Here is a 54,896-nt window from a genome sequence, read left to right on the forward strand (position 1 = left end):
ACCGGCGCGGCGCTGGCCGCAGGACGACCGCAGGTCATCTGCCCCTTCGTCGCCGACCAGCCCTTCTGGGCCGCCCGCGCCCACGCCGCGGGCGTGGCCCCCGCACCCCTGCCGCAACGCAACCTCACCGCGCGAGGACTCGCCACCGCGATCCGCCGGGCCACCACAGAGGAGACCATGGCCCGGCGCGCCGACCGGCTCGCCCACGCCGTCCGCGGCGAGGACGGCACGAAAACCGCGATCACCATCTTGGAGTCACTCACCTGATCACCCGCCCTCGTCCCGCGGTGGCGTGTGCCTCGGCGGGGCGGGGCGCCTCTCGCCGACCGCGTCCGGTCGCCGGAGGCACCGGCGGTCGAGGCCGACAGCACCGCGACGTCGGCTGCGACGCCGCCCGCCGAGCCCGGCCAAAACGCTCGGGCGACGCTATCTATGCCGGGTCACCGGTCTCCCCGCCGCCTCGCAATCGGGTGCGGGCCCGGCGGGCGGCCTTGTGCCAGGCGGGGGTTTCGCGCTCGTCGTCGAACCAGCGGGCCACCACGACGTCGGTGGAGGAGTGCAGCAGGATCGAGGCCACGATGGTCACGGCGACCAGGGTGAACACCTGCTCGGCCGCGGTGATGGCGGAGTTGAGCACGATCAGGGCGTAGACGACCGAGGCGAAGCCCTTGGGGCCGAACCACATCACGGCCGCCACCTCCCGGGTGCCGAGTCCGGAGCGAAGGAAGGACAGCCAGATGGCCAGCGGGCGGGCCAGTACCAGGGCCAGGATCGCGAACAGCCAGCCCTGCCAGCCAACCGAGGCCAGCAGGGCCGGGGAGATGAGGGTGCCGAAGACCAGCAGAGCGGCCAGCTTGAGCAACTCGGCGACGAGCTCGCCGAACTGCTCGAAAGACTCGCGCTGGCGCTCGCCGAAGGTCGCCACGGTGATCCCGGCGGAGAATGCGGCGAGGAACAGGTTGCCGTGAGTGGCCTTGCCCAGGGCCAGCACCAGCAGGCCGATGGCCACCGCGTTGAGCGGCTCGTAGTGGTGGGAGGCCGAGAACCAGCGGGTGCGCTCCAGCATGATGGCCGCCCACGGCACCGCGACGCCGATCAGCACGCCCAGGCCCAGTTCCAGGGTCAGCTCGCCCAGGTGCAGGTCGGCCGAGCCGGCCGCGACGGCGAGGAACACCATGACGAACGGCAGGGCCAGGCCGTCGTTGACGCCGGATTCCACGTTCAGCAGCTGGCGCAGCCGAGGTGGCACCCGCTCGTTGCCGACCAGCGCGGCGGCGAACACCGGGTCGGTGGGGGCCAGGATCGCTCCGATGAGCAGCGACTCGATCCAGCCCAGCCCGATGAGGTAGTGCGCCGCCAGCGCGGTGATGACCAGGGTGAGCGGCAGGCCCCAGCCCAGCGCCCGGCCGGGCAGCCGCCAGGCGCTGCGCAGGTCGGCCCAGCCCACCCGCATGCCGTCGGTGAACAGCACCGCGAACAGCGCCAGCTCGGCCAGCGTGGCCACCACCGGATCGCCGGGGGTCAGCGGGATGAGGCCGCTGACCCCCTCTCCCAGGACGAATCCCGCCAGCAGGAACAGTGCCGCGGTCGACAGGATCGTCCGGTTGGCCAGGCTGGAGATCAGGACCGCGAGCAGCAACAGCGCGGAGAAGGCGAGCAGCAGGGTCATCGGCGGGCTCCGGTCCGGTCGGGGACGTGCGAAAAAGAACTGCCGACCAGACTTCCCGGCGCACCGCCGCATACCTTAACAACTTCGCTCGAGCACCGATATGTCGGCTATCGGGGAAGCCGCGGTGGCCTCCAGTTCCATACCGGGGCGAGAGCTTTGGCGGCCAGGGCGGGCCAGCGCGAGGAGGGGACCAGACGCAGGGCGGTCGTTCGCAGATGGTAGCCGACGGCGTTGCCCGAGGTTGATTCCAGGCCCTTGGCGCGCGCCTGTTTGACGATGGTCTGGGTGCGGGGGCGTCGTTGCTCGTCGTAGCGGGCCAGCGCCGCGGGGACGTCGTCGCCGGTGTCGGCGAGGACGGCGGCGAGCACGACGGCGTCCTCCAGCGATTGGGCGGCGCCCTGGGCCATGTCCGGGTGCATCGCGTGGGCGGCGTCACCGAGCAGGACCACCCTTCCCCGCACGTAGCCGCTCAGGGAGTCCAGGTCGGTGATGTCGTGGTGCAGGACCGCCTCAGGCGCCGTCGCCTCCAGCAGGTGAGGGATCGGGTCGTGCCAGTGCCCGACGCGGCGGCGCACTTCGGCGAGCTCGTCGTCGTAGCGCAGTGCGGGCCGGTCGGCGCGGGCGCCCAGCGCCCAGTACACCCGGCCACCTCCGACCGGCATGGCCAGGAAGTACTGACCTCGGCCCATGGTCATGGCGGCGTCGATGCCGTCGGCGTGGGCGATGCCCCGCCAAATGGTGTTGCCCCAAAACCGCGGGCCGGACGCCTCGGGCCACAACAGACTCCGGACCGTGCTGTTCACCCCGTCGGCCGCCACGACCAGATCGGTCCTCCACTCCCGGGCGCCGCAGCTGACGATGACCTCGTCCGCGTCCTGCCGCACAGCGCTCACCTGCGCGCCGGGGTGCACCCACCCGTCGGGCAGCGCGTCCAGGAGCACCCGGTGCAGGTCAGCGCGGTGAAAACCGAGCAGCGGGCTGGCGGTGCCGGGCAGCGCGCGGACGATGTGGCCACCGGAGGCGGTGCGCAGGTTGAAGATGCCGTGAAACGGCACACCGGCGGCCCGCGCCGCATCAGCGACCCCGAGCTCGGCCAGGGCGCGCAGGGCGTTGGGCGACTGGGACATGCCGGCGCCGATCTCCCCGAGTTCGGGTCTGCGCTCCAGCACGGTCGCCGTCCAGCCGATACGCCGCAGCCCGATGGCGGCGGCCAGACCGCCGATACCGCCGCCGATCACCACAGCGCTCTTGTTCATCTCAGCTCTCCTCGGCAGGGGCAGGGGCAGGAGTGGGGGTGGGGGATGGTGCGTCGTCGAACACCTTCGCCATCCAGTCGAAGATGTGATGTGCCTCGCGGATCCGCGCCGCCCGCGCCGATCCTGGGCCGATCAAGTCCAGGCCATCTCCGGCGACCTCGCGAAACGCGGTCAGGGTCGCGATCTGGCGCCGCACGACCTTCTCCCAGGCGCCGTCCTGCATCCGGTAGTAGGCGGTGCGCTCGCCGGGCCAGGTGCGCCGGCTGACGAACCCCATGGCCTGCAGCACCCGCATGTTCGTGGTCAGGGCCGCGCGGCTGGCCCCGATCGCCTGGCTGATCTGCCCGGCCGACTGCTCGGGCGGATCACAGATCATCAGCCAGCCCAGCACGCGCCCCGCGACCGGCGGCAGACCGTCGGCGGTGAGGAACATCGCCACCCGCTCGACCCAGCCCAGCACCTCCTGGTGATCCGCCTCACGCGCCCTGTCCATCGAGCCCTCCATGCAGCCATCTCCTTCACAACTAGAAAGCTATTTCACAATATTGTGAAATAGCAGAACAGGGCAAGCCGACGGCGAACGGCCTTCGGGGAGGATCGGACCGGATTTTGGCGCTACGTCAGAAGGGCTTGCATTCGGTACCTAGCTACGTCGAGGTGCTGGACGCGCTGAGCGAGCGCGCCGACGCGGCGGCGTCCGCGTGAGGCGGTCGGGGGAGGCGCCGGGGAGCCCGGCGGCCCGCCTGCCGGCCTGCTGAGCCGTCGGCCGCTGTTCTGCTCGACGCCTACGCCGGACTCGACCTGCACCAGCTCCGGCACAGCGCCGCCACCCACCTCGGCGAGGCCGAGGTGCCGCTGCAGCTCATCATGGGCAAGACCCGGCACAAGAACCCCCGCACCGCCATGCGCTACGTCAAACCCGGCGCCGAAGCCATCGCCGCCGTCACCGAGCACCTCGCCCCGCCTCACCGCCGGCACTGATCGCGGCGGCCATCCTCAGCCGGGCGGCCGCGCGCACCGGGCCGAGCGGAAACGTCGGGCCCCACCGCTACCGTGTCCGCATGCCCGCACGGTCCAATGACTTCCAGGCAGTCGTCTACTTCATCAAGAAGAACCTCGCGGCGGACGCCACCGTCACCGAATCAGCGCAGCTGCGCGATCGCGTCACCGGCCAGCTGCGCGAAGTCGACGTCGCGGTCGCCGGCCACATGGCCGGCCACCCGATGGTGATCGGCATCGAGTGCCGCGGACGGTCCAGGAAGGACGCCGTGTCCTGGGTGGAGGAGATGCGCGCCAAGCATGACGACCTGCCCACCGACCGGCTGGTGCTGGTCTCGGCATCGGGATTCAGCAAGGCTGCGGTCGTCAAGGCCAGGCACTACGGCATTGAGACCGTCACCCCGGGCCAGCCGATCGCCGACGACGGCCCTCTGGCCCGGCTAAGGCACCCGCAGGTGGAGTTCCGCGACGTCACCCACGACCGGCTGGTGGCCCTGCACGGCACGGTCGAGCTCGACGGCCAACCGCACACCAGCGAGCTCACCCCCGACCATGTCCTGTTCGCCGCTGACGGCGCCGAGCTCGGCCCTCTGGCCGACCTCGTCAGACACACCTTTGGCAGGCTGAACCTCCGCTCGGCGGTTGCAGCAGCGCAAGATGGCGACCAGTATCTGGTCATCGACGTGACCCGGCCGCGCCTGCCCCAGCCGGCGTCCGAGCCGATCGAGGTGTACCTCCAGCGCGAAAGCCACCCGCCGCACCTGCTTGCCCTCCCTGGCCTTCGCATCGTGTGCGCAAGCCGTGTCGATGTCCGCCCCGTGCAGCTGGCGGCCCAGTCCAGCCACGGCCCCTCCGGGATGACGCGCGCCAGGTTACGGCGGCCGACCTCGTGGGAGGCGGCGGTGATGGAGTCGATCAGCTCGCGGAAGTCGGGCTTGCGGGCGGCGTAGCGGAACAGCAGCCGGAACCCGTCGAGGGCGCCCGCCCCACAGAGCCGGGCGCCCCCTGGCGGCCCAGCTGACAGTGCGCGCCGTCTCGGCGCAGCCACCGAAACCTTCCTGGCCACCATCGCCAATGCGAACACCGCCTGCGCCTCCACTGCGACAGGCAGGTCGGCGTTCAGGGGGGTGGGTCAGATCTTGACGGTGATCTCGGCCTGGCCCTTTTCGGCCGTGGCGGTGATCTTCCAGCAGCCGCGGGAGGAGAACTCGATACCCATCGGCAGCGGTCCCGGCAGCCCTTCGGAGGTGGGGGTGAGGCTCGCCTTTCCGGTGGCCTGCGACCCTATCGCCGTCACGGTGAGCGTCGGGAGCTTCGCGCTGGAGGTCCACAGCGGACGCTTGAGGTAAAAGCCCTTGCCCGCACCGAGCGACTGCGCTGAAGCACCCCAGGCGGGCTCGTCCGGCGCCACGAACCAGATGTCGGACGCGCCAACGGCCTGGGTGATGCCGTCGTCCCGGAGTGCCCGCGGCAGGTCGCGCGCCGGGTGGACGCTGTCGTCGCAGGCCGCCAGCACGCTCGGCGCCGGGACGGGCGGGTTCGCGGTGCCGCACGCGCCGGCCAGGACAGTGAGGGCGGCACCTGCCGCCACCCGGCCTCGACCTGTCACCGGGTTCTTCGCAGAGCAGGAGTTCGGCATGCGTCGATGTTAGTGGCCGAGGCGGGCGGCGCCCTGGCCTGGACCGGTGGCCGCGTCGCCGTGGGGGTTCAGCTCCAGGTGAGCCGCTCGGCCAGCAGCGCCTGCTGGGCGGGGTTGACGGTCAGTTCCAGTGCCCGCTGATCACATCCATGTGCCTGCTCGGCCTCGCCCAGCTCGCGCAGCAGTTCGGCGCGGGTGGCATGCCACAACCCGTAGGAGGCCAGGTCACCCTCCAGCGCGTCGACCTGGGCCAGCGCCGCCGCAGCCCCGTGCACGCGGCGCACGGCGATCGCCCGGTGCAGCCGGGTGACCGGGGAAGGGGCCAGGTGCGCCAGCATGTCGTAAAGGACCAGGATCTGCGCCCAGTCGGTCTGCTCGAAGCAGGTCGCCTCCGCGTGACAGGCCGCGATCGCCGCCTGCAGCTGGTAGGGGCCCGGCCGCCGGTGCGCCCGCGCCGCCCGCGTCAGCAACGCGGTCGCCTGCTCGATCGCCTGGTGGTCCCAGCGGGAGCGATCCTGATCGGCCAGCAGCACCAGCCGGCCGCATCCGTCGAAACGAGCCGCGCCGCGGGCCCGGTGCAGCCGGATCAACGCCAGCAGCCCGGCCACCTCCGGCTCCCCCGGCACCAGATTGGCCAGCAGCGCGGCCAGCCATTCGGCGTCCTCGACCAGATCACGTGCTTGGGCACGCTCGGGCGTGCTGGACAGGTAGCCCTCGTTGAACAGTAGGTAGATGACCGCCAGCACCGAGGCCAGCCGCTCGGGCAGTTCCTCGGTCGCGGGGATGCGGTAGGGGATGTTCGCCTGGCCGATCTTCTTCTTCGCCCGGGTGATGCGCTGAGCGACCGTCGCCTCGCCCACCATGAACGCCGCGGCGATCTGCGCCGTCGACAACCCGCATACCACCCGCAGCGTCAGCGCGATCCGCGCCGCCGGAGCCAGCGCCGGATGGCAGCAGGTGAAGATCAGCCGCAGCCGCTCATCGGCCGCCTCCGGCTCCTGCCAGCGCAGCTGGGTCAGTTTGGCCCGGTAGTTCGATTCGCGCCGCAGCACATCCAGCCCCCGCCGGCGTGCGACCGTGTACAGCCACGCCTGCGGCCGCTCGGGAACCCCTTCCACCGGCCAGCGGCGCAACGCCGTCTCCACCGCGTCCTGCACCAGATCCTCGGCGGCGGAGAAGTCGCCCAGCAGCGAGATCAGACTCGCCGCCAACCGGCCCGCGTGCTCACGCACCACTCGGGCCAGTACCCGTGCGCTGTCGCCGTCGAGACTTTCGGCGTCGGCGAGCGGATACCGGGCCGCAGGCGAATCTGACGGGGAGGTCATGAGGCGGGGCGGATCTCCACGATCGGGCACGCCGGCCACGAGCGGGCCACCTTCAACGCCTCATCCAGATCGGCCACCTCGATCTCGGCGAACCCGCTCACCACCTCCTTGCCCTCCACGAACGGACCGTCGGTCACCACCGGCTCACCGCTGTCCAGGCGCAACGTGGTGGCGGTGTGTCCCGGCGCCAGATGCGTGTGGTGGGTGATCACCTCGGCGTTGTCGGCGAACCACCGGCCCACCGCCTCATAGGCCTGGCGCTGCTCCAGCTCGCCCATCGCCTCCACCTGCTGGGCGAACCGCTCGGTCTCGATGAACATCAGCACGTACTTCATGTCCTGCACCCTCCCCTTTGCCGTAGCGGTCTCTATCGACGTCCCCGCGCTCAGCTCGCGGGCAGAGCGGCGTACAGGTCGACGCCGCCCCCGTCCGGGTCGGCCACCGTCGCGTACCGCATCCCCCAGAACGCGTCGAACGGCTCAGCGATCCCGCGGTAGCCGGCCTGGACGAGCTCGGCGTACTTGGCGTCCACTCCCGCCGGGTCCTCGAACTCGAAACACAGCAGGGTACGCGGGCCGCCGGACGGCCTGACCCAGCCAGGCAGGAACGGGGTGCGAAAACCTTCGGTGTCGAGCATCACGTGCAGCCCGCCGGGCAGGTCGCAGCCGGCGTGCTCGGGCGAATACTCGTCGATCTTGAACTCCAGCCCGAGGCGGGCGTAGAAGGCGATCGAAGCCTGCAGATCGGACACCACGATATCGATGCTGTTGAGCGTCGGATTCATGAGCGTGTTCCCGTCTTCCCGGTTACGGCCCAAGTCCGGCCGCCGCTCTGGCGACCACCGGGCTCAAGCCCTTTACCAGCATGACGAGCGGGGCAATCCCCGATACGACATCTCCCGACGCGGACTTTCTCAACCACGCCGATGATGCAGATCGAAGAGGGCCGTAGACCGGCCTCGATGGCCGACGCTCAGGCCGTTCCGATCGTATGAGACGGCGGCGAACGCGGCTGCGTGCGGTCGCCGATCGACCCGAGCCGCCCAGGACATTGGCACCATCGTCGCCGCCCCCGGCTCTGTTTGAGCCGCTGTCTCGAAGGCAACACCGGCCGTGCCCACGTGAGCCTCACCCCGCCCATGCCCGTACCCGACGACCTGGCCGCGCTCCGGCAAACCACCTGGACCAGCCTCAGGCAGGCTGGTCCAGTGCCGTCGTGGAAGGGACGCAACCACGAGGGCACCGCCCGCGGCCGCCATCTGGAACAGCGGAGGGAACAGGCGTGGTGCCTGACCCTGGTCACCAACGTCGTCATGTGAAAGGCCCGTCACTGTCTCTGCTCCGGGGTCAGGACGTGTCGGGTCCGGTCCCCGATCCAGGCCGCTTCGAGAATCGCGGTCAGGCTGGCGGTGTCGGTCGGGCCTGGATGGTTCTGGATCAAGCGGGTGACGCCACCGGCCATCTCCGCGAAGCGGGGGAGGTCGGCGCGTGCCACGCCGATGTCCGCCAAGGTGGCAGGGATGCCGATGTCGGCAAGGAGCCCGTCGAGCCAGGTGAGGAACGTATCTGCGGCCTCGGCGTCCGAGGCGTCGGCCACGTCGAGCCCGCACACCCTGGCGAGGATGGCCAACCGGTCGCCGATGGCGTCCCTGGCCGCGTCCAGCGCGTAGGGCAGCAGCAGCCCGACGCCCAGGCCGTGCGGCGTGTGGGTGGCGGCGCCGATGGGGTACTGGAGGGCGTGCGGAGCCGCGTTGCCCGCGTGGGAAAATGCGAGCCCGGCCAGCATGGACCCATAGGACATGTCCGCGCGCGCGTCCTTGTCGCCTCCGTCCCTGACGACACGGGGCAAGCTGCGGGCGATCCGCTCCGCGGCCAGGAGCGCGTAGTGATCGGTGATCGGGTTGCGGCCGAGGAAGACCTGCTCCACCGGGTCGCGCGGTCCGTGGGCCCGGGGTCGCGCGGTGTAGCTCTCCACCGCGTGACAAAACGCGTCGATGCCGGAGTGGGCAGTGACGGTCGCAGGACAGGTGTAGGTGAGCTCGGGGTCGACGATGGCGAAGTCGGGCACGATGTGGACGCTGGAGACCCCCACCTTCAGCTCGCGGTCCGGGTCGGTCAGCACCGAGACGGGCGTGAGCTCGGAGCCGGTGCCTGACGTCGTCGGGACCGCGACGAGAGGAAGCGTCGGCCCCGGCACCTTCGACTCGCCGTAGAAGTCGCGCGGTGTCCCACCGTGGCACCGGATGACGCCGACGATTTTGGCGAGGTCGATCACCGTGCCACCCCCGATGGCGAGGATTACGTCGGCGTCCACCTCTGCGGCGACCGAGACGGCCAGGGCGACATCGGCGAGTGGCACGTCCGGAGTCGCGTCGGCGAACACCCCGACGACTTCGGCCTTCTCCCGCACGGCGGCCACGATCTCGGCCACGCCCGGCTGCCCCAGAAGAACCCGGTCGGTCACGATGAGGACTCGCGAGCCACACTCGGCCACCACTCGTGGGATGTTCTGCGCGACCCCTTCGCCCACTATCAGCTGGCGTGGTCCGCGGACGGTCTCAAGCATGTCAGTGCCTCTCTGGAACGTCGGCGGTGATTTGCTGGGCGGACGTCCAGGTCACCTGCGAGACCGGGACGGCGTCGGCGAGGTTGGCTGCCGGGTGGCGCGGGCGCGCGCGCCGGGCTCCCAGACCCGGTCGTGCCCGGGCGCCCTCGGGCCCATCGCGATGAGGACGTCGCCCCTGGTGGGCGGGTCAGCCGGGTCGAGGGTCCCGCGGACCATGGCCCGGGTCCGGCCCCACGGGTGGAGGCCGGTCAGGTCATGTGTGCACAGGGCGCGGTGATCCTCGGCGGGCACCCGGAGCGGCGGGCCGGTCACGGTAGGTCGATCGCCGCGTAGGTGACGTCGAGGTACTCAAGGATGCCCTCGTGCGACCCCTCCTTGCCGATCCCGGACTGCTTCACGCCTCCGAACGGAGCCGACGGGTCCGAGATCAGACCACGGTTGACGCCGACCATCCCCGTCTCCAGCCCCTCGGTGAACCGGAGCGCCCGCTGGAGGTCACGGGTGAAGACGTATCCGACCAGGCCGTGCTCGGTGTCGTTGGCCTTCGCCATCACCTCGTCGTCGGACGTGAACGAGATGATCGGCGCCACCGGGCCGAAGATCTCCGCCTCCAGCATCCGTGCGTCTTCGGGCACGTCGACGAGGACCGTGGGCGGGTAGAAGTGGCCCGGCCCATCCGGACGCTCGCCGCCCACCAGGACACGGGCGCCGCGACCGACCGCGTCGGCGACGAGCTCGTCGATCCTGGTGACCGAGGCCTCGTCGATCAACGCCCCGACGTCCACGCCGTCGTCGAGACCATGGCCCACCGAGAGCGCGCCCATCCGCTCGGCGAAGCGCGCCGTGAACTCCTCGCGCACCGGCTCCTCGACGTAGATTCGGTTGGCCGCGATGCAGGACTCCCCGAGGTTGCGCATCTTGGCCACCATGGCACCGTCGAGCGCGACGTCCAGGTCCGCGTCGGCACACACGATCAAGGCCGCGTTGCCGCCCAGTTCCATGGAGGTGCGCAGCACGTTGTCCGCCGCCTGTCGTAGCAGCACGCGCCCGACCTCGGTCGACCCGGTGAACGAAAGCTTGCGGGTCCGACGGTCGGCGAGCAGTGCTGAGACCACCTCGCCGGCACGCTTGGTCGTCACGACGTTGACGACGCCCGGGGGAACGCCGACCTCCTCCATGATGCGGGCCAGGAACAGCATGGTGAGTGGCGTCTGGGCCGCCGGCTTGGTGATCGTCGTGCAGCCCGCCGCAAGCGCAGGAGCGATCTTTCGGGCACCCATGGCCAACGGGAAGTTCCAGGGCGTCACGAAGACGCACGGTCCGACCGGCTTCGGCACGGTGAGGACGCGATATCCACCGGCGGGAGCGGTGTTGTAGCGCCCCTCGACGCGCACCGCCTCCTCGGCGAACCACCGGAAGAACTCGGCGCCGTAGGCCACCTCTCCCCGAGCCTCGGCGAGCGGCTTGCCCATCTCGAGCGTTATCAGCCGGGCGACCTCCTCGGATCGCTCGGTCAGTGCCCGGTACGTCGCGGTCAACAACTCCGACCGTTTTCGCGGCGGGGTCGCCGCCCACTCCGCCATCGCCTTGCTCGCCACGTCCAGAGCGGCGAGCCCGTCGACGACGTCGGCGTCCGCCACCTCGGCGATGGTCTTGCCGGTGGCCGGGTCCTCGACGGCAAAGGTGGCTCCGCCGGCGGCGTCGCGCCAGGCGTCGCCGATCCGGAGCCGCCGGTGCTCGGGGGCCAGGACGTTCATCGGGTCACTCATCGCGTCGCCTCCTGTGATGTTCTTGGTGATGTCCGGCGTGACCTCGGCGATCGCGCCACGCGCGTTGACGAACGGGTCACACGGCCTCGCCGGGGCCGAGGTCGCCGAGCGGGCCGAACGTGGCCGTTGGCCCTGGGGCCCTGGCCGCAGGGCGACGCCCCGCGCCACCGATCGCCCTCTCGGGCCATGGCCGCTTCGGCGTCGTCAGGCCGTGCTCACCGGTGACGGTCCGCCGAGGCTCGATCGCCACGTGCGGGCGCATGGTGACGTCGCCGCCCTGCGCCGGTTACCTCCCGGCCTCGGACAGCGCCAGCCCGGTGCCCGCGTCGAACAGGTGCGCACGGTCCAGGTTGACCGTGACATGCAGCCGCTCGCCCGGCGTACCGGTGACGGTGGGCCGCGCCTTGACCTTGAGGATCTCCGTCCCCACCTGGACGTCGACCACCGTTCGGTCACCGAGCGGCTCAAGGCCGTAGAGCTCACCCGACAACGACGCGTTCCCACGCTGCTCGACGGACAGGTCCTCCGCGCGCAGGCCCAGCAGCAGCGGCCGACCGTCCTCAGCCGTGGTCCAGTGAGGCCGCGGCAGTGTCCAGCCTTCCGCCCCGACCAGGCGATCTCCTTCGGCGTGGCAGGCGAGCAGGCTGATCGGCGGGCTCCCGACGAAGCCCGCGACCCACTGGTTGGCCGGCCGCTCGTACACCTCGGCCGGCGTTCCGACCTGTTGCACCTTCCCCTCCTTGAGGACCGCGACCTGGTCGGCCATGGACAGGGCCTCGACCTGGTCGTTGGTCACGTAGACGAAGGTCGCCCCGAGGCTCCGGTGGATGCGGGTGAGTTCGGTGCGCATCTCGACGCGGAGCTTGAGGTCGAGGTTCGTCAGCGGCTCGTCCATGAGAAACGCGCGCGGGCTGCGGACCAGCGCCCGGGCCAGGGCGACACGCTGCATCTCACCGCCCGACAACTGAGCGGGACGACGCTGCAGCAGACGTTCGATGTGCAGCAGGCTCGACATCCGCTCGACGGCGGCGGCGACCTCGCTCGAAGAACAGCGGCGTGCCCGCAGCGGCGAGGCGATGTTCTCGTACACCGTGTGTCGCGGGTAGAGGGCGTAGCTCTGGAAGACCATGGCCAGGTCGCGTGCGGCCGGGGTGTCACCGGTCGCGTCCCTCCCGTCCAGATGCACCGACCCGGCGTCGAGCTTCTCAAGGCCGGCGATCGCTCGCAGGGTCGTCGTCTTGCCCGCCCCGGAGGGCCCGAGCACGACGAAGAACGAGCCGTCCGGCACGTCCAGCGTCACCCCGTCCAGAGCCTGGACTTTACCGAAGGACTTGCACAGCCCGTGGACTGCCACGGTTCCCATCAGGCCACCAGCTCTTCCGTGCTCACGTCGTAGACCGGCGGGGGCCCGCCGGTGTGCCGCAGCCCGACCGGTGCGTCAGCGGCGAAACGGACAGTCGGTGGCATCCGAACCCGTACGTCGCGCTGGCCGCCGTGGTCGACCACGTAGATCATTTCGTCGCCCAGCCACTCCGCCGAGACCACGCGGGCCGGGACCGAACCTTCCGCCCCTGGTTCCGTGACTTCCAGCGCCTCCGGCCGGACGCCCGCGACCAGGGAACGGTCGCGCGGCAGGCCCGGCGGTGGCGTGAGGACCAGCCCGCCCTGACTGCGCAGCTTCCCGTCGGCCACCTCGACCTCGATCAGGTTCATCGGCGGGGAGCCGATGAACGCGGCGCAGAAAAGACTGGCCGGACGGTCGTAGACCTCCAGCGGCGTGCCGATCTGCTCGACGCGGCCCTTGTTGAGGATGGCGATCCTGTGACCGAGCGACATCGCCTCGACCTGGTCGTGGGTGACGTAGACCATCGTCGTCCCCAGCTCTCCCTGCAGGTGCTTGATCTCCGTGCGCATGTCCGCCCGCAGTTCCGCGTCCAGGTTGGTGAGAGGTTCGTCCATGAGGAATGCGCGCGGTCGTCGCACCAGGGCGCGAGCGAGCGCGACGCGCTGCTGTTCCCCGCCGGACAGCCGGTGCGGTCGCCGGTCCAGGAGCGGACCGAGCCGCATCAGCCGGGCGGCTTCCTCGACCCGCTCCTGCACCTCCGGCTTGGGCAGTCCCTCGGCCCGCAGGGGGAACGCCAGGTTGTCGCGGGTTCTCAGATGCGGGTAGAGAGCGTAGAACTGGAACACCATGGCGATGTCGCGCTCGGCGGGCGGCAGGTCGTTGACCAGCGTGTCGCCGATGCGGATGTCGCCCGTCGTCTGCCTCTCCAGTCCGGCTACGGCTCGCAGCGTGGTCGTCTTGCCGCACCCCGAAGGGCCGAGCATCACGAACAGCTCGCCGTCGCCGATGGACAGGTCCACGTGCTCGACCGCCACCGTCCCGTCCGGGTAGCGCTTGTGCAGGGCGGTCACCTCGATGCCCGCCATCAGCGTCGCACCGCCCCGAGCGTCACACCGGCGACGAGGTGCTTGCGCACCAGGTAGGCGAAGACGAGCACCGGCAGGGCGAACACCACGGAGGCGGCGGCCACGAGACCCCAGTCCACAGTGGTTCCGCCGATGAGGCCGGCGATGGCGGGCGGGGCCGTCCGCACGGTGTCGCTGGAGGTGAGGAAGATGGCGAACACGAACTCGTTCCACGAGAAGATGAGGGCGAAGACCGCCGTCGCGGCGATCCCGGGCAGGAGCAGGGGAAGGGTGAATTTCCAGAACGCCTGCAAGCGGGTGTAGCCGTCGAGCATGGCGGCATCCTCGTACTCCGCGGGCACCTCGTCGACGAACCCCTTCATCATCCAGATCGTGAACGGGACGTTGAACGCGGTGTAGATGAGGATCAGGCCGAGCTTGGTGTCGATGAGCCCGAGTTGGCGGTACATGAGGAAGATCGGGATCACGACCACCACGGGCGGCATGAAGCGGGTGGACAGGATGAAGAACAGCTGGTCCTTCTTGGCCTTCACGGCGAAGCGTGAGTAGGCCCAGGCCGCCGGGACCCCCAGTACGGTGGCCAGCGCCGTGGAGACCCCGGCGACCACGACGGAGTTGAGGAACGCGACGGACAAGGTCGAACGACCGCCGCCGGAGGCGACGAACACGTCCTTGTAATGGTCCAGAGTGACCGTGAAGTCGAAGAACTTGGCCGGGATGGCGTAGACGTCCCGGTTCTCCTTGATGGACGTCTCGATCATCCACAGCACCGGAAAGAGCATCACGACGGCCAGCACGGTCAGCAGCGCGACCTCCAGCACGGCGCGGCCCCGGCCGCCGAAGCGGCGCGCGGGGGGCGTGTGATCCCGGACAGGGCCCGCGGACACGGCCTCGTCGACGGAGACGGCCATCAGTCCTCCTTGAGCTTGTTCAAGTAGCGCAGGTAGAGCTGCGTGAGGACGATGACGACGAGGACCATGAGGATTCCGTACGCCGAGGCGGTTCCGGTGTTGAAGCCCAGGAACGCGACCTTGTAGACGTGGAACGACAACGTCTCGGTGGAGACCCCCGGACCTCCGCTGGTGAGGATGTAGACGAGGTCGAACAGCCGGAAGGCCTCGATGGCCCTGAACAACACGGCGATGAGGAGCAGCGGCCACACCAGCGGAAGAGTGATGGTGCGGAACCGGAACCACTCGGACGCCCGGTCGATCGAGGCGGCCTCGTACAGGTACTTGGGGACCGCGGTAAGGCCCGCGAGTGCGATGAGCATGATGAACGGCGTCCATTGCCAGGTGTCGACCACGATCAGGGAGATCAGTGCCGTCCGCTGCCGGGTGAGCCACTCCACCTGCCCCAGGCCGAGCGAGCCGAGCATGCTGTTGATCACGCCGAACTGCGCGTCGAGCATGAATTTCCAGAACAGCCCGACCACGACCTGCGACAGCATCATCGGAACCAGGAACAGAGTGGTCAGCAGTCCTCGCCCGTGCGTGCGCCGTGAGATCAGGTAGGCGATGGTGAAACCGAGCACGGTCTGCAGGGCGACCGCGCCGACCACGTAGATCAACGTCGTGAAGGCCCTCAGGTGGACCTGCGCCGACGTCAGGATGGCGGTGTAGTTCTCGAACCAGACGAAATTGGCCGACCCTCCGCGGGTGGCCGAGTAGTCGGTGAAAGACAGGTACAACGCCCACAGCAACGGGAACACCGACATGGCGAGCAACAGCAGCAGCGCGGGGGAGATGAAGGCCACGCTGAGCCAGCGGTCGCTCAACCGGCGGGACCGGCCCGGTGCGGGCGGCGTCGCGGACGCCACCTGCCCGGGACGGTCGGTCGTCAGAGGGACGGGGTCACTCACAGTCCGCCGCCGCCCTTGCGGCTGCCGGAGTCGAGCACGCCCTGCTGCTCCTTGGCGATGTCGTTGAGCGCGTCCTTCGGCGTCTTCGCACCGTTGAGAGCCGCGTTCACGTTGGTGTTCTCGATGTCGACGAGGCGCGCGTACTCAGGGACGTTCCACATGTCCCGCATCCGCGAAACCGAGTCGGCGTACACCTGGTTGAACGGCCCGGCATTGAGGAACTCGGGCGACGCCAGGGCGTCCGTACGCGATGGCACGCCACCGGCCGCGGCCCACTTCTTCTGGATGTCGGCCTGCTCGAACCACTTCATGAAGTTCAGTGCCTCCGCCTGGTTCGCCTCGGGGGAGTAGGCCGACACGTGCATCCCCATCCCGCCGAGAGGCACCAGGTTCGTCTTCTGGCTCGGCAGGGTGGCGAAACCCAGCTTGTCGAGAATCTCCTCCCGCGTGGTGCCGAGCGTCGACTGCTTGGGGTCGAGCAGGCCGCCGCTCGCGGCGATCCAGTTGAACGCGATGCACGCCTTGCCCTGGGCGACCGCCGCGTTCACCTCGTCGATGAACCAGTTGCCGGAGCCCTTGGCGGTCAGCGGCTTCATCTTGTTGACCAGGACGTCCATCGCCTCCTGGCCCGCGGTGTCGTTGATGACGCCGTCGATCTTGCGCGTCTTGGGGTCCCAGAGGTTGCCGCCGTAGACGCCGTTGACCGTGTTGTAGGTCACGGCCGCGGCGTCGGAGCCGTTGGCCTGGTGGAAGGCCAGCCCGCTGACGCCGGGGTTGTCCGTCTGGCACTTCTCGGCGACCGAGATCATCTCGTCCCATGTCTGCGGCGGCTTGTCGCCGATCAGGTCCTTGCGGTAGATCATCGTCCAGGTGTCGCCGAGCAGCGGCAGCCCGTACAGGCTGGCGTTCTCGTCGCGCTTGCCGGTCTCCGCCTGGGGGTACTGGCCGTAGGCCGCCAGGAGGTACGGGTTGTAGGCCTTGACGTCGATGTTCTTCTTGACGAAGTCGGTGAGGTCGAGGATGTTGCCGTTCGTCACGGCCTCGCCGATGTGCTGCGAGTCCAGGATCGGGATGTCGAAGTCGGTCTTGTGCGCCGCGAACTGGGTGAACATCGCGTCGTGCCAGTTCGCGTTCGGCACGGTGTTGACCTTGATGGTCACGTTCGACCGCTCCTTGGTGTACTCCGCGTTCGCGAAGTCCTCCAGCGCGTGGGCGGGGGGCCAGTCGAACCAGATGAAGCTGAGGGTCAGCGGGTCCTTGGTGAGCTCCGGGATGGTCGCCGGCGCCTTGGGGGCGCTCGCCTCGTCCTGGCCGCCGCCGCAAGCCGCCACGGTCGTGGCCGCCAACATGGCCGCCGTCACCAGCCGCACCTTTCGACCGGGAACGGCCAGTCGTCCTATTCGCTTGGGATGCCGCATCTTCTTGCCTGCTTTCTGGGGGGAGGGCTTCTGGAGCCTGGCTGCCTGCTTCGCCGAGCGGCTGCTGGGTTCAGGCGTGTTGCCGGCTGTCGCAGGGGCTGACCCGCGGACCGGCGTCACGAGTACGCCGCGACGTGATGGGGCTTCAGGCGGTCGAGAAGTCCCTCGGTCCCTGTGCGGCCCGGTGGCGAACCGAGTAGGACGTCGAGCATGCTCATGAGAGCTCCAACTGATCGAAGCGGAGCGATGGCGGGCGGTTCCCCGATGGGTGAAGGATGGCTGGCATCCGTCACCTTTCCTATACGATCCGGGTGGGAGCCTCAACATCCCGCAGCGTTGCGACCGATGTCAATAGGTTCCCGAAGACGCAAGAAAGGACCTCACGTCACGATGGACGACGAAGTGATGATCGTGCGGCGCCGTGGGGCCATGACGGGCGGAACACCGCCGGGAAGATCTCGCGGCCGGCTTGCCGACGAGGTGTACGACACGCTGCTCGGACAGCTGATGTCGCTACGGATCGAGCCTGGCTCCCGCGTCACGATCGACGTCCTGGCGCGAGAGCTGGGGGTCTCGCAGACGCCGATCCGAGACGCCCTGAACCGCATGGAGGCCGAGGGCCTGGTCGTGCGTGTGCCCCATGCCGGCTATCGCATTCCCCCCCAGATCACCCGTGACCGATTCGAGGACATGCTTGAGATCCGCCTGCTCCTCGAGCCGGCGGCGGCGCGCAGATCCGCCGAACGCGCATCCTCGAAGCAGGTGGCCGGTCTGCGACGAATGCTGGAGGAGATGGCGGAGCTGGAGGGGGGCGACGGGCTCATGGCCTATGGCGCCTTCGGGCTGCGCGACGCCGCTTTTCACGATCTCGTCGCCCTGAGCGCGGAGAACCAGGTCATCCGCGAAGCGCTCGCCCGCCTGCACGCGCACGTGCACCTGTTCCGGCTCCTCCACGACGCCCAGGTCACCCACCTGGCCATGGCCGAGCACGAAGAGGTTCTGGCCGCGATCGCCGCGCGTGACCCCGACGCCGCCGCCTACGCCATGCGTCGGCACATCCTGCTGTCCGGCGAGCGGTTCCGGCGATTGTTCGACGAGGCCGAGGGCGCGGACGGAATGGCGGTAAAGGCTTGACGGGCGGTCTGGGCCGAGGAATGCTAACCCAATCGGATCGGATTGGATCGGATTGGATCCACTTCACCCGCCCCAGATGCGAGGAGAAGCAGGTGCCCAGAGCACTGCTCCTGACCGGCGACGCCGCCGAGGAGCTCGACACCATGTATCCCTACTACCGCGTGCAGGAGGGCGGCTGGGACGTCGACGTCTCGTCACGGACGATGCGTGACGTTCAGCTGGTCATCCACGAGTTCGACCCCAACTCCGACGCCTACGTGGAGAAGAACGGCCGGAAGCTGCCGGTCGACGTGCCCTGGGCCGAGGTCGACGTCGAGCGCTATGACGCCCTCATCATCCCCGGGGGACGCGCCCCCGAGTGGATCCGGGTCGACGCCGACGTCAGGCGCATCACCGAGCACTTCTTCGCGCGCGACCTCCCGATCGCGCTGGTGTGCCACGGCGCGCAGGTGCCGGCCGTGTACGGGCTGCTGAAGGGTCGGAAGACGGCGTGCTTCCCCCCCATCACCGGTGACATGGAGAACGCGGGCGCGACGGTCATCGACGCTCCCGACGTCGTGGACGGCAACCTCGTCTCCTGCCGGGGGTGGCCTGACATGCCGCAGTTCGGCAGGGCGATGATGGAGCTCTTCTCGAAGTCCGTCGGCTCCGCATCGGCATGAGCACACCTGGCCCGTCTCGGTGACGGCACTCCGGACCGTCACGGTCGACGGCTCCCCCGTCCACGTCCTGGAGAGCGGCACCGGGCCCGCGGTGCTGATGCTGCACGGCTCCGGACCCGGTACGACCGGATCCGGCGCCTGGGCGGCGACCGCACAGGCGCTGGGCACGTCCTGGCACCTGGTGGCTCCTGACCAGGCGGGGTTCGGCCGTACACCGGTCCCGGCGGGCTCCAGGGGCGGGCTCCGGCTGTGGACGGAGCAGGCCGCGGGCCTGATGGACGCTCTCGGTGCCGAGCACTACGCCGTGGTGGGCCACTCCATGGGCGGTGCCGTGGCGCTGGCGCTGGCGGCCGCGCGTCCCCAGCAGGTCACCCGTGTCGTGGCGGTCTCGACGATGGGCGCCCCCGGGGCGCCGCTGTCCGCCGAGCTCGACGCGATCTGGGCCGCCCCCGCCGGCCCGGTCGGGGCACGAGACATGTTGAGTCGCCTCGTCCTCGACCAAGCGCTCGTGACCGAGTCGGCCGTCGCCGCCCGTGCGGCCGCGATGCGAGCGGGGGCGGCCGCGTTCGCCTCGTTGTTCCCTCCGCCCAGGGCACGCTGGGCCGACGAGCTCACCCTCTCGGCGCAAACGCTGGCGGGGATCCGCGCGCCCGTGCTGCTCGTCCACGGCGCCGAGGACCGGGTCACCCCGCTCGGTACGGCGGCCCTGCCCCTGCTCGAACACCTGGCCGATGTCCGTCTGCACGTGCTCGGCCGATGCGGGCACGTGCCGGCGCTCGAGCACCCGCACGACTTCGGGCGACTCCTGTCGTGCTTCCTCGGCCGGGAACGAGGTCACTGATCGCTGCGACAGGTCCGCGGCCCGTGCTCAAGCGGATCAGCATGAAGCGGGCGTGATCCGCGCGGAAGCCGGCGCCCTCTCGCGTTCCTCGCCTCCGGCCTGATCATCCCCAGCGGCCCTTCTCCACCCACCTGGAGTGCCACCTCCTCGCCCAGGCCGTTTCCACGTACCCGGTACGCATGCCCCGCCGGGCCTGCGGATCCCGGTACGCCATCCGGATGTGCCCGAGCACCACGAGGGTGATGGCCAGGGCCGTCACGTCGTGCACGAAGATGGCGCTGGTCCGGGAGATCACCGGCAGGAGCCCGGTGAACCACATCAGCAGGCCGGTGAACATCATGATCGGCACGGTTCCGGCCACCCACCCCGCGTAGATCTTCTGCCCGGCGTTGAACTTGCCGGCGGGCCGCCGGTCGGGCGAGGTCCAGCCCTTGCGGACCGCGCGCAGCCACTCCCCGTCGTAGCGCGCCAGCCGGTTCAGCCTGCGCAGGTCGGCGCGGAACGCGGACGAGGCGAGGCCGAGCAGGAACGGCACCGGCAGCAGGATCCCCGACCACTCGTGGATGACGACCACCAGGTGGCGGCGGCCGACCAGCTGGGCCAGCGGCGAGAAGTACAGGCAGGCCGCCGCCCCCGCGCACAGCAGCACGAGGCCGGCCGTGGCGCGGTGGACCAGCCGCTCGGCGCGGGTGAACCGCAGGACGCGCCCGGAGCGCTCAGACGGAGCGGTCGGCCCCGTCGAGCCAACCGTCGACGTCATAGCCGTACTCCTCCCAGTAGCCGGGGATGACCTTGTCGGTCACGGAGATGCCGGAGAGCCATTTGGCCGACTTGTAGAAGTACATCGGTGCCGCGTACAGCCGGACAGGCCCGCCTTGAGGGTGCGAGAGCGGTTTGTCCTGCATCTTCAGGGCCACCAGCATGTCGGAACGGCGCGCCTGCGCGAGCGTGAGGCTCTCGCTGTACACGCCGTCGAAGCAGGTGAAGCGGACGGCTTTGGCCTCCGGCCGCACGCCGGCCGCGTCGAGGAGGTGCGAGAGCGGCACCCCTTCGAAGGGCGTGTTCGGGACCCGCCAGCCGTCGGTGCACTCCACGTCACCGACGACCCGGGCCTGCGGCAGCGCGCGCAGGGCGTCCAGCGTGTACGTCGTGGGGCGGTCGACGAGACCGTCGACGGTCAGCCGGTAGTTCGTCCGGTCCTTCGGCGGTACCGAGCCCGCGACGCTGAAATAGCGGAAGCCGCTCGGGTTGGGCAGGAGCCCGGTCAGCCCGCTGGGGTCGTTCTGGGAGACGGCTCCGAGGGCCTTCTCCCAGCCGCCCTGCAGGTAGGGCGCGGCCACAAGGCCGGCGGCGCCGGCGGCGAGCATCGAGAACATCACCCGCCGTGCGATGGGAGGGCCGCTTTCCGCTTCGTCTCGTGAAGTTTCGTCTCGTGAATCGGTCACCTCGCCATTCGAGCAGCCGCGACGGCGCTGAGCCAACGGCGACGGGGAGCCGTAAGACTTTCGTCATGTTTGTCCGGGTATCGACACTTTTGTGAATGGAGTGGCACCGGCGGCCCGATCACCTCCCGTGGCGAACCGCCGCCGCCCGGCGTGCCGGCCCTCCCATGCGTCACTGGTTTGACAGGTGACGTCTGGTGCTGCCAGCATCGTCACCAGCCGAACAGGTGACGCCAGTGGGCGCGCCCGCTCGGACGACCGATCACCCCAGGAAGGAAGAACACCATGGCTGCCAGCTACACCGCGGTCGTCACCGTCACCGGAGAGGGCCGCAACGGGGGCCGCGTCACGGCCGACGACGGCCTGCTCGACACCACCCTCGCCATCCCCAAGGAGCTGGGCGGGGCCGGGGGAGCCACCAACCCCGAGCAGCTGTTCGCCGCCGGCTGGGCCGCCTGCTTCCTCGGCGCGGTCAGGAGGGCGGCGGCCCAGCGCAAGGTGAGGCTGACCAGCACGAGCGTCACGGCCGAGGTGACCCTGAACCACAGCCCGGACGACGAGTTCGGCCTCGGCGCCGTCCTCACCCTCGAACTCGGCGGCGTGGACGCCCGGACCGCCGACGAGCTCGGCGCGGCCGCCCACCGGATCTGCCCCTACTCCAAGGCCACCCGGGACAACATCCCGGTCACCATCCGGGCGACCGCCGTCGCCTGACGTCCCGCCTCACCGGCGGCGCCGGGCGCCGGGCGCCCCGCAGGGAAGGAGTATCGTGTCGCACATCCTGAATCTCGCAAGGGCCCTGTCGGTGGTCCTGCTCGCGTTGGCCGTCGCCATCGCCTGCTTCGCCCAGGTGTTCTGAACCCCGCAGCGCGAACGGGGGAGGCGAGGGCCGCCGAGCCGGATCGGCCGCGGCCCTCGCCTCCCGCCTCCCGCCTCACGGCGTTCGGCGTCCCGCCACGCCGGAAGGCACTTCCGGCGCGTCACGAGTCCGCGGGTTCCGCTGCGCGCGACCGCGCCCGTTCCGCTTCCCGCGCTCTGAACGCGGTTCCTTTTTCCGATATCGAAGGTGAGTGCCATGGACAGGCGTACGTTTTCCAAACTGCTGGTCGCGGGGACGGCCGCGGCGGCGCTGCCCGGCCCGCCCGCGGCGTCCGCCTCGGCGGGCGCGCCGGGGCGCACCGGGACGGCCGTGCCGAAGCACGTCAGGGCGGGCGTGCTGGACGTCGGGTACGCCGAGTCGGGCCCGCCCGCCGGTCCCGCGGTCATCCTGCTCCACGGTTTCCCGTACGACATCCACAGCTATGCCGACGTGGCGCCCCGGCTGGCGGCGCAGGGATACCGGGTGATCGTCCCCTACCTGCGCGGGCACGGCACGACGCGTTTCCTGTCGAGCGCGACGTTCCGCAACGCCCAGCAGGCGGCGATCGCCCTCGACATCGTCGCGCTGATGGACGCACTCAAGATCAAAAATGCGGTCCTCGCGGGCTTCGACTGGGGGTCGCGGACGGCCGACATCATCGCCGCGCTCTGGCCCGAGCGCTGCAAGGCCCTCGTCTCGGTGTCCGGCTACCTGATCACCAACCTCGAGGCGAACCGGGATCCGCTGCCGCCGCAGGCCGAGCACGCCTGGTGGTACCAGTACTATTTCGCCACGGAAAGAGGGCGGCTCGGGCTGGAGAAGTACCGCGAGGAGTTCGTCAGGCTCCTCTGGAAGAGCGTCTCACCGACGTGGAAGTTCGACGAGGCCACGCTCAAGCGCACCACGGCGTCGTTCGCCAATCCCGACTGGGTGCCCATCGTGATCCACAACTACCGCTGGCGGCTGAGCCTGGCCAAGGGCGAGCCCCGCTACGACTCCGTCGAGAAGCGGCTCGCCGCGGCCCCGAAGATCTCCGTGCCCACGATCACCCTCGACGCCGAGCTCGACCCGTTCACTCCGCCGGGGAACGGCTCGTCCTACCGCGAGCGCTTCACCGGCGCGTACGAGCACAGGACCCTGCGGGGGGTCGGCCACAACGTCCCGCAGGAGGCCCCGGAGGCGTTCGCCAGGGCCGTCGCCGACGTGGACGGCTTCTGAGCGAGCAGGAAACCGCCTCCCCGGCGGCGGGGAGGCGGCTTTCGCGCGTCGCGCGGCGACCTGCCCGACCCGCTGGGAGAAGACCGCGGCCCGGGGGCGGGCAGGGGCCGCCGGCACGCCGCCCGCCCCTGCCACCACGTGGTCGTACTTCGCCGCGCCCTCTCCCGATTCGTCACCGGCTCAAATGGTGACGAACATTGCACGGCTGAGAGTCACCTGTCAAACTGGTGATGTGAATCATGTCTTTCTGTGCGGCAATCCCGCGCTCGACTTCGCCTGCACGGTCCGCGCGCGCCGCACGGCGCACGTGGAGACGCTCGACGCCCCGGACCGGCTCGACGCCTGGTACGTGGAGTCCGGCGTCGTCGACGTCGTCTCCTCCTGCACGGAAGCGGATCTGGTCCGGGCGGTGGCGCTGCGGGAGGCCGTCTACGGGCTGGTCACCTCCCGGCTGGCCGGTGACGGATACGACGACCGGGCGCTCGCCCTGGTGAACGAGGCGGCTCGCAAGCCCCCGGCGACACCCCAGCTCACAGCCGGGGGGCGGTGGGTCGAGGCGACCCCGGCACAGGCGCTGTCCACCGTGGCCCGGCACGCCATCGAGCTGCTCAGCGGACCGGAGATGCCACTGATGAAGGAGTGCGCCAATCCCGAGTGCACCAAGATCTTCATTGATCGGTCGCGCGGCGGGCGCCGGGAGTGGTGCGGCATGGAGTCCTGCGGCAACAAGATCAAAGCGGCGGCCTACCGGGCGCGCAGGAAGGAGGTGCGGGCGGCCGGCGCGCGCTGACCGCGACCGGCGCGCCGGACGGCGGCGGTTCGCCTCAGGCGATCGCGACGGCGGGCGGAGCGAGCGGGGCCGGCCGCCGGCTGAGCCTCAGGACGGCCTCGGCCGTTCGCGGGTCGGCGGCGGGGGCGAAGGGGCGGACAGGACGGACTCCGGGCCCGATGACCAGGCCGGTCCGCCCGTCGAGTGAGGCGCCGGCCGCGGCGAGGATCGACGGGCGTGCCGCCACCGACGCGGAGCCGGACGTGGCGCGTTCGAAGGTTCGCCGGACCAGCGGCCACAGCAGCCGCAGTCCCGGCGAGACGATTTCGGGCGACCGCATGGTGCCGTCGGTCATGTCGGTGGCCGCGCCGCCCGGATCGGCGGCGAAGACCGAGACGCCGCTACCTCGCAGCCGCTCCGCCAGATCCAGCGTGTACGCGAGGTTGGCGAGCTTCGCCCGGCCGTACCAGTGGAAGCCGTAGTAGCCGCCCGGCGGCTCGACGGCGTCGAAGGAGCGTCTGGCGACCCGGACCGAACCCGAGGTATAGCTATCCGTTTTCTGGTTCGTACCGTAGCATAAACGGATAGGTATCCGATTAGAAGGGCCGGATACGGCGGCGAACCTGGGGTGTCGTTGACCGATGCGGTCATCAGCCCGGCGCCCTCGAACTGGAGCCCCGCCGAGGAAGGAGAACCTCGGCGGCGGCCCAGGCCCGGGGCAGCCCGAACTCGGCCAGGCCGCGGAGCAGGTCGCGCAGGGTTTCCTCGGTCACTCCGGCCGCTTTGGCCAGCTCGGCGTGAAGGTGGAGGGATTCGCCCAGCGTCTGGTAGAAGACGTCCACGACCAGGCAGGCGATGGCCCGCTCGCGGACACTGAGGTGGGGGCGGGCCCAGCGCTGGGCGAGCTGGTCCTCGGTGAAGGCGGCCAGGCCCGGGTCCATGTCCTCAAGGTCGCGTACGGCGCGGGCCAGCGGCCCGGTCAGCGGCACCGGCTGGATCGCCTCGGTGTCGGATGCTTCCGGGAGGCCGAGCTCGGCCAGACGCTGGAAGGCCGGGACGAGGATGGGGTAACCCACGTAGGGGGCCAGGTGGCGGTAGAGCTCCCGGATCGACTCGGGTTCGACGCCGTTGGCCAGGGCCATCTGCAGGTGCATGGCCAGCGGCAGGTCCAGGTGGGGGTGGCACAGGTCGGCGGTCAGGCAGATGAACGCCTTCTCACGCAGGGTCAGGTAGGTCAGGCCCCACAGATTGTGGCCCGCGCCGACGGCGAGCCGGGCGAAAACGGGGTCGAGCGCGGCGAGGGCGTCGACTCCGGCGAGCTGGGGCATCGGTGTGCTCCGTTCGGGGTTCAGGACAGGCCGAGGGCGCGCAGGCGCAAGCGGTCGAGGGTGTACTGGGGGACGATGCGGCCGAGAGTGCTCATCAACCGGGACTTCTTGCCGACCGGGTATCGGGAGCGGGGCTTGCGCGCGGTCAGGGCGTGCAGGACGGCGCGGGCGACCACGTCGGGGCTGGAGCCGGAGCGTTCCTCCTTGAGCCCGGCGGTGGTCATGGTGCGGTAGGCAGCGCCGTACAGCTGCCTGCCCTGCTCGCCGAGGGAGGCCAGGCGGGGTTCGACCTCGTCTTCCAGCTTGTCCACCGCGTCTGTGTGAATGGAGCCGGGTTCGATAAGTACCGCGCGGATCCGCCAGGGTTTGACCTCCATGCGCAGCGCGTCGTTCAGCGAGCGGATGGCGTGCTTGGAGGAGCACAGCGGACCGCCGAAGGGCAATGTGATCCAGCTGCCCACCGAGCCGACCGTGACCACGCGGCCGCGCGAGGCCCGCAACATCGGCAGCATCGCCTGGGTGACCGCCACCTGGCCGAAGACATTGACCTCGTACTGTCGGCGTAAGGCGTCCAGAGGAACGAACTCCAGCGGCCCGGTGACACCGATGCCGGCATTGTTGACCAGGGCATCCAGGTGGGTCAGGCGTTCGGCGGCCTCCGCGATCCGGCCGGCGTCGGTGACGTCGAGAAGGATGGGTGTGACAGTGGGGCCGAGTGCTCGGCCGTCTGACTCCTTGCGCACCCCCGCGTAGACGGTGAAGCCCTCGCGGGCCAGCAGCAGAGCGGTGGCGCGCCCGATTCCGCTGGAGGCGCCGGTCACCAGGACGGTCTTCGACATGAGAGGTTCCTTTCAGGTCAGTGGTAGGTACGCATCAGCTCGATCGCCCACTCCGGCTGCACCGTCTCGCCCTGCGGGCCGAACTCGGCCACGCAGGGCTTGATGTCAAGGACAGGGCTGCCGGCGACGGCGTCCAGGCCGCGGACATGGAGGTTCAGGCCGTCCACGGCAAGTAGCCGGCAGCGCGAGACGCCCAGCAGGTTCGGCCGGTTCTCGCCGCGCTACCCGACCGGCGCCTGAACCTGCCGCTCCTCGGCTTCGAGCAGGCGGTTCTCTTTGATGAGGAAGTAGATCAGCAGCCCGCTCATGACGAAATGGCCGCCGGCGGTGTACAGGCCGGGGAAGTAGCCGCCCTTGAGGATCGGGAAGACGAAGTGGGCGACGCCGTTGAGCAGGCCGGCGCCCAGGGCGTACCACCACAGGAAAAAGTTGGCCACGCGGACGCGGTAGAGCGCGCCGGCACCGGCGAAGAAGTAGAGGGCGCCGAACCCGAAGACGAAGACGAGCAGGAACTCCTTCTCCGGCCAGTCACGCGGCGAATCGAACAGCTCGACGATCTCGTGCGGGAAGCCGCCGGTGTACTCCTCGGCCATGTGGATGAGCTGGAAACCCACCGCGCACAGGTAGACGGCGATGACCTTCCTGGACTTCACCGGGCGGGTGTAGCTGAAGGCGATCCAGCCGCTCCAGCCCAGCACGCTGGCGATCACGAGGATGACGGCTCCCTGGATGGGGAGGGTGAGCAGGGCCCAGGTGCAGAAGGCGGCGGCCAGGATTGCCATGACGGCCGCCGGACAGGGTTCAGGTCGCTTGGCCATGGCCGGAACTCTAAGAAGATCGCCATGCCCATCGCTTCCGTCAGGTGACTGACGTGTGCTCGGGGCACATCAGTCACCTGACGGAGGGCGAGAGGCCGGCGGCGACGGCCTGGCCACCGACCAGATCCAGGGCCGCGTCGACGCCGTCCGGCGCCAGATCACGGACCCGGTCAGCCAGGCCGGGGCCGTAGACGATCGGGATGGCACCCAGTTCGCGCAGGTAGTCGTGGTTCTTCTCGCTCGCCGTGCCGATGACCCGCGCGCCCGGTCGGCACGCGAGCCGAACGGTGAGAGTACCGACACCGCCCGCCGCCGCATGGATGAGAACCGTGTCACCGGTTCCCACACCGAGCTGCCCTGCCTTCGTCCTGATCGCACTCGTCCCCGCCGCATCGCCACCGAGGCGCGATCCCGAACTCACCGGTATCAGCACGGTAACCGGTCGGCGAGCATCAGTCAGGTGACAGAGGCGACCCCCACGGGCTTCTGGCTACGGTCGGCACCATGAGGCTGATCAATGACCATCTGGCCGTCCAGGCCCGGACGGTGCCCCCGACCGGTGACGGTTTCGTCATGCTGGCCGGTGAGGTCGGTTCCTGGCGTGGCCCTTTCGCGTCCGCTCCCACACGACTGGCCGCCCGGCTCAAGGCGCTGGCCTCGGGGATCGAGGCGCGCGAGGCGAACGTGTTCCGCGCGGTCCTGCGCCCGCCGGGCGAGGGCGAGGAGGTGCTGGCCGCGAGGGGCATCCGGCCGGCGCGCTTCGACGTCGTCGTGCTGATCCGTACCGCGTCCGTGGAGGCCGCGCTGGAACTGCGCGCGAGCGCCGCCTACCGGGAACTCGCCGAGACGCTCCACGCGGCCGCCCGCCGTACCCACCAGATCGTGGCCGACAACGCCGGCCGGCTCGGCGACGTGGACCACGGCCAGGACCACTGCTACCTGTTCAACTACTTCTACGCCGACGACCGCGAGACGCTGCTGAAGGTGTGGAAGTACACCGCCGGGTGGTTCCAGGCCAAGACCGCGCTGCCCAACTCCGCGCTGATGCGGCCGCTGGAGGACGAGCCCGCCGACTACGGGCTGATCAACCACGCCGGCTGGCCCAACTGGCGCGCCTTCCTGCCCAGCCTGATCTTCCGGCCCACTTTCCGCAGCTTCGTGCTGGCCAACTTCGAGGCCAACGGCATCGCCGCCCAGCCGATCATCTACCGCCGGGTCTGACCTACGCCAGCTCCAGCCTGGCCAGCTCGGCGCGAGAGGCCACCCCCAGCTTGGGGAAGGCCTTGTACAGGTGGGAGGCGACGGTGCGGGGACTCAGGAACAGCCGTGCGCCGATCTCGCGGTTGGACACCCCGGTGACGGCCAGCCGTACCACCTGCAGTTCCTGCGGAGTCAGCACGGCCAGCGGATCTGCGGCCTGCGAGCGGTCCGGCAGGCTGAGCCCGGTCGCGCGCATCTCGGTGGCGGCACGGGCAGCCCAAGGAGTGGCGCCCAGATGGCCGAAGGCCTCCATGGCGGCCTGGAGCTGGGCGCGCGCCTCGGCTCGCCGCCTGTTGCGGCGCAGCCATTCGCCGTAGACCAGGCGGGTGCGTGCCTCGTCGAAGGGCTGCCTGTCCTGGGCGTGCAGGGCCAGGGCCCGTTCGTACAGCGCCCCGGCCGCGCTGTCGGGGCTCAGCAGCGCACGCGCCCGCTGGAGGAGGGCGAGCGGTGCGGTCCGGCCCGTCGCCTCCGCGGAGGCGGCCAAGCTGTGGAGCAGGTCCTGGGCGCGCTGTCGCCTTCCTGCGCGGACAGCGGCCTCGATGTAGTCGGGCCAGGAGTACCGCCACAGGAAGGCATGGCTGGTGGGACCGCTCATCGCCCGGTCCACCCGGTCGAGCATCGCTTCGTAGCGGCCCAGCCCGAGGTCGAGGATCGCACGGGCACACTCCCCCCAACCGGCTCCGGGCATCCACCTACGGTGGTCGGCGTCACGGATCGCCTGCTCGGCCATCGCCTCGCACTCCTCCTGCGCCCCGGCGACCGCCGACAGCCAGGCGTGGATGCCCGCCAGGTAGCCGCGCCACATCGGCTGGCCGACATCGGAAGCCAGGACCAGACCCGTGGTCACCGTGGCCCGCGCGGCGGGATGCCGGCCGCCGAGCACCTCGGCGATGGCCAGGATCACCATGGCCTGGGGCAGGCGCCCCAGCCGTCCCTCCGCCCGGCATTCCTCGACGAGCGCGGTGGGGGCGTCGAGCATGCCGGCGACCTCCTCGCCGACGATCCCCTGGAACACCTGAAGGCAGCGCAGCTCGTAGGGGATGTGGTCGTCCCGTCCCGTCCTGCCGGACAGAAGCGTGGGGGTGGCGTCGCCCTCCAGGACCCGGCGGAAGGAGTGGTTGACGGTGCGCACCGCCTCCACCGGCCCCTCGCCGTCCGGGCACAGTTCCTCGGTACGGCGGGCCAGGGTGAGCTGGTCGGGGTGGGCGGCACTGGCCCAGGTGTAGTAGCCCGCCATGGCCAGCAGCGACAACTTGCCGGGCAGGTCGTCGGTCGCCTCGGCCCCGTGGTGCAGCAGCCGTACCCCATCCAGCGGCCGGCCCGCCTCGACCTCCAGCTTGGCGCGCACGTAGGCGAGTTCCGCCTGGGCCGAACCTGTCAGCGTGACCGTCTCGGCCCGGTGCCGCGCCCTGGCCACCAGCTCGCCCGCGCGCTGCCACAGGCCCGCCTCGATCGCGGCCTGGGCGGCGGCGGTCCAGCGGCGCACGGCCCGGCCCGGGTCGGGCGACAGCTCGGCCGCGCGGGTGTAGGCCGCCGACACCGCCGCCTGCCCGCCGCGGCGCAGCGCGCGCAGCGCCAGGTCCTCCAGTTCCCCGGCCACCTCCTCGTCGGGCTGCAGAGCGAGCGCGGCCCGGTGCCAGGCGCGCCGGTCGCCGTCGGCGGTCTCGGCCAGCGCCCGGTGGGCGGCCATCCGGTCACCGATGTCGCAGGCCAGCAGTACCGCCGTACGCACCAGCGGATGACGGAAGGCAACGCCCTCCGGCCCCACCCGGACCAGACCCGCGCGCTCGGCTTCAGCGAAGTCGACCAGCGAGGCCCCGAGCCGGCCGACCGCGCGTGCCGGCACCTCCAACCCGCCGTGGTGGTCCAAAGCCGCCACCAACAGGCACGAGCGGGTCGCGGCGGAAAACGCCGAGACGCGGTCGCGGAAGCCCCTCAGCACCCGGTCCGTCACCGGCTGCGCCGTACCGGCGAAGAAGGCCAGCGGAGCCATGGGCCCCTTGCGCTGTTCAGGGGGGAGCATCCGGGGCAGCTCGATCAGCGCCAGCGGGTTGCCCCCGGCCTCGGTCACCAGCTGGTCGCGCACGGTTGGCGGCAGATCCGCCGCCTGCTCGGCGAGGAGGTTGCCGGCCGCCTCGGCATCCAGCTCCCGCAGCCGCAACTCGGGCAGCCCCCGGGCGGGGAACCCGCCGTCCCGCACATCCTCGTCCCGCGCGGCGAACAGAACGGCGACGGGCTCGGCATGCAGACGACGCGCGGCGAACAGCAGCGCGTCGGCCGACTCGCCGTCCAACCACTGCGCGTCGTCGACCAGGCAGAGCACCGAATCCGCGGCCGACAGCTCCACCAGCAGGTTGAGCGTCGCGAGCCCGACCAGGAAACGGTCGCCCCGGGTGGTGCCGCCGAGGCCGAGCGCACCCCGCAGCGCCTCCGCCTGTTGGCGCGGCAGCACCTCGACGTGATCGAGGACGGGACGCAGCAGTACGTGCAGCGCGGCGAAGGGCAGATCGGCCTCGGACTCGACACCGGACACCCTTAACACCTGCGCCCGCGCTCCAGCCGCAGCACACTCCAGCAGGGCCGACTTGCCGATGCCCGCCTCGCCGCGCACGACCAGTGCACCGCACCCGCCTTCGACCAACTCGGCAATGACAGATTGCTCCGCTTGACGTCCGTGCAGCATGGTTCTCCCAAGAACGCAGGTGCGCGATGTCACCCGCGGCAAAAGCTCACATTGTCGCAAATGTCCGGGGATAGAAGCCGACCTGCTCGGTGACCACCCGGCTCCGGAAGCCGAGGTCGGTGTAGAAGGTGAAGTGGCTGCCGGGGTAGATCGGGGATCTGGCGCGGCTCTCCATCGCTCTCGCCGAAACTCCGGTAGTCGAAGACCAGCGCCGCCAAGCCTGCTGCGGCGAAGCGCTCGGCGTAGTCGAAGAGCCGGTCCATCGTCCCGCTGAGACCGCGGCAGAGCACCACGCACGGCACCGGCGCGGCATCGGCCGGCAGGTAGAGGTAGCCAGCACACCGGACGCCGGCGGCAGTAAGGGACACCTTGGTCCGCATGCAGATCATCCCTACAGCAATAAACTGACTTCCGGTAAGCACTCTAGCGGAAGAACTGACCACAGGTAAGTGAGATCGAATGACATTCGAGCGGATCTTGGAGGCGGCGCGCGTCCTGTTCGCCGCCCGCGGCTACCGTGCCACCTCCATGCAGGCCATCGCCGACGAGGTGGGCATCACCAAGGCCGCCCTCTACTACCACTTCGACTCCAAGGAGGAGATCCTCCGCCGGCTCACCATTCCACTGCTGGACGAATTGGAGGCGGTGCTGGCCGCGGCCGAGTCCTGCGGCAGCGCCGAGGAGGTGCGGTGGCGGGCGATCGAAGGCTACGTCGATGTGCACCTGCGCCACCGCCAGACGCTCACCATGCTGGTCAAGGACATGACACTGCTGGTGCAGGCGCCGATCGCGGACCGTTTCCGCACCGCGATCGCCCTGGCCAACGAGCTGGTGGCCGGGCCGGCCAGCGGGATCGAGCAGCGGGTGCGCGCCTGCCAGGTGGTCGCCGGGCTGGCCGATCCGGTGCTGCTCTTCCGCGACGCGCCGCCGGAAAAGCTGCGAAGCCTGATCCTGGGCGGCGCCCGGGCGTTGCTGGGCGAGCCGGCCGCCCCCCGGGCCCGCGGCCGCGCCCGGGGACGGAATGGCGGACGGCGCGCCCTCCTCACCGAGGAGCAGATCGCCCAGGTGCGCTCCCTGTACGCCGAAGGCCGCAGCGGCGAGGAGATAGCTGCCCGTTTCGACGTCTCCAGGGCGACCGTCTATCGCCATCTCAAAATCTAAATATCGTGAGACTTGATTTTGAGACGGAGTTGGATCTGCGGAATGCGAGGTGCCACTCTGGATCAGGCGTTACGGCCGGCCTTGAGCGTGGCCGCGATGTGGACGACGCGGCGGGCCTGGTGGCGGGCGGCCTCCAAGGTCACCTCGGTGGGCGCCCCGGTGCCGGCCACGTGGGAGGTGCCGTAGGGGTTGCCCGACTGGAACTGGACGGGGTCGGTGTAGCCGGGAGGCACGATGACGCCGCCCCAGTGGTAGAAGGTGTTCCCCAGCGCCAGGATGGTGGATTCCTGCCCGCCGTGGGCGGTGTTGGAGGCGGTGAAGGCCGAATACACCTTGCCCGCGAGCTTGCCCTGGAACCACAGCGGACCCGTGGTTTCGATGAACGCCCTGAGCGGGCTGGCCGGGTTGCCGAAGCGCGTTGGGGTACCGAACAGCACCGCATCAGCCCACTCCAGGTCCTCATGGCCGGCCTCGGCCACATCAGCGGTGTCCTCCAGGTGCTGGACCCACTCCGGCCTGGCGCCGATCGCCTCCGGCGGAGCCAGTTCGGCGACCTTCCGCAGCCGCACCTGCGCGCCGGCCTTCTCAGCGCCCTCGGCGACGGCCTGCGCCAAGGCGTGCACGGTGCCGGTGGCGCTGTAGTAGATGATCGCGACGTTCACGGGTTCCACGATTGGTTTCCTTTCTGGTCGATCTCGACCGATACGACGAAGCGGCGCCGCGGAATGTGAGGTGACACGCCGATCTCACATTCGAAAGGCTGCCTCGACCGCCAGCTGAGACGAGGAAGACCGGCTGGCGGGGCTTTAGGTCCCTGACGAGCTGCGACGACCACCACTTCTCCCACTCCGACGAGCTCGGCCGCTTCTGGCTCGGCACGAGGAACCGGAACCCGGCCCGTGGCCACGAGGGCTCCCCAAGCTGACCGCCGGCTGCCGGCCGTACGCGCCGAAAGGTCAGGCCAGGGATCCTCGAGGTTCGGCGGCCTGTGACACGTTGGTTGACGGCACCCAGTCTCCGGGCCGGAAACCTCAGACCGCCGTCAACGCGGAGGGCGCAGACCCTCGAGGAGAACGTCGAGATAGAGCTCCGCGTGCCTGGCGTCATCGCCGCCGGAGCGGACCGCGTGCTCGATGCCGCAGAGCAGGCGGCGGACATCGTCCGCCTCGATGCCACGGCGAACGGCCCCCGCGCGGCGAGCGCGGTCGAGCAGCTCCGCGACGGCACGGTCAAGCTCGGCCTTCATCGCCGAGGTCCGCGCATCGGCGTCGCTGGCGGATCCGAGCACCGCCGCGAACCCGGCGTCCTCCAGCGCGCGTCCGAGGGTGAAACGCAGGAGGCGGTGCAGACCCGCGAGCGAGTCCTCGTCGGCCGCCGCGGCCTGCGCCTCACGGACAAGCTGCTGGAAGCTCTCCGCCAGCAGCGCTTCCAGCAACGCGTGCCGGTTGGGGAAATGCCGGTACACGGTCCCGACGCCCACTCCCGCGAGCCGGGCGATGGTGTTCAGCATGAGCGAGTCGTCGCCCGCGGCCAGCTGCTCCCTGGCGATCTGCAACACCCGTGCGCGGTTGCGCGCGGCGTCCGCGCGCAGCGCCGTCCCCCGCCCGACATTGGGTGTCACGGGCCCAGCCTAGGCCAAGCCCGCCGGGCGTCGCCCGGCCGGCCGCCGGGCCGCAGCTCGCCGCACCGGGCGGCGGATGCGCGGTGCGCGCCCGGCCCTGCCTCCGTCGCCGGCAGGGCCGGGTCACCGCGTCCGGCGGGGGCGGGCCGTGGTGTCATGGCGGGCGAGGGCGCCGGCGAGGTCGCCGAGGTGCCGGGAGACCGGCCCCAGGGTGAGCAGGCCGCTGCCCGCCCCGGCCAGCTCCGCCGCCGCCGGGGCGAGCTCCTCGCGCGCGCGTTCCATCGTCTCCCGGTCGCCGACGGCGATCGCGGCCCGCGCGACGAGGCACCACAGGGCCTCGGACATCAGGTCGCGGGGCGGGTCGGGGATCTCGCGCAGCGCCTCGCCGGCCTCGGCGGGACGGTCCCGGGACAGCAGCACCAGGGGACGGGCCCATGGCTCGTAGGGGCCCCAGTCGGTGCTCTCGTCGGCGGGGACGGGCGACGCGTGCCGCAGGCGCAGGCACAGCAGCGCGAGCGGCAGCAGGCCGCTCTCCAGGCCGGGCATGCCGGCGCCGTCCAGCCGCGCGGCGGCGTCCCGGTAGGCCGCCTCGATCTCGGCCGCGGGCGCCCGCTCGGCCGCGGCGAGCCGCAGTGCCCGGTACCACTGGGTGAACACGCCCACCAGCGGCCGCTCGTGGCGCTCGGCCAGCCGGTCCGCGGCCGCCGCGTGCCGGTCGGCCTCGGTGAAGTCGGCGAGCGCGCCACGGGCCTGGACGCGGATGAGATGCCCGAGGATCTGGAAGGCCACCAGGTCGTGCCGGGCGGACAGGGCGACCAGTTCGGCGCCGATCTCGTCCCTGCGCGGAGCCAGGCCCGCGCGGTGGAAGGTCTGCATGAACACGCCGTTGAGGGCGAACGCCAGCAGCGCGGGATCGTCCAGGCGGCGGGCGATCTCCTCGGCCTCGCGGGCGGCCTGCGGCCCGCGTGCCGAGCGGGTGCCGCGCGACTCCACGGCGACCGTGGCCAGCAGGCCGGCACGCACCGCCTCGTGCGCGCCGGGCGGGATGCCGACCAGGGCGCGTTCGGCCGCCGCCACGACGCGCGCCGCCTGTTCGGGGTCGTCCGAACGGGTCCAGATCGCCGGGACGTCGTAGGCGCCGATCACCCGGGCGGTCAGTTCCACGTCGTCCAGTTCCTCGGCGGCGGCGATGGCCGCCAGGCGGTGCCGGCGAGCCGCCTCCAGCCCGGCGCCCCCGGTCAGGGCGAGGCTGCGCAGCAGGCCCATCGTCGACTCCAGCCGGGCACGGGGGCCGGAGGTCACGGTGCGGTCGTAGACGGCGGCGGTCTGCGCCCACACCCGGGCCGCCGCCCCGCCCGGCCCGGACGCGAGGTCGAGGTGGCCGGCGTGGTGGAGGATGTCGGTCTCCAGGCGGCGCAGGGGCGGGCCCGGATCCACCCCCAGTTGCTGGACCAGCGTCGTGCGTGCCCGGCGCAGCACGGCGAGCGCGTCGCCCTGGCGGCCGGTGCGGTACAGCGCGAGCGCCAGCAGCCGCCAGGCGTCCTCGCGCCAGGGGTGCTCGGTCACGTGCGCATCCAGGTCCGGCACCGCCTCGGCGGCCAGGCCGAGGGCCAGCCGGAGCTCGGCCTGGCGCTCGACGGCCTGCAACCGCACCTCGGCCAGGCGGGCGCGTTCCGCGCGGGCCCAGTTCCGGTCGGCGAACTCGGCGTAGGCGGGCCCGCGCCACCACCCCAGCGCCTCGGCCAGCCGGGCGAGCCCGTCCTGGGGCGGCAGCGTCGCGGCGGCCGACACCGCGCGTTCGAAGCGCCAGGCGTCCACCTCGCCCGGCTCGGCGCGCAGCGCGTACCCCGGCCCCTCGGTGACCAGCAGCCGGGCCGGGGTCCGAGGCGGGCGCCCCGGTTCCAGCGCGCGGCGCAGTGCGGCCACGAAGGTGCGCATCGCGCCCACCGCGCCGGGAGGCGGATCGTCCCACAGGTCCCCGACCAGGCCGGTGATCGGGACGACGCGACGGCGGGCGATGATCAGCCGGGCCAGCACCTCGCGGTGCCGGGGCCCCTTGAGGGCGATCACGCCTCCGGCAGCGTCCCAGGCCGTCACCGGCCCCAGCACCCCGAACGTGACCCGCACCCCTCGACCCGTCCCTTCCCGGGGCATCCCCCCTGGCCACGGTAGCGCGCTGACCGGATGCTCATTCACGCCCGGCAGGCTGAAGGCGTCCAACCACCTATCGAAAAGAGCGCGACCATGGCGCCTGTCATCACCGGATTCGACTACCGGCGCGTCCCCGTCGCCGACGGCGTGTCCCTGAACGCGGCCGTCGGGGGGACGGGCACCCCGATCGTGCTGCTGCACGGTTTCCCCCAGACCCACCTGATGTGGCGGCACGTCGCCGCCGACCTGGCGGCCGACCACACCGTGATCTGCCCCGACCTGCGCGGCTACGGAGCCAGCGACAAACCGGCCGAGACCGACGGCACCGCCTACGCCAAGCGGACCATGGCCGCCGACATCGTCGCCCTGGCCCGCGCGCTGGGGCATGAGCGCTTCGCGCTGGCCGGGCACGACCGGGGCGCCCTGGTCGCCATCCGCGCCGGTCTCGACCATCCCGGGGCGATCACCCACCTGGCCAGCCTCGACGTGCTGCCCACGCTGGACATGTGGGAGGTGATGCACGGCGTCACCGCCGCCGTCGGCTTCCACCTGTACCTGATGGCCCAGCCTCCGGGCCTGCCCGAGCAGATGATCGCCGCCAGTTCCGACGCCTTCTTCGGGTATTTCCTGGACATCTGGACCAAGGACCCGGGGGCGATCCCCGCCGATGTCCGCGCCGCCTACCTGGACGCCTGCCGCGCGGCGGTGCCCTCGATCGTGGCCGACTACCGCGCCTCCGCCGGTGTCGACGTCGCCCACGACCGGGCCGACCGGGACGCGGGCAACCGGCTGCGGATGCCGGTCACCGTGCTCCAGCAGGACTGGGGGTCCGCCCTCGGCTTCGACGCGGCGGCGCTGTGGAGCGCCTGGGCACCCGATCTGCGGCACGTCCCCGTCACCTTCGGCCACTTCATGGCGGAGGAGGCCCCCGCCGATGTCGCCAAGGCCCTCCGGGACCTGCTCTCGCGCCGGGCGGCCGGGGCGCGGTGACGCGTCGCCCGGTGCGGCGGGGGCCGCCGGGAGCGGTGCGGGCGGGGGAGTGAGGCGACCTGCCCCGGTCGCCTCACGGGCCCGCCGCGCGAAGCTCACGCGCCCGCCACGTGAAGCTCACGGGCCCACCCCGCGAAGGCGGGTGCCCCCTGGGGGACCGGCGCGCGGCCCTCCGCCGCCTCCGTCGCGCCCGCGGCTTGACTCTCAGGTGACTTGAGGGTGCAGATTCGTCTCGTGAGTGACAGCGCGGAGTTCTACACGATCGGCCGGCTCTCTCGTCGTACCGGCCTGCCGGTGCACACGATCCGCTTCTGGTCCGACAGCGGGGTGGTGCCGCCCACCGGCCGTTCCGACGGCGGGTTCCGCCTGTACGACGCGGCGGCCGTCGCCCGGTTCGACCTGGTCAGGACGTTGCGCGAGCTCGGCATCGGCCTGGAGGACATCCGGGAGATCCTGGATCGCCAGGTCACGGTGGCCGAGGTGGCGCGGACACACGCCCTGGCGCTGGACGCGGAGATCCGGACCCTGAGACTTCGCCGCGCCGTGCTCCGCACGATCGCCAGACGCGACAGTACGACGGAGGAGACATTGATGATGCACAAACTCGCCCAGCTGTCCGCCGCGGAGCGGCAGCGGGTCGTCGACGACTTCGTCGGCGAGGTCTTCGCGGGAGTCGACCTCGGCGCAGACGACGAGGCCGCGATCGTCGCCGGGTGGATGCGGGAGCTGCCCGAGGACCTGCCCGACGATCCGACGCCGGGTCAGGTCGACGCCTGGGTGGAGCTGGCCGAGCTCGTCGCCGATCAGGACTTCCGGCGGCGGCTGCGGCGGATCGTGCTCAGCGGCTCCTCGGACCCGCGGATCGACGCCGGGCTCGACCTGCGACGGCTGGTGCTGGAGAGGGCGGGCCGGGCGCTGGCCGGCGGTGTCACGCCGGAGTCGGCCGAGGGCGGGCGCGTCCTGGGCCGCATCGTCGGGCCCCGGCTGTCGCCCGCCGAGCGCGCCGAGCTGCGCGACCGGCTCAGGATGCTCGCCGACGCCCAGGTGGAGCGCTACTGGGAGCTGCTGGGCGTCCTCAACGGCCGGGAGCCGTCCCCCTCGGTCATCCCCGCCTTCGACTGGGTGATCACCGCGCTGGGGGCCCACCGCTGAACCCTCCGTCCGAGGGGGCCCGGCTGGAGGTCAGGCCTTCCCGATCGAGTGGAGAACATCCAGGTAGTGGCGGTTGTACATGATGCCGAGGATGTTCCCGAAGGGGTCGATCACCGAGGCGCCGACGAAGCCGTCGCCGAACTCCCGGGGCGGCTCGTGCTCCTCGGCCCCCATCGACAGCAGCCGGTCGAGGGCGGCGGGCACGTCGTCGACGTGCCAGTACGTCACGACGCCGCCCGGGCCGGTCTTCGCGTCGTCGGCGAGTTCCCGCGCGTAATCGCTGTCGAGCAGGCCCAGCTCGTGCTGGTAGTCGCCGAACCGGAATTCGATATACCCGGGCTTGTTGAAGTAGGGCTCGACACCGAGCAGTTCGGTGTACCACTCCTTGGCCGCGGCCAGGTCGGCGGCGTGAAATCTGACGGTGGTAAGTCCTCGTAACGCCGACGAGATCGACGCCGACCCCCACGACCTCAAGAACGCGGGAAGGGTACGGTCCCTGCGTCTCAAAGCGCTGGTGGAGGCCGTGGCCACCGACGTCATGGGCCGGGTGGGCAGGGCGCTGGGCGCCGGGCCGCTCGGCCACGACGCCGCACACGGACGCCGGATCGCCGACCTGACGGTCTATCTGCGCCAGCATCACGCCGAACGCGACCTCGCCGCGGGGGCCATCGTCGCCGAGCAGGGAGCCGGCTGGTGAGCAACGAACGTACAGAAGCGAGCACCGAACGTACAGAACGCGCCGGCAGCGCCGACAGCATCGGCTGGGACGGCTGGGACGATTCCGCCCCCAACCCCATCGACGCCCCGGGAACCTCCGAGGCCGAGTGGCGCGCCTGGCCGGGGCTCGGCGCCCTCCCGGCGCTCGCCTACGGCGGCTGGCGCAGCGCGGTGGTGGTCGCCGCATCGGGGTGTTCACCGCCCTGCTCGCCCCGCGCCGCGACCGGCTGCTGGCCTGCGACCTGTCCTCCGTCGCGGTCGCGGCGGCCGCGGAACGCACCGCCGGGTACCCGGGGACGCGGGTGCGGCGGCTCGTCCTGCCCGGCGAGTGGCCCGAGCAGGAGGGAGGGTTCGACCTCATCGTGCTGTCGGAGGTCCTCTACTGCTTCGGCGACGCGGACCTGGAACGGATGCTCGACCTGGCGGTCGCCTCTCTGAGCCCCGGGGGCACCCTGCTCGCGGTGCACTGGAGGCACCCCGTCGCGGAGTACCCGCTCGGCGGCGATGAGGTGCATCGCGCCCTGGCCGGGCGTGGCGAGCTGACCCGCCTCGTCGATCACCGCGAGCCGGACTTCCTCGCCGAGGTCTACCTGCGCGGTCGCACGGCTCCCTCCGTGGCCAAGGCGGAAGGACTTGTGTGATCCGGACCGTCGGGGTCGTGGTGCCCGCCCGCGACGAGAAGGAGCTGCTGCCGGCCTGCCTGGCCTCGGTGAACCTGGCCGGGCGTCTGGTCCCCGATGTGCGGGTCCACCTGATCGTCGTCGCCGACACGTGCGGTGACCGTACGGCGTCCCTCGCCGCGCAGGCCGGGGCGACCGCCGTCGAGGGCACCATGACCAACGTCGGACAGGCGCGGCTGGCGGGCACGCGGATCGCCCCCGGCGTGTGGAGGCCCCGGCACGGGGAAGGCGCGCTCTCGCGCGGGGCGGCCCCGCGGGCGCCGCGGCCGGTCACGGTGACCGGAGCCGGGCGCGCCCTCGGGGACCGGCGCGAGCCGGATGACAGCGGGCGCCCCCGGGTCACTCGCCGGTCGCCGTGACCGGCGCGAGCGCGGATCCGTGGCGATCCGCGGAGAGGTGGAGAACGTGAACCGTTCGTACGTGGTGACGGGTGGCGGCCGGGGCATCGGCAGGGCGGTGGCCGAGCGGCTCCTCGGCGACGGCGGCTCCGTCGTCGCCGTCGAGCTCGATCCGGCGGCCCTGGCCTGGACGGACCGCCACCCCGCGAGATCGCGCCTTGCCGCCGTGGCGGGGAACGCCGCCGACGAGTCCGTCGCCGGGCGCGCCGCCGACGTCGCCCAGGGACTCGCCCCGCTCGCCGGATGGGTCAACAACGCCGCCGTCTTCAGGGACGCCTCGATCCACTCCGCCACCGCGCGGGAGGTGCTCGACCTGATCGCGCTGAATCTCGACGGGGCCGTCGTGGGGTGCGCCACCGCCGTACGCCGCTTCCTCGCCGCCGCGACGCCGGGGGCGATCGTCAACGTCTCCTCCCACCAGGCCCGGCAGGCGGTGGTGGGCTGCCTGCCGTACGTGACGGCCAAGGCGGCCGTCGAGGGGATGACCCGCGCGCTCGCGGTCGAGTACGGGCCGCGGGGGATCCGTGTCAACGCCGTGGCGCCGGGCTCGGTCGGCACCGAGCGCTACGCGGAGTTCCTCGGCTCGCGCGAGCCGGCCGAGGCCGCCCGGGTGGAGCGGGAGATGGCCCTGCTGCATCCGATCGGCAGGGTGGCGCGTCCCGAGGAGGTCGCGGCCGCGATCGTCCACCTGCTCTCCGACGACGCGGCCTTCATCACCGGCGCGACCGTGCCCGTCGACGGCGGCCGGACGGTCCTGGCCCGCGATCCCGAGGGGTGACAGGGGCGGGACGTCAAAGCAGCAGGCGCACCGCGGCGAGCAGCGTGAGTCCCAGCGTGATCCGTTCGAAGAGCGTGCGGTCGATGCGGCCGATGACGGCGCGCCCGATCGCGGCCCCGGCGAGGACCGCAGGGGCGCCCAACGCGGCGAAGACGAGGGAGGAGGGGGTGATGAGGCCCAGCGCGACGCTGAACGGCACCTTGAAGGCGTTGATCGTCAGGAAGAACCAGGCGCTGGTGCCCAGGAAGCCCAGCATCGGCAGGCCCGCCGCCAGGAGATAGATGGCCATGATGGGGCCGGCCGCGTTGGCCGTCATGGTGGCGAAGCCGGCGAAGACGCCCGCGAGGGCGGCCACCGGGCGGCGGTGGGCGAGCGAGTCCTCCGGCGCCCGGCGCCGGTTCCACAGGTGAACGGCGATGATCACCAGCAGGATCGCCCCGATGAGCCGTCTCATCTGCGCGTCGTCGACCCAGCGCACCACCACCGCCCCGGCGGCCACGCCCAGGGCGACCCACGGAAACAGCCTGATCAGCCTCGGCCAGTCGGCGTGGCGCCGGTAGGAGGCCACGGCGACCAGGTCGCCGACGAGCAGGAGCGGAAGCAGCGTGCCGGTGGACTGCTTGGTCGGCAGCACGAGCGCGAACAGGGCGATCGCCACCGTCCCGGTACCGGAGACGCCGGTCTTGGAGAAGCCCACCAGGAACAGGGCGGCCAGCAGGATGACCCACTGGACGACATCAAGGGAGGGCATCAGCCTCGCCGGACGGAGGAAGCGGGAGAAAAGGTCACAGATGACCGTACATGATGCGTCAGCCGGCGAATCCCCTGGCCGGGGACCCGGCGCCGGGCCGCGAATCGGTGGCCATCGCCGGGGCGGGCCGGCCTGCCCCGCCCGCCGGCGTCTCGCCCGCCACGGCCCCGCCCGGTGTCGAGGCGGCCGTGTGGCACGCGCCGCGGCCGTCGGCGCGCACGACGATCCGGCCCGCCTCGACGCGGACGGCGGCCTCGGTCGCGTCGCTGACGGCCGGGACGCCGGCCGCCGCGGCCAGGGCGCCCGAGTCGTCCAGCACCACCTGCAGGCGCGGCCACGCTGAGGGCGGGAACGCCTGGCGCAGGCAGCCGCGGAAGTCGGCGACGGCCAGCCGGGCCAGCGGTGCCAGCTCGCCGGGGTCGCCGGTGACCAGGACGGCGGTGATCGCGGCACCCGCCGGTGCGGCCCGTACCGCCTCCTCGGCGGCCTCGAGCCGGTGCAGCCCGAGGATCGCCACCACGCCGTCACCGCCGTCGCCGGTGAGCCGCGCGGGCTCGCCGCGTACCGCGTCCACCGCCGGCGGCGGGGACCACGCCTCGTCGGCGGGCCGGGCCCGCGGGATCCACGGCGTGGACGGCCACCTGTCGTCGAGGTCGAGGCCGGCGAGCCGCTCGCAGGCGCCGACGATGGTGAAGGGATCGGTGAAGCCGGGGGCGGCGGCGGCCAGCTGGCTCGCGCCGTGCAGGGTCGTGAGCGTGGCCTCGGCCACGCGCATCAGGCGGCCGCCGGGGGTGGCGGGCGGGCGCAGGCGCTCCAGGGCGAGCCCGAGCAGGATCGCGTTCAGCTTCGTCAGCTGCGCGAACGGCCGCCGGGTCCGCTCGTCGGCGAGGATCTCCGGCATCAGGTCCACGCCGATCCTGGCCAGGCCGTGCCGCTCGTCGGTGGTCAGGGGAAGCCGGGCCAGCCAGGCGCGGGCGAACGCGCCGAGCGCCTCGCGGGGGGTGAGGCTCGGCTCCGGGTCCGGCGGCTCGGGGGCGCGCTCGGCGAGGTCGGCCAGGACCGTGAAGTACAGGGCCCGCTTGCCGGGGAAGTTGGAGTAGACCGCGCCGCGGGTGAGCTCGGCGCGCTCGGCGATGGCGTCGATCTTCGCATCGCGGAAGCCGCGCTCGGCGAACTCCTCCGCGGCCGCGGCCAGCATCCTGGCGCGGTTGCGCTCCTGCAGCTGCGCCCTGCTGAGCCGGGTCATCGCCCTCCTCGTCGTCGCGTTGCCGTCGATCCCGATCCAAGATACCGTGACCACTCAGATGACAGGATCATCTGTTTACATCATCTGAAATTCGGGAGGATTCATGACCGCTGCCGGCCAGGACGTGAGCGACATTCCCGAGGTCCCGGGGGTTCCCGAGATCCACCTCACCGACGCCGAGGTGCTGCGCGACCCCTTCGCCGCGTACGGGCGCGCCAGGGAGATCTCGCCGCTGGCGCGGCTGGTGGCCCCGGGCTTCGGCCCGATGCTGGCCCTCACCCGGCACGAGGACGTCAGGGCGATGCTGAGCGATCCGCGCTTCGAGATCAACGCCGCCAGCTTCATGCGGCCCGACGTGCCCGAGGACTGCCTGCCCTACATGCGGACCATGAGCGAGATGGACGGGCCAGAGCACCTGCGGCTGCGCCGGCTGGTGTCGCCGGCGTTCAGCGCGCGCCGTGCCGCCGAGTTCCGGCCGCGGATCGAGCCCATCGTCGACGCCCTGCTCGACGGCCTGCCCGGCGTGGCCGAGCAGGCCGAGCACGGCGTGGTGGACCTGCTGGGGCACTTCGCCCGGCCGCTGCCGATGGACGTCATCTGCGAGCTGGTCGGCATTCCCGCCGCCGACCGCCCGCGCTGGCGCGAGTACGGCGCCACCGTCGTGGGAGGCGGCGGCCAGAGGTTCGCCGAGGCCATCCCGGGCATCATGGAGGGCGCCAGGGCGGCGGTCGCGCGCCGGCGCGCCGAACCCGGCGACGACCTGCTGTCGGACCTCATCCGCGCCCAGGCCGACGACGGCGACCGGCTCAGCGACACCGAGCTGGTCACCATGGTCTGGCACCTGGTCCTGGCGGGGCAGACGCCCACGAACCTCATCGCCAACGCCGTGGAGGTCCTGCTCACCCACCCCGGCCACCTGGCCGCGCTGCGCGAGGACGCCGGGCTCATGCCACGCGCCGTCGAGGAGCTGACACGCTGGTGCGGTCCCACGCTGCTGTCGATTCCCCGCTACGCGCGCGAGGACGTCGAGCTGCACGGCACGCTGGTGCGCGAGGGCGAGCCCGTCACCGCCGCGATCGCCGCCGCCAACCGCGACCCGCGCGCGTTCGCCGACCCCGACCTGCTCGACCTGGGCCGGGCCACCGCGACGGCCGGACACCTCGGATTCGCCCACGGGCCGCATTTCTGCCTGGGAGCCTCGCTGGCCCGCGTGCAGACCGAGGTCGCGCTCACGGCGCTGCTGAGCCGCTTTCCCGGCCTGGCCCTCGCCCCGGAGAACGCGGGACGCGCGCCCGACCCGGGCACCTGGCGCCTGGCGTCGCTGCTCGTGACCCTCTGACCCCCTCTCCCAGCCCGTACGACCGTCGAGGAGACGTTTCCCATGGCACGCACCGGTGACCGCGGCGACCTGCTGAGATGCACGTTCTGCGGCAAGAGCCAGAAGCAGGTCATGCGGCTCATCGCCGGTCCCGGCGGCGTCTACATCTGTGACGAGTGCGTCGGGCTCTGCAACGAGCTCATCGAGGAGGAGTTCGGGGAGACCTCCGCCTCCTCCGGGGGCGGGCGCGGCGGGCCGCCGAAGCCGCGGGAGATCCACGACTTCCTCGATCTGTACGTCGTCGGGCAGGAGGACGCCAAGAGGTCGCTCGCGGTGGCGGTCTACAACCACTACAAGCGCGTGCGCGCGGACGGGCGACAGGCCTCGGGCGGGGAGCCGGTCGAGCTGGGCAAGTCCAACATCCTGCTGGTCGGCCCGACCGGCTCCGGCAAGACCCACCTGGTCCAGACGCTCGCCCGGATGCTCGACGTCCCGTTCGCGATCGCCGACGCCACCGCCCTGACGGAGGCGGGCTACGTGGGCGAGGACGTCGAGAACATCCTGCTCAAGCTGATCCAGGCCGCCGACCACGACGTCAGGAAGGCCGAGACCGGCATCGTCTACATCGACGAGATCGACAAGATCGCCCGCAGGGGCGAGAACCCGTCGATCACCCGCGACGTCTCCGGCGAGGGCGTGCAGCAGGCCCTGCTGAAGATCCTGGAGGGCACGACCGCGAGCGTGCCGCCGCAGGGCGGCCGCAAGCACCCGCAGCAGGAGTTCATCCAGATCGACACCACCGACGTGCTGTTCATCGTCGGCGGCGCGTTCTCCGGCCTGGAGCAGGTCATCGAGTCCAGGACCGGCCGCGGCGGCGCCGGATTCGGCGCCCCGATCCGGGCCGGGCGGGAGCGGGACGTCCTCGCCGAGGTCATGCCCGAGGACCTGCTGAGGTTCGGGCTGATCCCCGAACTGGTCGGCCGGCTTCCGGTGGTGACGACCTTCCAGCCACTGGATCGTGCGGCGCTGGTGCGGATCCTCACCGAACCGCGCAACGCCCTGATCAAGCAGTACCGCAGGCTCTTCGAGATGGACGGCGTCGAGCTGGAGTTCACCGAGGAGGCCGTCGGCGCGATCGCCGACCAGGCGCTGCTGCGGCGCACCGGCGCCCGCGCGACCCGCGCGATCCTCGAGGAGATCCTGCTCAACGTGATGTACGAGGTACCGGGCCGCGAGGACGTGGCCCGCGTCGTGATCGACCGCGACACCGTGCTCGGCAACGTCAACCCGACGCTGGTGCCGCGCCGCCACCCCGAGCGCGGGCCCGAGCGCCGCGACAGGTCCGCCTGAGAGCCCCGGAGCCGGCGGCCTCCGCCCCCGAGCAGCGGCCGATCGGCCGGCGACCCCCTGGAAACCACCGGTTTTCTACCTTCGGGGGAGCGGAACCTGACACGGCGCCCTCCTGCGGTGGACGGCCATCGCCGCCCCGAGCGCGAGGACGGCATACCCGCAGGTCACCGCCAAACCCGCCCATGGCGGGAGGGGGTAGTAGCCGCTGAGCGGTGACCGGTTCACGTCCACGTGCGCGAACGCGGGGACGCTCTGCGTGATCGCGAACCCGGCGGCAGGGGTGATCGTCAGCAGCCACGGCGCCAGGCCCGCGGTCGCCGGCAGGTAGGGCACGACGACCAGCGCGACGGCCAGCCCGACGGCGACGACACCCCGCCTGACCAGCGCGGCGAGGCCCAGGGCCAGCACGGCGGCGACCCCGGTCAACGCCGCGTAGCCGACGATCACCCGCAGCCCGGTACCCGGGGTGATCGGCTGGATCGGGTTCTGGTTGGCCCGCAACAGCGCCAGGCCGGCGGGGACCACGACCCCTGAGGCGGCCAGCCCCGCCACGAACGCGACCGCGCCGACCACGACGGCCTTGGCCGCCAGCAGGCGCGCGGGAGGCGGCCCGGCGGGCAGGCCGGTCCCGACCGGCCTGCGCCGGCGTTCCGCCGTGGCGAACGAGACCGCCACCACGAGCACCGGGATCAGCCCCACGACCCCGCCGACCAGCATGAGGTCGGCGCGCAGGCCGCCCTCCACCGTGGCGGGCCCGATGTCGCCGCTCCCGGTCACGAGGAGCTTGCCGCCGGACTCGACGACCCCGCCCGGGTGGTGCGGGGTCCTGCCGTCGGGCCCCAGGGAGACGCCGACGTCGTCACGTCGCCACGAACCGTTCGCGCCCCGCAGTCCGATCTGGTCGAAGGTGGCGGTGGCCTGGGCGAAGGCTTTCGCCGACTCCCACAACACGCCCGGCGAGGTGGCGAACATCCCGATCTCGACCGTCTGCGGCAGCCCGGGCAGCGTGACCGTGCCGACCTCGGTCCACGTCCTGCCGTCGCCCGACTCGTAGCCGGTGAGGGTGTCGCCCGACCTGGTCAGCCGCAGCCACCGGGGTCCCCGCACGGGACCGCCTGCCACGTCGTGGACGAAGTTGTGCTGCATCCGCACGCCGTGGCCACCGGTGATCATGACGGCGGCGTACGGCGTGCCCTGCACGAGGCTCTGCCTGACGAGCAGCCCGGCCTTCGCCCACGGCACCACCCCCTCCCTGACGTTGCGCACCCCGGGTACGGCGTCCGGCAGCCGCATCTGCCCGGTCATGTCCGAGACGCGGGCGGTGATGCCGCCGTTCCCCTTGAGCGGCTGGTGCACGAAGTAGTACCTGTCCTTCACCGCCGTGCCGTCGGGTCCCACCAGGGGCGCGGGGCAGGGGCCCTCGCCCCGCGAGGTCACGCAGGTGCTGCGGGCGCCTCCGGCGATCAGCAGCCCGAGCGACACGGTGACCAGCACGGAGGCCGCCAGGGTGAGCACCCGACCCCGCGAGGAGCGGAACACGGCCCACTGCGCGCGCAGCAACCGAGGAAAGCCGTCCCGCCCGGCCCTCCGGCCGGGTCGGTGAGGCGTGAATGAACTCATGCCGACGGTTGTACGCGGCCCCCGGTTCCGGCCGGGTCGCGGCGGCCGCGACCTGGCTGGAACCGGGGATCTGTCATCGTTGGCCCATGGCACCTCGACCCGTCGGCCGCTCCGGCCGCCCTGTCCGCACGACGACCGGTGGTGAGCGGCGGTGAGGGTCCTCGTCGTCGAGGACTTCGAGGTCCTCGCCCGCTCCATCGGAACCGGGCTGCGCCGCGAGGGCATGGCCGTCGACGTCGTCCTGGACGGGACCTCCGCCCTCGACCGCCTGGCCGCCACCCGCTACGACGTGGTGCTCCTCGATCGCGACCTGCCCGGCGTCCACGGGGACGAGATCTGCCGGCGGCTCGCCCAAGGCCGCTGCGAGACCCGCGTGCTGATGCTCACCGCCTCCGGCACGATCGAGGACCGCGTCGACGGGCTCGGCCTCGGCGCCGACGACTACCTGCCCAAGCCGTTCGCGTTCGCCGAACTGGTCGCCCGCGTCCGTGCCCTGGCCCGCCGCGCCACCCCGCCGCTGCCGCCCACCCTGGCGTGCGGGGACATCACCCTCGATCCGGCCCGCCGTGCCGCGTTCCGGGCCGGTCGGCGCCTCGAGCTGAGTCCCAGGGAGTTCGCCCTGCTCGAATGCCTGCTCGCCGTGCCCGGCGTGGTCATCTCCGCCGAGGAACTGCTCGAACGTGTCTGGGATGAGGCCGCCGACCCCTTCAGCAGTGCCGTCAAGCACACCGTGCACCGGTTGCGGGCCAAGCTCGGCGACCCGCCGGTGATCGAGACCATCCGCGAGGGCGGCTACCGCATCGGATCGTCGTGACCTCCCGCAAGCTCGCCAGAAGGTCCTTGCAGACGCGGCTCGCGCTCGCCTACGCGGCGGGCATCTACGCCGCCGGGGTCCTGGTGGTCGTGTTCGTCGCCGTCCCGCTCGCCGGCATCGACGCGGCCATCCCCAAAGGCCGTCCCTCGTCGGGCGCGATCACCGACACCGGGCCCGGAATCGGCCCGCCCCAGCTCCTGGCGGGATCCGCCGTCGCCCTGGTCCTGCTGGTTCCCCTGGCCCTGGCTCTGGGATGGTTCGTCGCCGGCCGCTTCCTGCGCCCGCTGCGCGCCGTCGTCGCCACCGCCCAGGTCATCTCCGCCGGAAACCTTCACCGGCGCCTCGATCTCGGCGAGCCCACGGACGAGCTGACCGAGCTCGGCCACACCCTCGACGACCTGTTCGCCCGCCTGCACGCCTCCTTCGACGCCCAACGCCACTTCGTCGCCAACGCCTCCCACGAGCTGCGCACCCCTCTCGCCGGCCTGCGCACCCTCCTCGAGGTCGCCCTCGCCGATCCCGACGCCGACGCCGGCACCCTGCGCTCGGCCTGCCAGGAGGCCCTCGCCCTGGGGGCACACCAGGAGCGGCTCGTCCAGGCACTGCTCGCTCTGGCCACCAGCGAGCGCGGCGTCACCCGCTGGGACACCCTCGACCTCGCCCACATCGTCGCAGGAGTGCTCGACTCCCGCCGCGACCAGGCGGCGGAGACGGGCGTCGACCTGGCCGGAGACCTGAGGCCCGCGGTGACGACCGGGGATCCGAGACTGATCGAGAGCCTCGTCGCCAACCTCGTCGACAACGCCATCCGCCACAACCGCGAGGACGGGCACGTGAAGGTCACCACCCGGACCTCCGGCGCGCAGGTGACCCTCACGGTCGCCAACAGCGGGCCCGTCATCCCCGGCGACCAGATCCAGCGCCTCTTTCACCCCTTCCAGAGACTGGCACCCGAACGCCACGGCCGCCGCGACGGCTACGGCCTCGGACTCGCCATCGTCAACGCCGTCACCCAGGCCCACCACGCCACCCTCACCACCGGCGCGCGCCCCGAGGGCGGCCTGACCATCACCGTGCGGTTCGCGCACGGATCCCATCCGGACCACCCCTGACGGCAGGTCCGGCCCGCGTGCGCGCCGGGACGCCGCCGGCCTCGATCAGCGGGTGTCGTGCCCGCCCGCCAGGCGTGCCGCCCTGGCGTGCAGGTAGCGCTGCTGCGGCAGGCTGGTCGCGCGCCGGGCCGCCTCCCGGTAGTGGTCACGGGCCGCCACGTGATCACCGGCCATCTCCAGCAGGTGCGCGCGGACCGCGTGCAGCCGGTGGTCCCCGGCGATCCGCCCGTCGGCCGCGAGCGGATCGAGCAGGCCGAGCCCGGCGTGCGGGCCGCGGGCCATGGCCACCGCCACCGCGTGGTTCAGCGCCACCATCGGGTTGTCGGAGATCCGCATCAGCAGCTCGTACAGCGCGGTGATCTGCGGCCAGTCGGTCGCCTCGGCGCTCGGCGCCTCGTCGTGGAGCGCGGCGATCGCCGCCTGCAGCTGGTACGGGCCGGCCGTGCCCCGGGGGAGCGCGCCGGTGATGAGCGCCACGCCCTCGGCGACGGCCTCGGCGTCCCACAGGCTCCGGTCCTGCTCGGCCATCGGGACCAGCCCGCCGTCCGGCCCGGTACGCGCCGGCCGGCGCGCGTCGGTGAGCACCATGAGCGCGAGCAGCCCCGTCACCTCGCCGTCGCCGGGCAGCAGCCGGTGGACCATCCGGGTCAGCCGGATCGCCTCCGCCGACAGCTCGACGCGCTGCAGGTTCGGCCCCGAGGTGCTGGCGTAGCCCTCGTTGAAGATCAGGTAGAGCACGTGCAGGACCACGCGGAGCCGTTCGGCGCGCTCGGGGCCCGAGGGGATGCCGAACGGGACGCCGCTGTCCCTGACGCTGCGCTTGGCCCGGGTGATGCGCCTCGTCATGGTCGCCTCCGGCACGAGGAACGCCCGGGCGATCTCCGCGGTGGTCAGGCCGCCGACCGCCCGCAGGGTGAGGGCGATCTGGGAGGCGGCCGACAGCGAGGGGTGACAGCACATGAACAGCAGGATGAGCGTGTCGTCGGACTCCGAGGCGGGCCGGTCGGCGGCGGGCGCGAGCCACTGGCCGGGCAGCGCCCGCCGGGCGACGGTGTCCTCACGGCGCCGGCGCGCCTGCTCGGCGCGCAGCAGGTCGGTCAGCCGGCGCGAGGCGACCGTGATCAGCCAGCCCAGCGGGCTGTCGGGGAGGCCGTCCTTCGGCCACTGCGTGGCGGCGGCGAGGAGCGCCTCCTGCGTCGCGTCGTCGGCGGCGTCGAAATGCCCGTAGCGCCGTACCACCGCGCCGAGGACCTGCGGCGCCAGGCGGCGCAGCAGGTCCTCGAACTCGGTGCCGGGCACGGAGACGATCAGATCGCCGGCTCGCCCTGGAACTCCTCGACCGGCCGTACGTCGGCGTAGGAGTTGGCGGCGAGGTCCCCGGGGGCGGGGCACTCCCCGAGGCGGGCGGCGATCTCGGTCGCCCGGTCGAAGCTCTCGCACTCCACGATCCAGTAGCCGGCCAGGACCTCCTGGGTCTCGGCGTAGGGGCCGTCCGTCACGACCGGGACACCGTCCTTCAGCCCCACCCTGCGGGTGTGGACCGGGGCGGCCAGCCCCCGCGTCTCGACGAACTCGCCGGACTCCTCCAGGTCCCTGGAGAACGCCTCCATGAACGCGTGCATCGGCGCGAAGTCCTCCGGGGACAGGGACGGCCGGTCGCCGTCCTTGCCCGCCATGGCGTCGTAGTCCCGCTGCGAGCCGTACATCAGGATCATGTACTTCATGGTGTCTTCCTCTCCGCCGGCGCCGCCGTGGCGCCCGGCACCGGAGACGTCGGAGCCGCGGGCCCCCACCGGACATCCGCCCGCGGCCGGATCGCGAAATCGACCGGATCGCCGGACCGCCGCCCGCTCGCGCCGGCTCCCCAGGCTATTCGACGTCTGCGCCGGCCGCCTGTCAGGTGACGGGAATCAGGTCCGGGCCCACGACGTGCCCCTGGTGGGGCTCGGGGTCGTTCTGGTCGTGGCGGAAGTGCCCGGCGTACCAGACGACGACGTTGGTGGCGCTGACGCTCTCGCCGTTGACGAAGCGGTTCAGCGTCGCCCGGTTGTCGGGGCCGGTGTTGCCGTCGTACAGCTCGGCCGGGTGGTGGCGCAGGAACCACAGGTCGGCGACGCCGTAGGGGTCGGTGGTGTTGTCGTGCTCGCCGGGGTGTATCCGCCATCCCCGGCCGCTGTTCCTGTCGGTGACCTGCCAGTACAGGGCGGGGTGGCGCCGTTTGCGGGCGACCTCCCGCACGATCGGCACCGCCTGGGGAACGGTCGAGCCGGTGTCGTCGAACTGCTCGATCACGTCGTTGGCCGACCCCTCCACGTCGAAGTCGAAGCGCCAGTAGACGTGGTGGCGGTGGCGCATGCAGGTGCGCGGGTTGCGCACCCCGGCGAAGCCGAAGCGCGGCCTGATCGTGCCGTCGTCGGTCAGGCGCCACTCGGAGGCGTAGCGGTACCAGCCGGCCGCCAGCTCGCTGACGATCCGCAGCTCGCCGCCGTCGTGGTGGAAGGCCACTCCCTGGAAGTTGCCGGCGTCGTTGTCGGGCCGCTCCAGGATGGTCCGGGGCGGCCCGGTGCAGACGCGCCACCCCCAGCCCACCGGCTCGGTGCCGGTCGCCGAGAAGCGGGTCTCCTCGTACTGCCAGTCGCGGTAGGTGACGCCGTCCTCCTCGTACTGGACGTTGAGGATCGGCACGTGCGCCTGGCGCAGCACGAGCCTGCCCCAGTGACGCACGTCCCGCAGCTCGACCCCCGAGCCGTCGCCGGGGTCGATGGGCGTCGAGGCGCGCGGACGCACCACGATCATGTTCCACAGCTCGGTGGTGCCGTCGACCACGCGCAGCCGCACCTGGTCTGGGCCGCCCCGGTCGCGCAGGCTCTCCACGGGGACGGGCAGGTGCGACTCGCAGTCGCCCGGGTGGTGCGTCGCGACGCCGACCCCGGCGGGGGACCAGTCGACGACGCCGGCGGCGACGTCCACCGCGACGACGCGGTGCCGGGTGGCGCCCGAGGGGTCGTAGACGCCCAGGGTGGGGCGGCGGGTGGTGGTGCCGTCGGGGTTGTCCAGGTCGGCCAGCGGCGGCATCGGCTGGTAGACCAGCACGTCGTCCCCGGCGGGGAAGCGCGCGTCGGCGCGCAGGACCGCCGCGGCGGCCCTCAGCTCCTCGTGGCGCGGGTTGGGCCGGTGGGCGCTGGGCAGCACCTGCGCCTCCTCGGGCCGGTCCAGGGTCCCGCGCAGCTCGACCCCCCGGTTGGAGACCGGGTCGAACACCCCCGCCCGGAACGGTGCGCCCTCGTCCGGGTCGTGGCCGAGCGCCACCGCGGGACCCACGATCAGCCGCCCGGGCTCGGCGCCCTCCAGGTGGGCCAGGACGTCGGGGTGGGCCGCGGCCACCTCCCGTACCCGCTCGGCCGCCAGCTCCGTCCGTCCGACCGCCTCGATGATCACTTGTACGGTCATGGTGGTCTCCCCGTCGCGACGTCCGATGGCCGTGCCGCCCCCCGACACACGGCGCCTCCCTGTCATATCGCCCCGCTCCGGCGCTGGGAAGACCCTGGATCTTCGCGTACGGCGTCACAGGGCTTGATCGGCAACGGAACGGTGTCACGACATCGGGCTGGAGCTGCTGAACGGACCCGCTCCGGAGCTCGTCGCACAGACCCGGGTGGAGGACCTGGCCGGCCTCAACGCCCCGAGGCGTCGATGTCGTGGGCACGGTGCAGGCCCGGCTCCGGTGCAGGTGCCCGGTCAGCCGGGTGACTGTGGTGCGGGGCAGCGCGCGAGGGACCCACGTCGTCACCCTGTTGACCGCACGCCGCAGGTAGGAACGGGTACAACGCTTCGAACGGGCCGCTGCACAGCCGAGCGTGCTCGCCCTGTGTCCCATCACGGATATTCACAACACCCTGGCCGGGACGTTGCTGGAAAACAGGTCCTTCATCAAGGACCGAGTCATCGCGGGCGACACCCACTACAACAAGTTCACCACCGCGCCGGCCAATCCGCCGGCCGAGGAGAACCTCTGCGGAACGCATGTGCCATGGTCGTTCACGACCGATTCCTTGAGGGAGCGGCGGCGTGCCCGCCGCTCCCTCGCTGCGCGACGTCGATCCGGAGCTCCATGAGGCTCTGATCGCGACAGGTGCCTTCCACCATCGCTGGATCTGCAAGCTCATCGCCGATCGCATGATCCAGCGATATTTCACTCAATGGCCGGAAGTAGCCAAGGCCACGCAGGCGGCGGCCGACCGGGACACTTCAACGGTCATCACTTTGATGCCGGGGCTCGTCGATCAGAACATCCGGCTCGGCAAGCAGTGGTTCGACCGGCCCGGCGGCGAGTCCCGCGAGGAGGACCGCGGCTGGATGCGCTGGCAGGCGGCGATCGCGGCGAGGCTCGCCATCACCGCGCTCGTACGGGAAGCGGACGACCCGCTCGTGCGGGACGGCTTCGAGCTGCTCGTGCCCGTCAGGAACGCCCTGGGCAGGGGGTGGCCCGAGCTTCGCAGGCAGATCCTGAAGAGGATCACCCCGATCTGAGGCACCGCGATGTCCCGTTCCACGGGATGGTGCGTCTCGAGCAACCTCCCGATCAGGGTGACCCCGAGGGGCGATATCGATCGGGCCGCCAGATCGAGGCCGAGGCGGCGGCCCATGTCGATGTCGTCGGCCTTCACCGGCTTCTGGCCGGCGATCCTCTTCGTCCGCGGCGGCAGCGTGAACTCCCTCAGCCGCGGTCGAGCCGGATGGCGATGTCGCGCACCTGCCGGTTGGCGGGGAAGAGGCCGTAGTTGTAGTTGACGGCGCCGGTGAGCAGGTTGATGCCGTAGAACCCGTAGCGCCCGCCGACCTTCAGCGCGGCGAAGGCGCTGTTGGAGACGGTGACGCCGTTGCGCAACGAGCTGTGGACGTCGAAGCCCGCCGCGCCGGTCGCGGCCACGCGCAGGTTGCCGGTCGCCACCAGCGTGCCCGCGTTGGCGGGGGACTGCAGGCTCACCCGGGCGGCCGTGGTGTCCACGTCGAAGAGCGTCGTGGCGGTGGCCGGGCTGAGGTCGTTGTTGGTGTATCCGGCGCCCGAGACGCCGGTCGCGACCGCTTCCGCGACGACCGGCGCGAAGGACGGGTCGCCCGGCGCACCGGCCGCCGGGGCGGTCGGCGGGTCGCTCGGCGGGCGGGTCTGCGGGCCGGTCAGCGGCCCGTCGGCCACGGTCTGCCCCGCGGCCGGCGCGCCCGCCGGGTCGTCGAGGTTGTGGCGCAGGTTCTGCCCGGTGTCGCTGATCACGCGCAGCCGGTCGGCGGCGGGGTTGAAGTCGACGCCGAAGTCGACGCCGCTCAGCGGCACGGTCAGCTGCGAGACCTTGACCGCCCTGGCCGGCCCGCTGAGCGTGTAGACGCCGCCCTGGTTCCCGACGCCGTAGAGCTTGCCGTTGCGCACGCGGTAGTCGATGCCCACGAGCGCGGTGTCGCCGGCGAGCCCGCGGACCCTGCCGAGGTCGCGGGTGCGGCCGGGGGAGCGGATCTCGAAACCCACCAGGCGCTGGTCGCCGGTGAGCCCGATGACGTCGATGCCGGGCCTGAGCCCGGCCATCGCCGGCGCGCTGCCCGCCACCGTGCTCGCCATCGTGCCCAGCGCCACCACGGCGGCGATGAGTGTCCTTCGCATGTGCCTCTCCTTCTGCGGTCGGGTGCCACGGCACCCGCGTCTTCGGCGACAGGGCCGTTACGGATCGCAGAGACTTCATCACACACGGCGACGGCGTGGCCCGTGAAAGGGCCCCGGATCACCGGCGTGTCTGGGATCGGCCTCCGATCCGCCCCGCCCGCACCCGGACGGAGCCTGGCGAAACCAGCGAAACCCCGCCCTCGCGTCGCGGTCGCGCGTTCCGCCGCGCCCGCCCGGGCCGGGCGAGGACGGGCGAGGACGGGAACTCCGCCGCGAACGCGCGGACCACGTATTCCAAGATTTTCGATACCGATGCCGTGCGAATCGCCCTGTTCAACGAATTCGTGCGACGGATCAATCCGGTGGCACGCCGGCCCGGAATGTTTCCGGCCGCCTTGACGAGGTAGAGGGACGGCTCGAACAGCGCGATCACAACGGGGTCCGGCTTTTCGGCGGACGAAAGGGGATTGACATGAACGATCGTCGAGCTCGCTTATGGCGATATGGTCTTCTCGGTCTCATGGACATGCGAGAAAACGGCACTCCTTTGTCGCGAGTGGCTCTTTTCGGCCTCGCGGCAGGTACCGTCGGAGGCTTCCT

General features: G+C 71.7%; 57 protein-coding genes and 3 pseudogenes (1 of these 60 running past the window's edge). 24 read left to right on the top strand and 36 right to left on the bottom strand.

Annotated features, from left to right (window positions below; translation table 11 throughout):
* Positions 1-267 (top strand): annotated as a pseudogene (locus tag AB0G15_RS32785) (glycosyltransferase); the annotation flags it as partial.
* Between the two features lie 163 nt (positions 268-430).
* On the opposite strand, the gene AB0G15_RS32790 reads toward AB0G15_RS32785, so the two are convergent.
* The 3 genes from AB0G15_RS32790 to AB0G15_RS32800 all read right to left on the bottom strand — a co-directional run bounded on the left by AB0G15_RS32790 (position 431) and on the right by AB0G15_RS32800 (position 3,418).
* Complete coding sequence (locus tag AB0G15_RS32790; protein ID WP_362847250.1) at positions 431-1,669, bottom strand: cation:proton antiporter; 1,239 nt, start codon at positions 1,667-1,669, stop codon at positions 431-433.
* Between the two features lie 107 nt (positions 1,670-1,776).
* Positions 1,777-2,925, bottom strand: coding sequence for an FAD-dependent monooxygenase (locus AB0G15_RS32795; protein ID WP_362847252.1), 1,149 nt, complete (start codon positions 2,923-2,925; stop codon positions 1,777-1,779).
* A 1-nt stretch (position 2,926) separates the two neighbouring features.
* Positions 2,927-3,418, bottom strand: coding sequence for a transcriptional regulator (locus tag AB0G15_RS32800; protein WP_362847254.1), 492 nt, complete (start codon positions 3,416-3,418; stop codon positions 2,927-2,929).
* A gap of 308 nt (positions 3,419-3,726) precedes the next feature.
* On the opposite strand from AB0G15_RS32800, the gene AB0G15_RS32805 reads away from it, so the two are divergent.
* Positions 3,727-3,906 carry a tyrosine-type recombinase/integrase gene (locus tag AB0G15_RS32805; RefSeq protein ID WP_362847416.1) on the top strand — a complete coding sequence of 60 codons (180 nt, stop codon included), beginning with the start codon at positions 3,727-3,729 and terminating at the stop codon, positions 3,904-3,906.
* 80 nt (positions 3,907-3,986) lie between these two features.
* Positions 3,987-4,874: a hypothetical protein gene (locus tag AB0G15_RS32810; RefSeq protein WP_362847257.1), complete on the top strand. Its 888-nt coding sequence runs from the start codon at positions 3,987-3,989 to the stop codon at positions 4,872-4,874.
* Positions 4,875-5,056: 182 nt separating this feature from the next.
* On the opposite strand, the gene AB0G15_RS32815 is transcribed toward AB0G15_RS32810, so the two are convergent.
* From AB0G15_RS32815 to AB0G15_RS32830, 4 genes are all read right to left on the bottom strand, one after another.
* Entirely contained in the window at positions 5,057-5,563 is a 507-nt protein-coding gene (locus tag AB0G15_RS32815) for a hypothetical protein (protein WP_362847260.1), read from the bottom strand.
* A 68-nt stretch (positions 5,564-5,631) separates the two neighbouring features.
* Complete coding sequence (locus AB0G15_RS32820) at positions 5,632-6,888, bottom strand: sigma-70 family RNA polymerase sigma factor (protein WP_362847263.1); 1,257 nt, start codon at positions 6,886-6,888, stop codon at positions 5,632-5,634.
* Positions 6,885-7,223, bottom strand: a complete 339-nt coding sequence (locus AB0G15_RS32825) for a YciI family protein (RefSeq protein WP_362847267.1) — start codon at positions 7,221-7,223, stop codon at positions 6,885-6,887. Before AB0G15_RS32825 ends, AB0G15_RS32820 begins: the two co-directional genes overlap by 4 nt.
* A 50-nt stretch (positions 7,224-7,273) precedes the next feature.
* The gene (locus AB0G15_RS32830) at positions 7,274-7,672 is read right to left on the bottom strand and encodes a VOC family protein (protein WP_362847270.1); all 399 of its coding nucleotides are present in this window, start codon (positions 7,670-7,672) and stop codon (positions 7,274-7,276) included.
* A 354-nt stretch (positions 7,673-8,026) separates the two neighbouring features.
* On the opposite strand from AB0G15_RS32830, the gene AB0G15_RS32835 reads away from it, so the two are divergent.
* Positions 8,027-8,206 carry a hypothetical protein gene (locus AB0G15_RS32835; protein WP_362847273.1) on the top strand — a complete coding sequence of 60 codons (180 nt, stop codon included), beginning with the start codon at positions 8,027-8,029 and terminating at the stop codon, positions 8,204-8,206.
* A gap of 8 nt (positions 8,207-8,214) precedes the next feature.
* Here AB0G15_RS32835 and AB0G15_RS32840 read toward each other — a convergent pair whose 3' ends face one another.
* The 8 genes from AB0G15_RS32840 to AB0G15_RS32875 form a co-directional block, all read right to left on the bottom strand.
* Positions 8,215-9,453, bottom strand: a complete 1,239-nt coding sequence (locus AB0G15_RS32840; protein WP_362847275.1) for an iron-containing alcohol dehydrogenase — start codon at positions 9,451-9,453, stop codon at positions 8,215-8,217.
* A 51-nt stretch (positions 9,454-9,504) separates the two neighbouring features.
* A complete protein-coding gene (locus tag AB0G15_RS32845) occupies positions 9,505-9,765 on the bottom strand; it encodes a hypothetical protein (RefSeq protein WP_362847278.1) in 261 nt (86 codons plus the stop codon).
* Positions 9,762-11,222 carry an NAD-dependent succinate-semialdehyde dehydrogenase gene (locus tag AB0G15_RS32850; RefSeq protein ID WP_362847280.1) on the bottom strand — a complete coding sequence of 487 codons (1,461 nt, stop codon included), beginning with the start codon at positions 11,220-11,222 and terminating at the stop codon, positions 9,762-9,764. Before AB0G15_RS32850 ends, AB0G15_RS32845 begins: the two co-directional genes overlap by 4 nt.
* A gap of 286 nt (positions 11,223-11,508) precedes the next feature.
* Positions 11,509-12,585, bottom strand: a complete 1,077-nt coding sequence (locus AB0G15_RS32855; protein ID WP_362847284.1) for an ABC transporter ATP-binding protein — start codon at positions 12,583-12,585, stop codon at positions 11,509-11,511.
* A complete protein-coding gene (locus AB0G15_RS32860; RefSeq protein ID WP_362847287.1) occupies positions 12,585-13,652 on the bottom strand; it encodes an ATP-binding cassette domain-containing protein in 1,068 nt (355 codons plus the stop codon). Before AB0G15_RS32860 ends, AB0G15_RS32855 begins: the two co-directional genes overlap by 1 nt.
* Positions 13,652-14,563, bottom strand: coding sequence for a carbohydrate ABC transporter permease (locus AB0G15_RS32865; RefSeq protein ID WP_362847290.1), 912 nt, complete (start codon positions 14,561-14,563; stop codon positions 13,652-13,654). The genes AB0G15_RS32860 and AB0G15_RS32865 overlap by 1 nt, the downstream gene beginning before the upstream one ends.
* Positions 14,563-15,513 (bottom strand): sugar ABC transporter permease, encoded by a 951-nt coding sequence (locus tag AB0G15_RS32870; RefSeq protein WP_362847293.1) that lies wholly within the window; start codon positions 15,511-15,513, stop codon positions 14,563-14,565. Before AB0G15_RS32870 ends, AB0G15_RS32865 begins: the two co-directional genes overlap by 1 nt.
* The gene (locus AB0G15_RS32875) at positions 15,510-16,874 is read right to left on the bottom strand and encodes an extracellular solute-binding protein (protein ID WP_362847296.1); all 1,365 of its coding nucleotides are present in this window, start codon (positions 16,872-16,874) and stop codon (positions 15,510-15,512) included. The genes AB0G15_RS32870 and AB0G15_RS32875 overlap by 4 nt, the downstream gene beginning before the upstream one ends.
* A gap of 447 nt (positions 16,875-17,321) precedes the next feature.
* Between AB0G15_RS32875 and AB0G15_RS32880 the strand changes: the two genes are divergently transcribed.
* The 3 genes from AB0G15_RS32880 (at position 17,322) to AB0G15_RS32890 (ending at position 19,568) form a co-directional block, all read left to right on the top strand.
* A complete protein-coding gene (locus AB0G15_RS32880) occupies positions 17,322-18,065 on the top strand; it encodes a GntR family transcriptional regulator (protein ID WP_362847299.1) in 744 nt (247 codons plus the stop codon).
* Positions 18,066-18,157: 92 nt separating this feature from the next.
* Entirely contained in the window at positions 18,158-18,727 is a 570-nt protein-coding gene (locus AB0G15_RS32885) for a DJ-1/PfpI family protein (RefSeq protein ID WP_362847301.1), read from the top strand.
* Between the two features lie 19 nt (positions 18,728-18,746).
* Complete coding sequence (locus AB0G15_RS32890; protein ID WP_362847304.1) at positions 18,747-19,568, top strand: alpha/beta hydrolase; 822 nt, start codon at positions 18,747-18,749, stop codon at positions 19,566-19,568.
* Between the two features lie 103 nt (positions 19,569-19,671).
* On the opposite strand, the gene AB0G15_RS32895 is transcribed toward AB0G15_RS32890, so the two are convergent.
* A complete protein-coding gene (locus AB0G15_RS32895) occupies positions 19,672-20,328 on the bottom strand; it encodes a cytochrome b/b6 domain-containing protein (RefSeq protein ID WP_362847307.1) in 657 nt (218 codons plus the stop codon).
* Positions 20,285-20,935 (bottom strand): molybdopterin-dependent oxidoreductase, encoded by a 651-nt coding sequence (locus tag AB0G15_RS32900; protein WP_362847310.1) that lies wholly within the window; start codon positions 20,933-20,935, stop codon positions 20,285-20,287. Before AB0G15_RS32900 ends, AB0G15_RS32895 begins: the two co-directional genes overlap by 44 nt.
* 360 nt (positions 20,936-21,295) lie before the next feature.
* Here AB0G15_RS32900 and AB0G15_RS32905 point away from each other — a divergent pair, with 360 nt between their 5' ends.
* From AB0G15_RS32905 to AB0G15_RS32915, 3 genes are all read left to right on the top strand, one after another.
* The gene (locus AB0G15_RS32905) at positions 21,296-21,724 is read left to right on the top strand and encodes an organic hydroperoxide resistance protein (protein WP_362847313.1); all 429 of its coding nucleotides are present in this window, start codon (positions 21,296-21,298) and stop codon (positions 21,722-21,724) included.
* Between the two features lie 361 nt (positions 21,725-22,085).
* Positions 22,086-23,087: an alpha/beta hydrolase gene (locus tag AB0G15_RS32910; protein ID WP_362847315.1), complete on the top strand. Its 1,002-nt coding sequence runs from the start codon at positions 22,086-22,088 to the stop codon at positions 23,085-23,087.
* Between the two features lie 232 nt (positions 23,088-23,319).
* A complete protein-coding gene (locus AB0G15_RS32915) occupies positions 23,320-23,877 on the top strand; it encodes a CGNR zinc finger domain-containing protein (protein ID WP_362847318.1) in 558 nt (185 codons plus the stop codon).
* A gap of 34 nt (positions 23,878-23,911) precedes the next feature.
* Here the strand turns inward: AB0G15_RS32915 and AB0G15_RS32920 are convergent, their stop codons facing one another.
* The 6 genes and pseudogenes from AB0G15_RS32920 to AB0G15_RS32945 all read right to left on the bottom strand — a co-directional run.
* Positions 23,912-24,196, bottom strand: coding sequence for a hypothetical protein (locus tag AB0G15_RS32920; RefSeq protein WP_362847321.1), 285 nt, complete (start codon positions 24,194-24,196; stop codon positions 23,912-23,914).
* Positions 24,197-24,506: 310 nt separating this feature from the next.
* Positions 24,507-25,184: a carboxymuconolactone decarboxylase family protein gene (locus tag AB0G15_RS32925; protein ID WP_362847324.1), complete on the bottom strand. Its 678-nt coding sequence runs from the start codon at positions 25,182-25,184 to the stop codon at positions 24,507-24,509.
* A 20-nt stretch (positions 25,185-25,204) separates the two neighbouring features.
* Entirely contained in the window at positions 25,205-26,023 is an 819-nt protein-coding gene (locus AB0G15_RS32930; RefSeq protein WP_362847327.1) for an SDR family oxidoreductase, read from the bottom strand.
* Between the two features lie 17 nt (positions 26,024-26,040).
* A pseudogene (locus AB0G15_RS32935) lies at positions 26,041-26,232 on the bottom strand (TrmO family methyltransferase); the annotation flags it as partial.
* 12 nt (positions 26,233-26,244) lie between these two features.
* Positions 26,245-26,841 (bottom strand): HXXEE domain-containing protein, encoded by a 597-nt coding sequence (locus AB0G15_RS32940; RefSeq protein ID WP_362847330.1) that lies wholly within the window; start codon positions 26,839-26,841, stop codon positions 26,245-26,247.
* Positions 26,842-26,944: 103 nt separating this feature from the next.
* A pseudogene (locus AB0G15_RS32945) lies at positions 26,945-27,196 on the bottom strand (zinc-binding dehydrogenase); the annotation flags it as partial.
* 149 nt (positions 27,197-27,345) lie between these two features.
* On the opposite strand from AB0G15_RS32945, the gene AB0G15_RS32950 reads away from it, so the two are divergent.
* Positions 27,346-28,062 (top strand): hypothetical protein, encoded by a 717-nt coding sequence (locus AB0G15_RS32950; RefSeq protein ID WP_362847332.1) that lies wholly within the window; start codon positions 27,346-27,348, stop codon positions 28,060-28,062.
* Between the two features lies 1 nt (position 28,063).
* Here AB0G15_RS32950 and AB0G15_RS32955 read toward each other — a convergent pair whose 3' ends face one another.
* Both AB0G15_RS32955 and AB0G15_RS32960 read right to left on the bottom strand, forming a co-directional pair.
* Positions 28,064-30,784 (bottom strand): LuxR C-terminal-related transcriptional regulator, encoded by a 2,721-nt coding sequence (locus AB0G15_RS32955; protein WP_362847334.1) that lies wholly within the window; start codon positions 30,782-30,784, stop codon positions 28,064-28,066.
* Between the two features lie 46 nt (positions 30,785-30,830).
* A complete protein-coding gene (locus tag AB0G15_RS32960; RefSeq protein WP_362847337.1) occupies positions 30,831-30,959 on the bottom strand; it encodes a hypothetical protein in 129 nt (42 codons plus the stop codon).
* Positions 30,960-31,243: 284 nt separating this feature from the next.
* Here AB0G15_RS32960 and AB0G15_RS32965 point away from each other — a divergent pair, with 284 nt between their 5' ends.
* Complete coding sequence (locus tag AB0G15_RS32965) at positions 31,244-31,945, top strand: TetR family transcriptional regulator (RefSeq protein ID WP_362847340.1); 702 nt, start codon at positions 31,244-31,246, stop codon at positions 31,943-31,945.
* Between the two features lie 62 nt (positions 31,946-32,007).
* Here the strand turns inward: AB0G15_RS32965 and wrbA are convergent, their stop codons facing one another.
* The 3 genes from wrbA to AB0G15_RS32980 all read right to left on the bottom strand — a co-directional run bounded on the left by wrbA (position 32,008) and on the right by AB0G15_RS32980 (position 35,693).
* Positions 32,008-32,616 (bottom strand): NAD(P)H:quinone oxidoreductase, encoded by a 609-nt coding sequence (wrbA, locus tag AB0G15_RS32970; RefSeq protein WP_362847343.1) that lies wholly within the window; start codon positions 32,614-32,616, stop codon positions 32,008-32,010.
* A 371-nt stretch (positions 32,617-32,987) separates the two neighbouring features.
* Positions 32,988-33,566: a TetR/AcrR family transcriptional regulator gene (locus tag AB0G15_RS32975; RefSeq protein WP_362847346.1), complete on the bottom strand. Its 579-nt coding sequence runs from the start codon at positions 33,564-33,566 to the stop codon at positions 32,988-32,990.
* Positions 33,567-33,689: 123 nt separating this feature from the next.
* A complete protein-coding gene (locus AB0G15_RS32980; RefSeq protein ID WP_362847348.1) occupies positions 33,690-35,693 on the bottom strand; it encodes a BTAD domain-containing putative transcriptional regulator in 2,004 nt (667 codons plus the stop codon).
* Positions 35,694-35,810: 117 nt separating this feature from the next.
* On the opposite strand from AB0G15_RS32980, the gene AB0G15_RS32985 reads away from it, so the two are divergent.
* Both AB0G15_RS32985 and AB0G15_RS32990 read left to right on the top strand, forming a co-directional pair.
* Complete coding sequence (locus AB0G15_RS32985) at positions 35,811-36,707, top strand: alpha/beta hydrolase (protein WP_362847350.1); 897 nt, start codon at positions 35,811-35,813, stop codon at positions 36,705-36,707.
* A gap of 234 nt (positions 36,708-36,941) precedes the next feature.
* A complete protein-coding gene (locus AB0G15_RS32990) occupies positions 36,942-37,859 on the top strand; it encodes a MerR family transcriptional regulator (RefSeq protein ID WP_362847352.1) in 918 nt (305 codons plus the stop codon).
* A 30-nt stretch (positions 37,860-37,889) separates the two neighbouring features.
* Here AB0G15_RS32990 and AB0G15_RS32995 read toward each other — a convergent pair whose 3' ends face one another.
* Entirely contained in the window at positions 37,890-38,333 is a 444-nt protein-coding gene (locus AB0G15_RS32995) for a VOC family protein (RefSeq protein ID WP_362847354.1), read from the bottom strand.
* Between the two features lie 49 nt (positions 38,334-38,382).
* Here AB0G15_RS32995 and AB0G15_RS33000 point away from each other — a divergent pair, with 49 nt between their 5' ends.
* The 4 genes from AB0G15_RS33000 to AB0G15_RS33015 all read left to right on the top strand — a co-directional run bounded on the left by AB0G15_RS33000 (position 38,383) and on the right by AB0G15_RS33015 (position 40,432).
* On the top strand, positions 38,383-38,556 hold the full coding sequence (locus tag AB0G15_RS33000) for a hypothetical protein (RefSeq protein WP_362847357.1): 174 nt from the start codon (positions 38,383-38,385) through the stop codon (positions 38,554-38,556).
* Positions 38,557-38,767: 211 nt separating this feature from the next.
* Positions 38,768-39,217 carry a class I SAM-dependent methyltransferase gene (locus tag AB0G15_RS33005; protein WP_362847360.1) on the top strand — a complete coding sequence of 150 codons (450 nt, stop codon included), beginning with the start codon at positions 38,768-38,770 and terminating at the stop codon, positions 39,215-39,217.
* The gene (locus AB0G15_RS33010) at positions 39,214-39,615 is read left to right on the top strand and encodes a hypothetical protein (protein ID WP_362847362.1); all 402 of its coding nucleotides are present in this window, start codon (positions 39,214-39,216) and stop codon (positions 39,613-39,615) included. The genes AB0G15_RS33005 and AB0G15_RS33010 overlap by 4 nt, the downstream gene beginning before the upstream one ends.
* Positions 39,616-39,661: 46 nt before the next feature.
* Positions 39,662-40,432, top strand: coding sequence for an SDR family oxidoreductase (locus AB0G15_RS33015; RefSeq protein WP_362847365.1), 771 nt, complete (start codon positions 39,662-39,664; stop codon positions 40,430-40,432).
* Positions 40,433-40,445: 13 nt separating this feature from the next.
* On the opposite strand, the gene AB0G15_RS33020 is transcribed toward AB0G15_RS33015, so the two are convergent.
* Together AB0G15_RS33020 and AB0G15_RS33025 are read right to left on the bottom strand one after the other, a co-directional pair.
* A complete protein-coding gene (locus AB0G15_RS33020; RefSeq protein ID WP_362847368.1) occupies positions 40,446-41,183 on the bottom strand; it encodes a sulfite exporter TauE/SafE family protein in 738 nt (245 codons plus the stop codon).
* Between the two features lie 58 nt (positions 41,184-41,241).
* On the bottom strand, positions 41,242-42,429 hold the full coding sequence (locus tag AB0G15_RS33025; protein WP_362847423.1) for a TetR/AcrR family transcriptional regulator: 1,188 nt from the start codon (positions 42,427-42,429) through the stop codon (positions 41,242-41,244).
* 103 nt (positions 42,430-42,532) lie between these two features.
* Here AB0G15_RS33025 and AB0G15_RS33030 point away from each other — a divergent pair, with 103 nt between their 5' ends.
* Positions 42,533-43,768 carry a cytochrome P450 gene (locus AB0G15_RS33030; protein ID WP_362847371.1) on the top strand — a complete coding sequence of 412 codons (1,236 nt, stop codon included), beginning with the start codon at positions 42,533-42,535 and terminating at the stop codon, positions 43,766-43,768.
* Between the two features lie 42 nt (positions 43,769-43,810).
* Positions 43,811-45,097: an ATP-dependent Clp protease ATP-binding subunit ClpX gene (gene clpX / locus AB0G15_RS33035; protein ID WP_362847374.1), complete on the top strand. Its 1,287-nt coding sequence runs from the start codon at positions 43,811-43,813 to the stop codon at positions 45,095-45,097.
* Between the two features lie 75 nt (positions 45,098-45,172).
* On the opposite strand, the gene AB0G15_RS33040 is transcribed toward clpX, so the two are convergent.
* Positions 45,173-46,717: a hypothetical protein gene (locus tag AB0G15_RS33040; RefSeq protein ID WP_362847376.1), complete on the bottom strand. Its 1,545-nt coding sequence runs from the start codon at positions 46,715-46,717 to the stop codon at positions 45,173-45,175.
* 151 nt (positions 46,718-46,868) lie between these two features.
* Between AB0G15_RS33040 and AB0G15_RS33045 the strand changes: the two genes are divergently transcribed.
* Positions 46,869-47,531: a response regulator transcription factor gene (locus AB0G15_RS33045; protein WP_362847378.1), complete on the top strand. Its 663-nt coding sequence runs from the start codon at positions 46,869-46,871 to the stop codon at positions 47,529-47,531.
* On the top strand, positions 47,528-48,643 hold the full coding sequence (locus AB0G15_RS33050; protein ID WP_362847381.1) for a HAMP domain-containing sensor histidine kinase: 1,116 nt from the start codon (positions 47,528-47,530) through the stop codon (positions 48,641-48,643). Before AB0G15_RS33045 ends, AB0G15_RS33050 begins: the two co-directional genes overlap by 4 nt.
* Positions 48,644-48,688: 45 nt before the next feature.
* Here AB0G15_RS33050 and AB0G15_RS33055 read toward each other — a convergent pair whose 3' ends face one another.
* From AB0G15_RS33055 to AB0G15_RS33065, 3 genes are all read right to left on the bottom strand, one after another.
* Positions 48,689-49,951, bottom strand: a complete 1,263-nt coding sequence (locus tag AB0G15_RS33055) for a DUF6596 domain-containing protein (RefSeq protein WP_362847426.1) — start codon at positions 49,949-49,951, stop codon at positions 48,689-48,691.
* A complete protein-coding gene (locus AB0G15_RS33060; RefSeq protein ID WP_362847384.1) occupies positions 49,951-50,367 on the bottom strand; it encodes a YciI family protein in 417 nt (138 codons plus the stop codon). The genes AB0G15_RS33055 and AB0G15_RS33060 overlap by 1 nt, the downstream gene beginning before the upstream one ends.
* A gap of 172 nt (positions 50,368-50,539) precedes the next feature.
* Positions 50,540-52,093 carry a hypothetical protein gene (locus tag AB0G15_RS33065; protein ID WP_362847386.1) on the bottom strand — a complete coding sequence of 518 codons (1,554 nt, stop codon included), beginning with the start codon at positions 52,091-52,093 and terminating at the stop codon, positions 50,540-50,542.
* A 618-nt stretch (positions 52,094-52,711) separates the two neighbouring features.
* On the opposite strand from AB0G15_RS33065, the gene AB0G15_RS33070 reads away from it, so the two are divergent.
* On the top strand, positions 52,712-53,173 hold the full coding sequence (locus tag AB0G15_RS33070) for a hypothetical protein (RefSeq protein WP_362847389.1): 462 nt from the start codon (positions 52,712-52,714) through the stop codon (positions 53,171-53,173).
* 187 nt (positions 53,174-53,360) lie between these two features.
* Here the strand turns inward: AB0G15_RS33070 and AB0G15_RS33075 are convergent, their stop codons facing one another.
* Positions 53,361-54,296, bottom strand: a complete 936-nt coding sequence (locus AB0G15_RS33075) for a DUF4394 domain-containing protein (RefSeq protein ID WP_362847392.1) — start codon at positions 54,294-54,296, stop codon at positions 53,361-53,363.
* A 520-nt stretch (positions 54,297-54,816) separates the two neighbouring features.
* Between AB0G15_RS33075 and AB0G15_RS33080 the strand changes: the two genes are divergently transcribed.
* A protein-coding gene (locus AB0G15_RS33080) for a hypothetical protein (RefSeq protein WP_362847394.1) crosses the window boundary here: on the top strand, positions 54,817-54,896 show its start. The gene runs 202 nt beyond the window's last position; the window shows 80 of its 282 coding nt (coding positions 1-80); it begins with the start codon at positions 54,817-54,819; the stop codon falls past the right edge of the window.

The sequence above is a fragment of the Streptosporangium sp. NPDC023825 genome, from assembly GCF_040639575.1.
Lineage (GTDB): Bacteria > Actinomycetota > Actinomycetes > Streptosporangiales > Streptosporangiaceae > Streptosporangium.

Coding starts and splice junctions, on each gene's coding strand:
- AB0G15_RS32790 (WP_362847250.1), bottom strand. CDS start 1,669: ATGACCCTGCTGCTCGCCTTCTCCGCGCTGTTGCTGCTCGCGGTCCTG.
- AB0G15_RS32795 (WP_362847252.1), bottom strand. CDS start 2,925: ATGAACAAGAGCGCTGTGGTGATCGGCGGCGGTATCGGCGGTCTGGCC.
- AB0G15_RS32800 (WP_362847254.1), bottom strand. CDS start 3,418: ATGGACAGGGCGCGTGAGGCGGATCACCAGGAGGTGCTGGGCTGGGTC.
- AB0G15_RS32810 (WP_362847257.1), top strand. CDS start 3,987: ATGCCCGCACGGTCCAATGACTTCCAGGCAGTCGTCTACTTCATCAAG.
- AB0G15_RS32815 (WP_362847260.1), bottom strand. CDS start 5,563: ATGCCGAACTCCTGCTCTGCGAAGAACCCGGTGACAGGTCGAGGCCGG.
- AB0G15_RS32820 (WP_362847263.1), bottom strand. CDS start 6,888: ATGACCTCCCCGTCAGATTCGCCTGCGGCCCGGTATCCGCTCGCCGAC.
- AB0G15_RS32825 (WP_362847267.1), bottom strand. CDS start 7,223: ATGAAGTACGTGCTGATGTTCATCGAGACCGAGCGGTTCGCCCAGCAG.
- AB0G15_RS32830 (WP_362847270.1), bottom strand. CDS start 7,672: ATGAATCCGACGCTCAACAGCATCGATATCGTGGTGTCCGATCTGCAG.
- AB0G15_RS32835 (WP_362847273.1), top strand. CDS start 8,027: ATGCCCGTACCCGACGACCTGGCCGCGCTCCGGCAAACCACCTGGACC.
- AB0G15_RS32840 (WP_362847275.1), bottom strand. CDS start 9,453: ATGCTTGAGACCGTCCGCGGACCACGCCAGCTGATAGTGGGCGAAGGG.
- AB0G15_RS32850 (WP_362847280.1), bottom strand. CDS start 11,222: ATGAGTGACCCGATGAACGTCCTGGCCCCCGAGCACCGGCGGCTCCGG.
- AB0G15_RS32855 (WP_362847284.1), bottom strand. CDS start 12,585: ATGGGAACCGTGGCAGTCCACGGGCTGTGCAAGTCCTTCGGTAAAGTC.
- AB0G15_RS32860 (WP_362847287.1), bottom strand. CDS start 13,652: ATGGCGGGCATCGAGGTGACCGCCCTGCACAAGCGCTACCCGGACGGG.
- AB0G15_RS32865 (WP_362847290.1), bottom strand. CDS start 14,563: ATGGCCGTCTCCGTCGACGAGGCCGTGTCCGCGGGCCCTGTCCGGGAT.
- AB0G15_RS32880 (WP_362847299.1), top strand. CDS start 17,322: ATGGACGACGAAGTGATGATCGTGCGGCGCCGTGGGGCCATGACGGGC.
- AB0G15_RS32895 (WP_362847307.1), bottom strand. CDS start 20,328: ATGACGTCGACGGTTGGCTCGACGGGGCCGACCGCTCCGTCTGAGCGC.
- AB0G15_RS32900 (WP_362847310.1), bottom strand. CDS start 20,935: ATGCTCGCCGCCGGCGCCGCCGGCCTTGTGGCCGCGCCCTACCTGCAG.
- AB0G15_RS32905 (WP_362847313.1), top strand. CDS start 21,296: ATGGCTGCCAGCTACACCGCGGTCGTCACCGTCACCGGAGAGGGCCGC.
- AB0G15_RS32910 (WP_362847315.1), top strand. CDS start 22,086: ATGGACAGGCGTACGTTTTCCAAACTGCTGGTCGCGGGGACGGCCGCG.
- AB0G15_RS32920 (WP_362847321.1), bottom strand. CDS start 24,196: ATGCGGTCGCCCGAAATCGTCTCGCCGGGACTGCGGCTGCTGTGGCCG.
- AB0G15_RS32925 (WP_362847324.1), bottom strand. CDS start 25,184: ATGCCCCAGCTCGCCGGAGTCGACGCCCTCGCCGCGCTCGACCCCGTT.
- AB0G15_RS32930 (WP_362847327.1), bottom strand. CDS start 26,023: ATGTCGAAGACCGTCCTGGTGACCGGCGCCTCCAGCGGAATCGGGCGC.
- AB0G15_RS32940 (WP_362847330.1), bottom strand. CDS start 26,841: ATGGCCAAGCGACCTGAACCCTGTCCGGCGGCCGTCATGGCAATCCTG.
- AB0G15_RS32950 (WP_362847332.1), top strand. CDS start 27,346: ATGAGGCTGATCAATGACCATCTGGCCGTCCAGGCCCGGACGGTGCCC.
- AB0G15_RS32955 (WP_362847334.1), bottom strand. CDS start 30,784: ATGCTGCACGGACGTCAAGCGGAGCAATCTGTCATTGCCGAGTTGGTC.
- AB0G15_RS32960 (WP_362847337.1), bottom strand. CDS start 30,959: ATGGAGAGCCGCGCCAGATCCCCGATCTACCCCGGCAGCCACTTCACC.
- AB0G15_RS32965 (WP_362847340.1), top strand. CDS start 31,244: ATGACATTCGAGCGGATCTTGGAGGCGGCGCGCGTCCTGTTCGCCGCC.
- AB0G15_RS32985 (WP_362847350.1), top strand. CDS start 35,811: ATGGCGCCTGTCATCACCGGATTCGACTACCGGCGCGTCCCCGTCGCC.
- AB0G15_RS33020 (WP_362847368.1), bottom strand. CDS start 41,183: ATGCCCTCCCTTGATGTCGTCCAGTGGGTCATCCTGCTGGCCGCCCTG.
- AB0G15_RS33025 (WP_362847423.1), bottom strand. CDS start 42,429: ATGACCCGGCTCAGCAGGGCGCAGCTGCAGGAGCGCAACCGCGCCAGG.
- AB0G15_RS33030 (WP_362847371.1), top strand. CDS start 42,533: ATGACCGCTGCCGGCCAGGACGTGAGCGACATTCCCGAGGTCCCGGGG.
- clpX (WP_362847374.1), top strand. CDS start 43,811: ATGGCACGCACCGGTGACCGCGGCGACCTGCTGAGATGCACGTTCTGC.
- AB0G15_RS33040 (WP_362847376.1), bottom strand. CDS start 46,717: ATGAGTTCATTCACGCCTCACCGACCCGGCCGGAGGGCCGGGCGGGAC.
- AB0G15_RS33060 (WP_362847384.1), bottom strand. CDS start 50,367: ATGAAGTACATGATCCTGATGTACGGCTCGCAGCGGGACTACGACGCC.
- AB0G15_RS33065 (WP_362847386.1), bottom strand. CDS start 52,093: ATGACCGTACAAGTGATCATCGAGGCGGTCGGACGGACGGAGCTGGCG.
- AB0G15_RS33075 (WP_362847392.1), bottom strand. CDS start 54,296: ATGCGAAGGACACTCATCGCCGCCGTGGTGGCGCTGGGCACGATGGCG.